Genomic DNA, 56,453 nt, shown 5'->3' with positions numbered 1-56,453 from the left:
CTCCGGTCGGGCGCCCGTCGCCGTCGACCACGATGCGGGCGCCGTCGCGCTCCTCGATCCGGAGCGAGCGCTTGCCGCGGTCGGCACCGACGAAGCCGGCGACGAACTCGCTCGCGGGGTTCGCCAGGATCTCGGCGGGCGAGCCCTTCTGCGCGATCCGGCCGCCCTTCTCGAGGATGACGACCTGGTCGCCGAGGAGGAACGCCTCGTCGATGTCGTGGGTGACGAAGACCACGGTCTTGTCGAGCTCGTCCTGGAGCCGCAGGGTCTCGCGCTGCAGGTCGGCGCGCACGAGAGGGTCGACCGCGCCGAACGGCTCGTCCATCAGCAGGATGTTCGGGTCGACCGCCAGGCCGCGCGCCACACCGACGCGCTGCTGCTGGCCGCCGGAGAGCTGGCTGGGGTACCGGGCGGCGAGCGCACGGTCCAGTCCGACCGTGTCCATCAGCTCGAGCGCGCGGGCGTGCGCCTGCTTCTTGGCGACCCCGTTCAGCCTCGGCACGGTCGCGATGTTGTCGATGACCTTGCGGTGCGGCAGGAGGCCGGAGTTCTGCATCACGTAGCCGATGCGGCGGCGGAGCGCGACGGCGGGCAGGGACGAGATGTCCTCGCCGTCGATCTCGATGGTGCCGGAGGTCGGCTCGATCATCCGGTTGATCATGCGGAGGATCGTGGTCTTCCCGCAGCCCGAGGAGCCGACGAAGACGGTCGTCTGCCGGGAGGGCAGCACGAGCGAGAAGTCGTCGACCGCCCGCGTGCCGTCCGGGTACTGCTTGCTGACGTTGCGGAACTCGATCACGAGGCCGCCCGCCGTCCGGCGGTGTGCGCGCCGATCTGTCCCTGGTCCACGACTGTGCCCGCTCTCGCTCCGCGCGTCCGGCCGTTGCACGGCCCGCGGCCCCGAACGGGGCCAGGCGGCAAGGAAAACACCAATAGCAGCCGCCTGCCAACCCGGACCGCGAAGTGTTGCGGGATGTTCCGGGAGCGACTAGGGCCTTGACAGTCCTAGCCGGTCAGGACTCCTCGACGGCTCCGTAGTGCGAGGTCATGTAGTGGCGCAGCAGCGAGCGGCTCTCGTCGATGAAGCGCTGGTCGCCGTTGGGGTCGATGAGGAACGCCCTTGTGAGCAGCGCGTCCGCGACCTCGATGGTCACCTCGAGGCGGAAGGACAGCTGCGCGCCGCCCGGGAGGCCGTACTCGGACGCGAGGATCTCGGCGAAGCGGCGGGCGAAGAAGCCGGCCTCGAACGCCTCGCCCGCGACCTCGGGGGCGTGGATCGTGTCGACGAAGCGGATGGAGCGGAAGCCCGGCTCGTTGCGGTGCATCTCGCAGAAGGCGTCGATCGCGCAGTCGACCGCGCCCCACCAGTTGCCCGGGTGGGTGTCGCGGATCTCGGTGATGACGCGGCGGCGGAAGCGCTCGAGGGCCCGCTCGCGCAGCGCTTGGAGTACGGCGATGCGGTCCGGGAAGTAGCGGTAGACCGTGCCGATCGCGGCTCCCGCGCGCTCGGCGACCATCGCCGTGGTCAGGCGGTCGAAGCCGACCTCGTCGACGACGGCGGCCGCCGCGTCGAGCAGCGAGGCGAGACGGGCGGCGCTGCGCACCTGCACCGGCTCGTTGCGGACCTGGGACGATTCACCGAACGGTCGATCGACGAGGTTTCCAAGAGGCACGGCGGGCTCCTTCGGTCGTGGTTCCTACAATCGTACGCACGGCGACCGCCGGTCGGGGTCGTCTCATCGAAAGTCCCTCGTGTTTCGCGCCCCCGGAAGGGCGACGGCTCCGCGGGTCCGATCCACCCGGGAGAAACCATGTGCGGACGCTTCGTCCTCTCGCAGACCACCGCCGACCTGGTGGCGCTCTTCGACATCGACGAGGCGGGCGCCGACCTTCCGGAGCCGTCCTGGAACATCGCGCCGACCCAGCGGATCGCCGTCGTCGCGGAGTCGATGAAGGGGGTCGAGGAGGGCAGCCCGCCGCGGCGTCGGCTCGCCGGAGCCCGCTGGGGCCTGGTGCCCCGCTCCGCCGCCGACCCGTCCGCGGGGCCGCCGCTGTTCAACGCGCGGATCGAGTCCGTCGCCGAGAAGCCGTCGTTCCGCGAGTCCTACGCCTCCCGGCGCGCGATCGTGCCCGCCTCGGGCTGGTACGAGTGGCGGGTCGGCGCGGACGGGGCGAAGGCACCTGTCTACGTCTCGCCGGGCGAGGGCTCGCTCCTCCTGTTCGCCGGTCTCTACGAGTGGTGGCGCTCGGCCCAGCCGGGCTCTCCGTGGCTGCTCTCGGCGACGGTCCTCACCCGCCCCTCCGCCGGGCCGCTCGCCGAGGTGCACGAGCGGATGCCCGTGCTGCTGCAGCCGGAGCTGATCGAGGACTGGCTGGACCCGGCGTCCCCCGGGGACGGCGAGCTGCTGCGCGCGGCCGCCGAGGGCGCGGCCGAGCTGGCCGAGGAGCTCGAGGTGCACGGCGTCAGCGCGGCCGTGGGCTCCGTCTCGGCGAACGGCCCCGAGCTGATCGAGCCCACCGGAGCCTGACGATCGCGTGAGAGCGCGATCCGCGGTCCGGCATCCGGTCTGACAGACTGGGCGGATGCCGCTGACGCCCGAGAGCAAGCCCCTGAGCGCAGGCAAGGCGGAGGTCATGCACCGCGCCGCCCGCCTCGAGGACCGACTCCACTCCTTCCGGATGAGGCGCGTGAAGCGCAAGGGCTACGTCCCGAGGGTCATCCCCTACACCGGCTACGGCTCGACGACGCAGCTGCGCGTCCTGGCCCGCGTCCTCTACACGCGGCCGACCCCTCCCGGGGTCGAGGAGGTCCGCCCCGTCGAGGGCGTGCGCGGCTGGCGGAGCTTCACCAGCGTCTTCGTGAGCGGGGCCGTCGTGACCGTCGAGGCCGACGGGCAGACCCACCGGGTGACGGCCGACCGCGGCGGAGTCGTCGACGCGGACCTCCCGATCACGCTCGAGCCCGGCTGGCACACCATCACCTTCTCGACCGCGGGCTCGAAGCCCGTCGAGGCGCCCGTCTTCATCGTGCGTCCGGAGTCGCGGCTCGGCGTCGTGTCGGACGTGGACGACACGGTGATGGTCACCGCGCTCCCCCGCCCCTTCGTCGCCGCCTGGAACACCTTCGTGCTCGACGAGCACGCCCGGATGCCCACGCCCGGCATGGCGGTCTTCCTCGACCGCTTCGCCCGGCAGTACGAGGGCTCCCCGGTCATCTACCTCTCCACCGGCGCGTGGAACGTCGCCCCGGCGCTCACCCGCTTCCTCTCGCGGCACCTGTACCCGGCCGGAGCGCTCCTCCTGACCGACTGGGGCCCGACGCACGACCGCTGGTTCCGCAGCGGCAAGCAGCACAAGGAGATGAACCTCCGCCGACTCGCGGCCGAGTTCCCGGACGTGCGCTGGCTGCTGGTCGGCGACGACGGGCAGCACGACGAGGAGATCTACTCCGACTTCGCGGACGAGCACCCCGACAAGGTCGCGGCGATCGCGATCCGCCAGCTCTCCACCGGCGAGGCGGTGCTCGCGGGAGGCCGCTCCAAGGCCGAGGACCGCTCCCTGACCAGCGGCACGACCTGGGTCTTCGCGCCCGACGGCGCGGGCATCTCCGAGCAGCTGACGGAGCTCGGCATCCTCTGATCCCGGACCGGCTCCGGGAACGACGGAGCCGTCCGCTCCCCGGGGGGAGGGACGGCTCCGGTCGATCGGCTCGGACTACGCCTGGTGGGCGGCCTGCAGGTCGAGGGTGATGGTGACCTTCTCGCCGATGAGCACGCCACCGGTCTCGAGGGCCGCGTTGTAGGTCAGACCGAAGTCGGTGCGGTCGATGGTGGCCTTGGCGGTGAGGCCGGCCTTGTAGTTGCCGTAGGGGTCGGTGCCGAAGCCGCCGAACTCCACCTCGAAGGTGACGGGCTTGGTGGTGCCCTTGATGGTGAGCTCGCCGTCGACGAGGAAGTCGTCGCCGTTCGGGCGGACGGCGGTCGAGACGAAGTGGATCTCCGGGTACTTCTCGGCCTCGAAGAAGTCGCCGGTGCGGAGGTGGCCGTCGCGGTTGGGCTCGTTGGTGTTGACGGAGGCGACCTCGGCGGTGGCCTCGACCTTGGAGTCGAGCGGGTTCTCGCCGGTAGTGAACGTGGCGGTGAAGCGCTCGAACTTGCCCTTGACCTTGCTGATCATCAGGTGGCGGACGCTGAACGCGACCTCGCTGTGGGTGGGGTCGATGACCCAGGTGCCGGCCTTGTAGCCGGGGATGGTGACGGTGTCGGTCATGGTTTCTCCTCGAGTGTGACGGTCGTCGCGGGGAGAGCGTCCCCGTCCGATGTATGCAAGCGCATCGACGTCGATCAGTATTCCATGTAGCGACAACTATTTCATCCACGTTCCGTCGAAGGATCGGCGGACACCGCGTGAACACGGAGCGCCGCACCCCGGACGGGGGTCGGAGACGCTCCCCGAGCAGTCGTCAGCGGTCGGCGGGAGCCGGGTTGCGGATGCCGAGGAGGGAGACGACGCCGCCGGCGACCAGGAGGGCGGAGGTCGCGACGGCGGCACGGGAGAAGCCCTCGACGTCGAGCGAGTCGCCGACCACGAGCGAGGTCGCGGCGATGGCGACCAGCCCCGCGATGCGCGAGACGGCGTTGTTCACAGCGGAGCCGACTCCGCTGTGCCCGTCCTCCACCGCGCCGAGGATCGTCGAGGTCAGCGGGGCGACCGTCACCGCGAGGCCGAAGCCGAACAGGAGGATGCCCGGCAGCAGCTGCGTGGCGTAGTCGGCGCCCTCGTCGACGAAGGAGAGCAGGAGGAACCCGGCCGCGGCGATCAGCGGTCCGACGCCCATGAAGAGCCGCGGGCCGAACCGCGCCGACAGCGACCCGGAGACCTGCGAGAGCAGGAGCAGCAGGATCGTCGGCGGGAGCGTCGCGAGCCCGGCCAGGGTCGCCGAGAAGCCCAGGGTCTGCTGCAGGAACAGGCCCAGCGCGAAGAAGCCGAAGGAGAGCGCTCCGTAGACGAACGCCGTCGAGACGTTGCCGACGGTGAAGTTCCGCGACGCGAAGAGCGACAGCGGCAGCATCGGATGCGCCGCTCGCCGCTCCCACACGACGAACGCGACGAGGGCGGCGACTCCCCCGATCAGGGCGGTCAGCACGAGCGGATGCTGGATCCCGAGCCGCTCCTGCTCGATCAGCGCGAACACCGGCCCTCCCAGGCCGATCACCCCGAGCACCGCGCCGACGCCGTCGATCGGCACCCGGGTCCCCGAGTCGACCGCGCCGAGCCTGCGCAGCAGGACCAGCGTCACCGCGATCGGCAGCAGGTTGAGCGCGAAGACGTACCGCCACGAGCCCGCGTCCACCAGCAGGCCGCCGAGCACGGGGCCGGCGATCGTCGCCGTGCCGGTCCAGGCCGTCCACGCGCCGATGGTCCGGGCCTGCGCCGCGCCGTGGACGGTCGCGATGATGAGGGCGAGCGAGCTGGGCACGAGGATCGCGCCGGCGGCGCCCTGGAGCATCCGCGCCACGATGAGGACCTCGGCGGTGGGGGCCAGCGCGCACAGCAGCGAGGTGACGCCGAAGCCGATCAGGCCGATGGTCATGCTGCGGGCCCGGCCGATGCGGTCGGCGAGCGACCCGGCCACGAGGATCAGCGCGCCGAGCGTGATCAGGTACCCGTCGACCACCCACTGCTGCACCGCGAGCCCGCCGCCGAGCTCGCGGGTGATGGCGGGCAGGGCGACGTTGACGACGGTGCCGTCGAGGAAGGCGACGAAGGAGGCGAGGACGGCCACCACGAGCACCGCGCGGCGGCGCGTCTCGGCGGGGTAGGCGGAGGCGGTCATGCTCGGGCTCTGGTCACCCGCTCACCGTACCGGCGGCCGCCGCTCCCGGGGCCGGGAGGGCGGGCATCCGGGCCCCCGAGCGCGGCCGCACGACGGATCCAGACTCGTCGCCTACTCTCGTAGCCATGTCTGCGCAAGGAACCGCCCGCGGCGGCGTGCTCGCCCGGGTCCTCGGGATCGTCGGAGCCAGCCTCGCCGGGGGCCTGCTGATCACGGTCGGGGTCACTCCCGCCCTCGCCGTCACCGGTCTCGCCGAGAACAACCCGATCGGGCTGTTCGAGACGGTGCCGGAGTACCTCGAGCTCGGCCAGCTGGCCCAGAAGACCGAGATCTACGCCAAGCGCACCGACGGCTCGGACGAGCTGCTCGCCTCCTTCTACGCGCAGAACCGCGAGGAGGTGGCCTTCGACCAGGTCAGCCAGTCCGTGAAGGACGCGGCGGTCTCGACCGAGGACCCGCGCTTCTACGACCACGGCGGCGTCGACCTGCAGGGCACGATCCGCGCGGTGCTCAGCAACATCGTCGGCGGTGACCTCCAGGGCGGATCCTCCATCACCCAGCAGTACGTCAAGAACGTCCTCGTGCAGAAGGCGGAGTCGCTGAGCGCGACCGACGAGGCCGCCTCGGAGGCCGCCTACGAGGAGGCGACCGCGACCACTCCGAGCCGCAAGCTCAAGGAGATGAAGCTCGCCGTCGACCTCGAGAAGAAGTACAGCAAGGACGACATCCTCCTCGGCTACCTCAACATCGCGGGCTTCGGCGGCCAGGTCTACGGCATCCAGGCGGCGGCCGAGTACTACTTCTCGACCAGCGCGGCCGACCTGAGCCTCGCGCAGGCCGCCAGCCTGATCGCCACGGTCAACAACCCCAACGGCCTCAGGATCGACCAGCCCGAGAACATCCCGGACAACAAGGTCCGCCGCGACTACGTCCTCGACCAGATGCTGCAGGAGGGGAAGATCTCGGAGGCCGACCACGACGCCGCCGTCGCCGAGGAGGTCGTCCCCGCGATCACGCAGACGCCCACCGGCTGCCAGACCGCCGGCAACGCGGCCTTCTTCTGCGACTACATCACCCGCGTCGTCCAGAACGACCCGGCGTTCGGCGACGACGCGGACACCCGCCTCGCGAACTTCCAGCGCGGCGGCTACAAGATCTACACGACGCTCGACCGCGACCTGCAGGACACCGCGGCGAACGCGACGAACAACGCCGTCCCCAAGGTCCCCACCCTCGACACCAACATCGGCAGCGCGACCGTCTCGATGGAGGTCGGCACCGGCCGGATCCTGGCGATGGTGCAGAACAAGGACTACGACGCGGCCGGCGCCGTCAACGGCGCGAACTTCTCCGCCGTCAACTTCAACACCGACACGGCCTACGGCGGCTCCGCCGGGTTCCAGGTCGGATCGACCTACAAGGTGTTCACGCTCGCGCAGTGGCTCGCGAGCGGACGCACCCTGAACGAGACGATCAACGGCCGCGAGCGCACCTTCTCGGGCTTCCCCGCCAGTTGCGCGCCGGGCGGCGAGCTCGACACCTCCTACGAGGTCAACAACGACGACAGCGAGAACGGCAGCTACAGCGTGCTGACCGGCACGATGCAGTCGATCAACACCGTCTACGTCTCGATGGCGCAGCAGCTCGACCTCTGCGCGATCCGCGACCGCGCGGTCGGCTTCGGCGTGAAGGCGGCCGACGGCGGCGAGGTCGACTACAAGCCGTCCGCCGTCCTCGGCTCGGACACGCTCATCTCCCCCCTCTCGATGGTCACCGCCTTCGCCGGCTTCGCCAACAACGGCACCGCCTGCTCCGCGATCGCCATCGACTCGATCACCGACGCGACCGGCGCCGCCGTCCAGCCGCCGACCTCCACCTGCAACCAGGCCCTCAGCCCCGAGCTGACGGCGGTCGCGAACTACGCCCTGCAGCGCGTCGTCACCGGCGGCACGGCCGCCCAGTCCGACCCGGACGACGGCATCGAGCACATCGGCAAGACGGGCACCACCGACAACGCGGAGTCGACCTGGATGGACGGCGCGAGCTCGCGCGTCGCGACCGTGGTCTGGGTGGGCAACATCGACGGCCACACCTCGATGCGCGAGGTCCGCTTCCCGAACTCGGAGCTCGAGAGCCGCCCGTACGCCTCCAACATCCGCCACTACATCTGGAACTCGGTGATGACCCGCGCCGACCAGAAGTACGGCGGAGACGACTTCGAGGAGCCCAGCAGCGCCCTGCTGAACGGCCGCCAGATCGCCGTGCCGACCGTCTCCGGCCGCTCGGTCGACGACGCCACGGAGGCGCTGGAGGACCTCGGCTTCGACGTCGAGGAGGGGGCGACCATCGACTCGTCGCTCCCGGCCGGCGTGGTGGCGGGCACCGACCCGGCCGCGGGCACGACCGTCGCGCGCTACTCCGACATCGCCCTGCTGATCAGCAACGGCTCGCAGGTCCCGGCTCCCGCCACCCAGGCACCGGCTCCGGCTCCGACCGGCACGGGAGTCCCCGCGACCGAGGCTCCCCCGGCGACGCCCACGGCGACCCCGACAGCGACAGCCACGGCGACTCCGACGGCGGAGGTCGAGGAGTGAGCTTCGACGCGGACTTCCTCGGCGTCCCCGCGGGTGCTCCGCGCCTGAGGGTCGAGCGCCCGGTGCGGCTCCTGCCGTACACGCACTTCGAGGTGCTGCTGGATCCGGAGCGGCGCCTGGCCGTCTCGACGGCCGTGAACATCGACGGAGCGCGCCTGGTCGAGCTCGGCCGCGGCGACGACTGGCACCTCGACGACCGCATCCCCGCCTCCGAGCAGACCGGGCCGGAGGTGTACGCCCGCAACGACCTCGACCGCGGGCACCTCGTCCGCCGCCGCGACCCCGTCTGGGGCGACCGCGACGAGGCCGCCGCGGCCAACCGCGACAGCTTCTGCTACACGAACGCCGCGCCCCAGGCGAGCGGCTTCAACCAGTCGCAGGAGCTGTGGCTCGGGCTCGAGACGCTGGTGCTCGAGTACGCGCAGACCTGGCGCACGCGCCTGAGCGTTTTCACCGGGCCCGTGCTCGAGGACGACGACCCGGTCTACCGCGGTACGGGCATCCCCCGCCGCTTCTGGAAGATCGCGGCGTGGAGCCCGGACGGATCGACGCTCGCGACGAGCGCGTACCTGCTCGACCAGAGCGAGCTCGTGGAGCGCGTGCGCGAGGGCCTGGTGCCGCTCGGCGGATTCAGGACGTTCCAGCTGCCGGTCGCCGCGATCGGCGAGCTGACAGGTCTCGACGTGGACCTCCTCGCCGGGGCCGACGTGCTCGGCTCGGCAGGACTCCGGCCGGAGCCGTGGCGCGAGATCGTCGAGCCGTCCGACGTGGCGAGCGGCCTCCTCCCCCGCTGAGGCTCCGCCGGGGGCAGGATGGGCGGATGAGCACCCCCGTCCTGGTCGAGATCACCTCCGGCGCCGTCGTCCTCCGCGACCCGGAGGGTCCGCTCGTCCGCGTCGACGAGGCGGGCTACCTCCGCGGCGACGGGGTCTTCGAGACCGTCGCGGTCCTCGACGGACGTCCCCGCGCTCTCGGCGAGCACCTCGAGCGGCTGGCCGGATCGGCCCGAGCCGTCGGGCTGACGATCCCGGAGGCGCCGCTCTGGTCCCGAGCGGTCGACCTCGCCGTGGCGGAGCACGACCGGGTCGACGACCTGACGGTCCGCTTCATCGCCGCCCACGGCTCGAGCGACTCCGCCCGGTGCACCCTGCGCGCGGCTCCGACTCCCGACTCGAGCGCGCTCCGGGAGAAGGGCGCGGCCGTCGTCGTGCTGGACCGCGGGTACGCGAGCGGTCCGCTCGCGCCGTGGCTGCTCCCGGGCGTCAAGACCACCTCGGGCGCCGTCACCCGGGCGGCGCTGCGCGAGGCGGCGTCCCGGGGCGCGGACGACGTGGTCTGGCGCACGAGCGACGGGCTTCTCCTCGAGGGGGCGACGTCGAGCCTGGTGCTCCTCGGCGACGGGGTGCTCGCGACGCCGCTCTCGGACAGCGTGCTCGCCGGCACGACGGTCGAGCGGGTCCTCGCGCTGGGCGAGCGCCGCGGGCTCGCGTCGTCGCGCCGCGAGCTGCCGGTCTCGGCGCTCACCGGTGCCGATGCGGCGTGGCTGGTGTCGAGCACCCGGCGGGCGATCCCCGTCCGCTCGGTCGACGGCGCACCGCTCGCGATCGACGCGGGCCTGACGGCGGCGTTCGAGGCGGGGCTGCTCGCCGGCTGATCGCGTCCGCGGCTCGGACTCCCTGCGCGTCAGGCCGCTGCGGCCAGCGCGCGGGAGGTGTGCGGGCCGACGCCGGCCTCCTCCGCGTCTCCGAGATCGGCGAGCGTGTCGACGTCCAGCCTCAGCGTCGACGAGCCGGGCAGCACGACGACGGCGCAGCCCGCGTCGCGGTGCCGGGCCAGCGAGCCCGGGCCGAACGCCGGAGCGACGAGGGCTCCGGCCGCCAGCAGGAGCGCCGTGGTGCCGCTCCCCTCGCGGTCCGGGACGACGGCCGGGAGCGACCGCGTCGCGAGCGCCTCGGAGAGGTCCGACGGCAGCAGGGCGGGCAGGTCCCCGGTCAGCACGATCACCGGGGCGCCCGGCCGGCGGTGCAGGGCGGCCTCGGCTCCCCCGGACACGGCGGCGTCGAGGGTCCCCGGGTCGGGCACCACCACCAGCTGCGGGTGCTCCGCCCGTGCGCGGTCGGCCGCACCGGTGTCGGAGGTGACCAGGAGAAGGCTCGCCACCGGCTCCGCGGCGGCCACGGCGGCGAGCGTGTCCAGGAGGAACGCCTCGGCCAGCGCCGCGCGGCCCGGCACGTCGAGGCGCGTCTTCGAGCCGCCGCGGCCCTTGAACACGACGACCGCGCTCCAGCCGGTCACGCGCGCTCCTCGCGCGAGGCTGCTCCGGCCGCGAAGCCCTCGGCGAAGGCCTCGTCGGCGCCGAGGCGGAACATGTCGTCGGGGCCCGTGCGGGTCAGCGTGCGGGCACCCGGGCTCTCGACCCCCGTCACCAGGCGGGCGAGCCCGCGGACGACGGCGACGGGGCGACCGCTCGCCTTGCCCTTCACCAGGTCGCCGAGCGCGGCGATCTCGTCCGCCACGGCCGGCATGGTCACTCCGAGCGTGCGCCCCAGGGCGTCGACCCCGCCGCGGAGGTCGTCGATCACGAGGACGCCCGCGGCTCCGATGGCCGCGTCGGTCTGCCCGACCCGCCAGGCGCGGCCCAGGGTGTCGCTGACGAGCACGCCCACCTCCACGCCGAGCCGCTCCCGGAGGCCCGCGCAGAGGGCTCGCGCCGAGGCGTCCGGGTCGAGGGGGAGGAGGAGGACCGTCCCCTCCGCGACGTTACTGGCGTCGACTCCGGCCGCCGCCTGGACGATCCCGAGGCGGTTCTCGACGATGCGGGTGACGCCGGACCCGTGCGCCCGGGTGGCGACGACGCGGACGGTCTCGGCCGTGATCGCGTCCTCGCGGTCGGCCGCGGCGACGACGCGCCCCTCCGCCTTCGAGACGATCTTGCTCGTGACCACGAGGATGTCGCCGTCCTCGGGCCGGTCCTCCTCGGCGGCGGCGGCGACGGCCGCGAGGATCAGCTCGAGCAGGTCGTCACCGGGAGTCACCTCCGGGATGCCGTCGAGGGCCCAGGCCTGCACGCGCGTCTCGCTCACCGGTCCATTCTCCCGGCTGCCGCGGGCGCACGGGTCCACAACCCGGGATCGCCCGGGTGGACGATCGGCGGCGCCTCAGCCGGCGGCGAGGTACGCGGCGACCGCGGGCGGCACGTAGGGGGCGACGTCGCCGCCGAGGGAGGAGACCTGCCTCACCAGCGAGCTCGACACGTGGGCGTGCGCGGGATCGGGCAGGAGGAACACCGTCTCGACGTGCGCGAGGTTGCGGTTCACGATCGCCATGGGGGTCTCGTACGCCACGTCGACCTGCGAGCGGATGCCCTTCACCAGAATGCTCGCGCCGACGTCGGTGCAGTAGTCGACGAGCAGGCCCATGCTCCACGAGGCGACGACGATCCGCCCCTCGACCCCCGCCTCCGCGATCGACTGCTCGATGAGTGAGACGCGCTGGGCGATCGGCAGCAGCGCGGTCTTGGCGGGGTTGTGCACCACCACGACGTGCAGCTCGTCGACCAGGCGCGCAGCCCGCTCGATCACGTCGAGATGACCGAGGGTCACGGGGTCGAAGGAGCCGGGGACGACGGCGATGCGGGCCATGCCGACAGAGTAGCGGGCGGGCACCGCCTAGCTCTTGGCGAGGAACTCCCGGTCGCGGTCCTGCACGCGGCGCTCGAGCGCGGCACGGAGCCGGTCGTGCGCGGCGAGCGACGGATCCTCCGCGAGGAGCCGCTCGGCCAGCGCCCGCGCCTCCACGATCACGTCGGCGTCCTGCACCACCCGCAGCAGGCGGAGCGACGAGCGCCCGCCGGACTGCGAGTCGCCCAGCACGTCGCCCTCGCGGCGCAGCTCGAGGTCGACCTCGGCGAGCGCGAAGCCGTCGAGCGTCGCGGCGACCGCCTCCACCCGCTCGCGCGCGACCGTCCCCGCCTCCGCCGCCGTCACGAACAGGCACACCCCCGCGACGCCGCCGCGCCCGATGCGCCCGCGGAGCTGGTGCAGCTGCGACACCCCGAACCGCTCCGCGTCGAGCACGACCATCATCGAGGCGTTCGGCACGTCCACGCCGACCTCGATGACCGTCGTCGACACCAGGACGTCGATCTCCCCCGCGGCGAAGGAGCGCATCACGGCGTCCTTCTCCTCCGTCGTCATCCGCCCGTGCAGCGCGGCCGACCGCCGCTTCCCGAGCAGCGGATGCGCGCGCACGCCCTCCAGCGTGGCCGCGACGGTCGTGAGCGGCGCGGCGGCGTCCTCCTCGGGCGGCTGCGCGCCCTCGGCGGGCTCCCCCGGCTCGATCGCCGGGCAGACGAGGTAGACCTGGTGGCCCGAGCGGATCTCCTCCTCGGCGCGCTCCCACGCCCGCGCGATCCACGCGGGATGGTCGGCGAGCGGGACCACGTGGCTCGTGATGCCGGGGCGCCCGGCGGGCAGCTCGCGGATGGTCGAGGTGTCGAGATCGCCGAAGACCGTCATGGCGACGGTCCGCGGGATGGGCGTGGCCGTCAGCACCAGCACGTGCGGCGGGGTGGCGCCCTTCCGGCGCAGGGCGTCCCGCTGGTCCACGCCGAAGCGGTGCTGCTCGTCGATCACGACGAGGCCCAGGTCGTAGAAGGAGACCGCGTCGCCGAGGAGGGCGTGCGTGCCGACGACGATCTTCGCCGTGCCCGAGACGATCCGGAGGAGGGCCGCGCGGCGCTGCGCCGCCCCCAGCCCGCCGGTGAGGAGGGTCGGCACCAGCTCGGCCGCGAGCTCCGGGCCGAGGGTCCTCGCGATCGAGCGGAGGTGCTGCCCCGCGAGCACCTCGGTGGGAGCGAGCAGCGCCGCCTGCCCGCCGCTCTCCGCCGTGGCGAGCATCGCCCGGAGCGCGACGAGGGTCTTGCCGGAGCCGACCTCGCCCTGCACCAGCCGGGTCATAGGGCTCTCGGCGGCCAGGTCGGCGGCGATCTCGTGCCCCACCGCGGTCTGGTCGCCGGTGAGGGCGAAGGGCAGCGCGGCGTCGAAGCGCTCGAGCAGCCCGCCGGGGCCGGGCACGCGGGCGGTCGCGGGGCTGCTGCGCGCCGAGGCCCGGCGCTCGAGCAGGGCGAGCTGCAGGAGGAACGCCTCGTGGAAGCGCAGCGTCTCGCGCGCCTGCGCCTCCTCGCCCTCCCGCTGCGGGCGGTGGATCAGCTCCAGCGCCTCGCCGAGGCCCAGCAGCGAGCGGCCGGCGCGCACCTGCTCGGGCATCGGGTCGGGCACGTCGCGCAAGCCGTCCAGCAGCACGCCGATCGCGGCCTGGAGCTGCCAGCTCGAGATCGCGCTGGTCGCCGGGTAGATCGGGATCGGCCGCTCGGCCCAGTCCTTCGCGAGCTCACCGCCTCCCGTCTCCGTCGCGGCGGCCTCCTCGTCGTCGAACAGGCGGTAGTCGGGATGCGTGAGCTGCGGGGTGTCGCGGAACATCGAGACCGTGCCCGCGAAGATCCCGCGCACGCCGCGGTGGAGCTTCGCCGCGCGCCAGGGCTGTCCGAAGAACGTCAGCGAGAGCGTGCCCGAGCCGTCCGAGATGACGACCTCGAGCAGGGTGCCGCGCCGGTTGCGCATCGGCCGCTCGCGCACCTCGCGCACCTCCGCCACGATCGTCACGCTCTCTCCCACGGGGAGACGCGAGAGCGCCGTCAGCTCGCCCCGCTTCGCGTAGCGGCGCGGGTAGTGGCCCAGGAGCTCGCCGACCGTGCGGTACCCGAAGGCCTTCTCGACCGCACTCGCCGTGCGCGGCCCGATCAGCGGCGCGAGCGAGGCGTCGAGGGGGTCCGGGATCACCTAGCGATCATAGGTCGGACCTCGGACGCGCGAGCCGGGCGACCGGGTCCAGCGCCGAGCGGGGCACGACCGACGCGAGCACCCGACGACCGGCACCCGCGGAGCCGCGGAGCGCGGCGGCCACGGCGGTCGCGTCGTCCCACGCCTCCGACTCGCTCGCGGACGGCGAGTAGCGCCGGCGCTCGACGCGCTCCCGGAGCCCCTGCAGACGTGCCGCCGCTCCGGGGTCGAGGGCGGGAGCCATGCGGGCCTCCTGCGCGCGCGGCGACTCCGTGTCCTCCACGGGGACGCCCAGGTCGCGGGCGGTCGCCAGCAGCTCGGCCCACGCGGCCTCGACGGAGCCGGAGCGCGCGGACCGGCGCCGCAGCGCGCGCTGGACGGCGCGCATCAGCCAGGGGACGAGCACGAGCAGCAGGAGCAGCACCCAGAGCGTGGCCGCGGGAGCCGCCGTGGTGCTCGAGGCGCCGACGGCACCGGGGGTCGGCGTCGCCGACGCGGCCGTCGGAGTGGGTGTCGCGGCGGGAGCGCTGGTCGCACCGGGCGCGGTGGTCGCGGTCGAGCCCGGGGCGGTGGGGCCCGAGGACGCCGTCGCGCTCGGCAGGGTGTACGAGGCCGGAGCGCCGCGGCTGGGCGTCGGCTCGAAGGGCAGCCAGCCGACCCCCTCGAAGTACAGCTCGGGCCAGGCGTGCAGGTCGGAGGAGAGGACGCGGTAGGTGGTCAGGTCGCTGCCGCCGGAGGGCACGACGGAGCCGGGCTGGTAGCCGATGGCGAGCCGCGACGGGATCCCGAGCTCGCGCGCCATCACCGCCATCGCCGAGGCGAAGTGGACGCAGTAGCCCTCCTTCGTCGTCAGGAACGCCGCGAGCACGCCGACTCCGTCGCCGTCGTAGCCCTCCTCCGCGGGGGTGTCCTCGGAGTAGCGGAACTCGGACGAGCGGAAGTACGTCTGCAGCGCGCGCGCCCGGTCGTAGGCGGTCGGAGCCTCCGCCGTGACCTCCTCGGCGGTGGTGCGGACGATCTCGGGCACGTCGTCGGGGAGCGAGAGGTACCGGTCGACGCCGGACGGCGCGGGCGCGGCGAGCAGCTGCTGCGGGTCGGGCTCGAGCCGCAGCGCCTGCACCTGGTAGTCGTCTCCGGAGCGGGTCGTCGCGTCGCCGCGGATCGAGCCGTCCTGCACGTCCTGGAGCCAGCCGTCGCCGACGCCCGTCAGCGACGAGACCGGATACGGCACGGGGAGCCACTGGCTCCGCAGCGTCTCCACCGAGACGTCGACCTCCTCCGCCTCGCGCGGCACGCTCTCGGAGAGCCCCTCGGGCGCGATCGGCGCCTCGATCGGAGCGGTCTGCTCCGTCTCGCTCGGCGCCCAGTCGTCACCGTCGAAGTCCGAGACGGTCAGCACGCGGAGGTAGACGGGCAGGTCGGAGTCGGTGGCGTAGCGCAGTACGGTCACGGGGTTCGGGCGGCGCAGGTCCGCGCCGAGAGCGACCACCGGGTCGATCGCGCCGTTGAAGAGGCTGCCGGAGACGCCCGAGGGGGCGGTGGTGCGCGCGTAGCCGGCCGCCGACCCGGCGACGACTCCCGCGCCCAGGACGACGACGGTCACGGCCGCGAAGGCGGGCAGCACGGCCGAGGCCGCGCTCGGGCCGCTCGGGCGGCGGGGGGCGGCCGTGGCGGCGAGCACGCCCGCGTAGGCGAGCGCAGTGACGACGAGGCTCGCCCAGGACACCTCGGAGGGGTCCACGATCGCCGGCACCGCGAGCAGCGCCGCAGGGAACAGACCGGCCAGGGCGGGGAGGCGGACGGAGAAGGCGAACAGGTCGGCCGCCCAGGCGAGCACGACCACCCCGCCGATCAGGAGGAACGAGATGCCGTCGTCGGCGATGGCCGGGAGCCCCTGCTGGGCGATGGACTGGAAGCCGCCCTGCGCGAGCGCCTCCGCCTGCGCGACGGCGCCGGGTGTGGGGATCACGAACAGCAGGGCCCGGCCGGGCACGAACATCGCGGTCAGCACGCCGACCATCGTCAGCGTGCCGAGGATCGGCGGGACGACGGGGTGCACACGCAGAGCCCGGGCGGCGGCCGGGACGCCGAGCACCACGGCGACCGCGCTCGCGAGGAGCACCAGCCAGTCGACGCCGACGAGGAGCCGGCCGATCCCGGCGGCGGCGGCCGTGATCGCGAGGAAGAGCAGACCGCTCAGAGGAGCCGACCCGGCGCGCGGATCGCTCTCGACGCGGCGGCTCACGCCACCACCCGCAGGGCGAGAGCCTGCGCCCACGCCTCCTCGACGGAGGCGCTCTGGTCGACGGACACGGCGTACCAGCCGAGCGAGGCGAGAGCCGCCTCCTCCTCAGCGGTGCCGGCGACGACGAAGGCGATCGCGGGGCGCGACTGCGCGGCCAGGGAGCCGAGGGCGTCGAGGTCCGACTCGAGGAGTCGGGTGAGCACGGCGAAGACCGGGCGTACTCCCCCCGTGTCGCGCATGTCGGCCGAGATCCGGGTCACCGCGTCGACCGACTCGCGCGAGGGCGCCAGCTCGGCCAGGCGCAGCAGCACGTCGTGCGCCACCTCGCGCTCGTCCTCCGAGTGCTCCGGCTCGCCGTCCGCACCCGTCTCGACGAGGTGGGTCTCGAAGCCGCGGTCGAGCAGGTGCACGGCGAGGGAGGCCGTCATCGACACCGCCCACTCGAGCCGGTCGTCGCCGCGCCGCTCGAGCACGCGCTCGGCCCGGGTCTCGAGGAGGATCCACGCGTGCGGATCGGTGTTCTGCTCGTCCTGGCGGACCATGAGCTCACCGGAGCGGGCGCTCGCCCGCCAGTGCACCCGGCGCATGGCGTCCCCCGGGCGGTAGTCGCGCGGGATCACGTCGTCCGTGCCGGCGCCGGCCGTCGCGTGCGCGACCGGGCTCGATCCGCCTGCTCCGTGCGCGTCCAGGACGTCGCTCTGGAGCGGCACGACCCGCGGAGTCACGACGAACGGCTGCGCAGCCCCCACGACGCTCTCGCGGAGCGCGAGCCCGAGGCCGTCGCCGCGCACCAGGCGCAGCGGGCCGATGCGGTGGATCCCGCGCCGCTCGGCGGGCAGACGGTAGCGGGCGCGCACGCGGCCGCCCGACGGGACGCCCGGCAGCCCGAAGACGCCCTCGGCGACCGGCCGGCCGACGACGACCCCGCGCTCCACGCGCTCGAGCCGGTCGTGGGCGCGCGCCCCGCTGCGGACGGCGCGGCCGCGGTTCTCGAGCAGCACGTCGACCTCCACCACGTCGCCGGCCGCGACGGTCTGGGGAGCGAAGCGGCGCTGCACTCGGAACGACGCCGGCGCCAGGAGCAGGGAGACGAGCGCGCCCAGGGGCAGGCCCAGCAGCACCAGCCCGACGAACAGCAGCTCGCGGAACTCCGACAGCGGCGCGATCACCACTCCCGCGACGCCCAGCAGAACGAGCGCCCAGCCGCGCAGCGTCAGCGCGACCCCGCGGAGCGCGGGCAGACCGCCGAGACGGGACGACGGCGTCTCGGTCGGGCGGGCCTCAGTCGCCACGGTTGCCGAAGGGGACGGGGGTGGCCGCGACGATGCGCTGCACGATCTCGGTGACCGAGTGCGAGGATCCGGCGCCGGAGCGGCCGGGGAGGCGGGTGGCGGGCAGGAGGCGGTGACCGAGCACGGGGACGGCGAGCGCGTCCACGTCGTCCGGCACCACGAAGTCGCGGTCGCTGAGGGCGGCGAGCGCCTTCGCGGCGGCGATCAGCTGGAGCGTGGCGCGCGGGCTCCCCCCGAGCCGCAGCTCGGGGTCCACCCGCGTGGCCTGCATGATCGCCACCACGTACTCCTGCACAGGCGGTGCGACGTACACGGAGCGCACGTAGGCCATCATCCGCTCGAGCTCGGCGAGGCCCACGACGGGCCGCAGCTCCTCGAGCGGGCTGGCCGAGTCGCGGGTGCGGATCATCTCGAGCTCGGCGCGCTCATCGGGGTAGCCGAGCGAGAGGCGGGCCATGAAGCGGTCGCGCTGGGCCTCGGGCAGCGAGTAGGTGCCCTCCATCTCGACCGGGTTCTGCGTCGCGATCACGGCGAAGGGGCGCGGGAGGAGGTGGGTGGTGCCGTCGACCGAGACCTGGCGCTCCTCCATGCACTCCAGCAGCGCCGACTGCGTCTTGGGTGAGGCCCGGTTGATCTCGTCGCCGATCAGGATGTTCGCGAAGACCGGGCCCGGCTTGAACTCGAAGTCGCGGGTCGCCTGGTTGTAGACCGAGACCCCCGTGACGTCGGAGGGGAGCAGGTCGGGCGTGAACTGGATGCGCGCGACGCTGCCGCCGACCGAGGCCGCCAGCGACTTCGCCAGGACCGTCTTGCCGGTGCCGGGGACGTCCTCCATCAGGAGGTGCCCACCGGCGAGGAACACCGTCAGCGCCATCGAGACCTCGGCCGACTTGCCGTCGATCACGCGGGTGAGGTTCCCGAGGACGGCGCCGCAGTGCGCCGTGAACTCCTCGCGGGTCAGGGGCGTCTCGGGTGCCGCTCGGCGGCCGACAGCGGAGCGGGTGTCTTCGAGCGACGTCATAGCTACGGATTCTCGCAGTCCTGACGGGAAAAGGGTCCAGGTTCCGCGAGTTCGCAGTGTGCCGCCAGGCGGGAGCCGCGCGGCGGCCACCGGACGCCGCAGGCAGGGGTGCCGCCCTATGCTCGGTCCGGTGACCAGGATCATCGCCGGATTCGCCGGCTCGCTCACCCTCCGGGTCCCGCGCGCGGGCACCCGCCCCACCAGCGACCGCGTGCGCGAGGCCGTCTTCTCGGCCCTCGAGGCCCGGGACGCCCTCGACGGCGCGACGGTGGTCGACCTCTACGCGGGCTCCGGCGCCCTCGGGCTCGAGTCGGCCAGCCGCGGAGCGAGCGCGGTCGTCCTGGTCGAGCGCGACCCGAAGGCCGCGAGGACCGCGGGCGAGAACGCACGGGCGATCGCGACCGCGGCGGCCAAGAACAAGCGGCCCGCCCCGCGGATCGAGGTGGTGACCGGCTCGGTCCGCTCCTTCCTCGACGGCTCCCCGGCCCTCAATACGGACACGGTGTTCCTCGACCCGCCCTACGACCTCGGCGAGGACGACCTGGCCGCCGATCTCGCCGGTGTGCTGCCGCTGCTGCGCGAGGACGCGGTGGTCGTCGTGGAGCGGAGCTCCCGCAGCCCGGAGCCGCGCTGGCCTGCGGGCCTGGAGCGGGAGCGGAGGAAGGACTACGGCGAGACCACCATCTGGTGGGCGTCACCGGCGTCGCTCGCGTCGCCCGCCTCGCCCGCTTCCTCCACGGCCGGCTGACCGGCCTCAGCCCGCCGCGCCGTCCCAGCCGAGGTACGGGTCCCAGCCCCCGCGCCCCTCGAGCGCGACCCCGCCCAGTCGCACCTCCGGGTCCCCCTCGCGGACGGCCCCGAGCGGGACGAAGCCCTCCGGCAGCGCCGCGGCGGGCGGGAAGCACGCGAGCATCGCGTGGTCCTCGCCACCTCCCAGCACCAGCGCCCTCGCCAGGTCGAGGTCCACGCCCTCCACCCCCGTGAGCCCGCGCGCGTGCATGTCGACCGCCGCGGCATCGAGGTCGATCGCCACTCCGCTCGCACGCGCCATCCGACGGGCGTCGAGCACCACGCCGTCCGAGACGTCCATCATCGCGGTGGCGGTCCCGCCCGCGGCCTCGCCCGCGGAGATCGGCGCGGTCGGGCGCAGCTGCGCCTCGAGGAGGGACGGATGGCGCTCGCGGAGCCGGTCGGCGAGGTCGGCCGACGGCTCCCCGTCCCGCCGCGCCTGCTCGAACAGCAGGCGCAGCCCGAGCCCCGCTCGTCCCAGCGGGCCGGCCACGGCGAGCACGTCCCCCGGCCTCGCACCGCTGCGGAGCACCGGCGGTCGTCCGTCGAGCGAGCCGAACGCCGTGATCGAGAGCGTCAGTGTCGCGGAGGCGGACAGGTCTCCCCCGACGACTCCGCATCCCGGCGCCATCGCGGCGCAGCCGGCGGCGAGTCCGCCCGCGATCCCCTCCAGCACGTCGACGCCCAGCGACTGGGGCGCCGCGAGCGCGACGACGAGCCCGGTGGGACGGGCTCCCATCGCCGCGACGTCGGCGAGGTTCGAGGCCGCCGCCTTCCAGCCCAGGTCCGCCGGGCTCGACCAGGCCAGCCGGAAGTCGGGGCCGTGCACCATCATGTCCGTGGTCACCACGAAGCGGCCGTCGGGAGCCCGCAGCACCGCGCAGTCGTCGCCGGGCCCGACCAGGGTCTCCGCGCCCGGGCCGCCGAGCCGGGCCAGCACCCTCGCGAGCACCTCGCCCTCGCTGAGCTCGGCCAGGGTGGGACTCCGATCCTCTGCCATGGTTCACACGCTAGCGTTGACGGCGATGTCCCCCCGCCGACTCCGCTCCCCCCTCCTCGCCGCCGCCGCCGTCCTGCTGCTCTCGGGCTGCTCGGCCAGCGTCGCACTCGAGCCCGCCGCCGATGCGACGAGCACCGGCTGCGCCGAGGTCTCGGTGCGCCTGCCCGACGTGGTCGCGGAGCAGCCCGAGCGCGAGACGAACGCTCAGGGCACCGCCGCCTGGGGCACTCCGGCCGCCGTCATCCTCCACTGCGGAGTCGAGGTGCCCGGCCCGACGACGGACCTCTGCGTGAACGTCAGCGGAGTCGACTGGATCATCGACGAGACGCAGAAGGACGAGGACATCTACACGCTGACCACCTACGGGCGCGATCCCGCGGTGGAGATCACCGTCGACCAGAGCCGCGCGTCCGGATCCTCCGCGGCGCTCGACCTGGCGAACGCCGTCTCCTACGTCCCGCAGACGCGCGAGTGCACCGACGTCTCGGACGCCGACACCCTCGATCCGACGGACACGCCCACCGGCTGAGTCTCAGCGGTCAGACGCCGAGGGCTCGACTCGCTGCGGTGAGCGCACCATCGGCGGTCGCCCCCAGCTCACGCGCGCGCGACGCGAACACGGCGGCCGCAGCCTGCAGCTCACGCTCCAGCGCATCCACGCCTCCCGCGACGACCGTGCCCGCCCGGCCGCGCGTCTCGACCAGGCCCGCCGACTCCAGCTCCCGGTAGGAGCGGGCGACCGTCCCCGCGGCGACGCCCAGCGTCTCGGCCAGCGCGCGCACCGGCGGCAGCCGCATCCCGACCGGCAGCTCGCCCGCGGCGATCAGAGCGGTGATCTGCTCGCGGATCTGCTCGAAGGGCGCCGCGGCCGCGCCCGCCTCGACGCGGAGCGCGAGCGCCGGCGTCATCGGGCGTCGACCGGGACGCGGTCGAGCGCCGAGTCGAGCAGCTCGCTGATCAGGTCCGGGTAGTCCACGCCGCTCGCGCCCCACATGCGCGGGAACATCGAGACCGGCGTGAAGCCGGGCATGGTGTTGATCTCGTTGACGACGAAGCCGTCGGCGGTGAGGAAGAAGTCGACCCGGGCGAGGCCCTCGGCTCCGATCGCGTCGAAGGCGCGGATCGCGAGTGACCGCATCTCGGAGAGCTCGCCGTCGGTGAGATCGGCCGGGCAGACCAGCTCGATGCCGGACGCCCCGAGGTACTTCGCCTCGAAGTCGTAGAAGCCGCGGCCGGTGACGACCACCTCGCCGGCGACGGAGGCGCGGGCCGGAGCACCGCGGCGGCCGCCGAGCACGCCGATCTCTACCTCGCGGCCGACGATGCCCGACTCGATCAGCACCCGCGAGTCGTGCGCGAACGCCTCCTCCAGCGCCGCCTCGAGCTGCTCGCGCTCGTCGATCCGGCTGACGCCCACGCTCGAGCCGGCCCGCGCCGGCTTCACGAACGCGGGCAGGCCCAGCTCGTCGAGGGCCGAGGAGGCGTCGCCCGGGTCGGCGCGCCACTCCGCCTCGGTCACGAGGTACCAGGGCGCCACCGCGAGGCCCGCGGCCCGCAGCACCGTCTTGGTGAAGTGCTTGTCCATGCCGAGAGCCGACGCGAGCACGCCCGAGCCGACGTAGGGCAGCCCGACGAGCTCGAGCATCCCCTGGACGGTGCCGTCCTCGCCCCACGGGCCGTGCAGGATCGGCAGCACCACGTCGACCTCGCCGAGCGAGCGCGTCGCGCCGTCCTCGGTCGTCACGGTGAGCTCTCGCGAGAGGGCCGACTCCGGCCAGCGCACACGGGAGCCGTCGTCCTCGACCCGGGGCAGCGACGCGGCGTCGAGAGCGAACTTCTCGGGACGGTCCTCCTCGAGCACGAAGGCGCCGTCGGAGGTGATCCCGACGGGGATCACCTCGAAGCGGTCACGGTCGATCGCCCGCAGCACCCCGGCCGCCGTTGCGCAGCTGATCGAGTGCTCGCTGGAGCGCCCCCCGAACAGAACGGCCACGCGGAGCTTGCTGGTCATCGAGGTTCCTCTCACCCTGTGGCTCGTCCGAATCCGTGGTCAGGTGCGGCGCGATGTCCTTCGGATCGAGCGTACCGGCGAGCACCTGCGACACCTGCTCGACGATGGGCATGTCGACTCCCCTGGCGCGCGCCAGCTCGAGGACCGGCGCGACAGAGGCGAGCCCCTCCGCCGTCTGCTGCATCGACTTCACCACGTCGGTGAAGCTGTAGCCCTGGCCGAGCAGGCGCCCGGCCGTGTTGTTGCGCGAGAGGGACGAGCTCGACGTCGCGATGAGGTCGCCGAGCCCCGCGAGTCCGGCCATCGTCTCGGCCCGTCCGCCGTACGCGACCGCGAAGTCGGTCATCTCGGCGAGACCGCGCGTGATGATCGACGCCTTCGTGTTCTCGCCGTAGCCGACGCCGTCGACGATGCCGATCGCCACGGCGATGAGGTTCTTCAGCACGCCGCCGAACTCGGTGCCGATCACGTCCGTGTTGACGTAGGAGCGGAAGTAGCGGTTGGTCGCCGCGAGAGCCACCTCCTGCGCGGTGACGAGGCTCTCGGAGGCGATGACCGCCGCGGTCGGCTGCTCCTTGGCGATCTCGAGGGCGAGGTTGGGCCCGGAGGCGACGGCGATCCGGTCGAGAGAGACCGGCAGCATCTGCGCGATCACCTCGCTCATCCGCTGGCCGGTGCCCTTCTCGACGCCCTTCATCAGGCTCACCAGCACAGTGCGCTCGGTGAGGAACGGCGTGATCGCCTCGAGGTTGCTCCGCAGCGACTGCGACGGGATGGAGAGGTAGACGTGGTCCGCGCCCTCCAGCGCCTCCTCGATGCGCGGCGTGGCCCGGATGTTGCGCGGGAGGTTGATGCCGGGGAGGTAGTCGCTGTTGCGCTTGGCCTCGGTGATCTCGCGGGCCAGCTCGGCGCGGCGCGCCCACATCACGACGTCGGAGCCGCCGTCGGCGAGGATCTTCGCGAACGTGGTGCCCCAGCTGCCGGCGCCGAGGACGGCGACGCGGCGGGGCACGGGGATGGGCGCCTTCCTACTGCTCGGACTCAAAGCGACCCGTGCCCTTCTGGTTGTGCTCGGAGGGGTTCCAGCGCTTCTCGGGCGCCGCCTCGCCGCGCAGCTCCTCGAGCAGGGCGGTGATCGCCGCCATCACGACCGCGGAGGCCTCGGTGAGTGTGGCGGAGTCGAGGCTGCGTCCGCGGAAGGCGGACAGGTCGACGGGGTCGCCGACGATCACGTCGACGCGCTTGCGGCGGAAGAGGGTGATCCGCTTGGAGTAGCGGCCCATCAGCTGCTGCGCGCCCCAGTGCGCGACCGGGACGACGGGCAGGCCGTACTGCAGCGCCATCCGCACCGCTCCCGTCTTGCCGCGCATCGGCCAGAGCTCGGGGTCGCGGGTGAGGGTGCCCTCGGGGTAGATGATGACCGAGCGGCCCTCGTCCACGAGAGCCTTGGCGGTCTTCAGCGGCTCGCTGCCGCGGACCGAGCCCGAGCGCTCGACGGGGATCTGCCCGGAGCCGCGCAGGATCGAGCCGAGCACGGGCACCGAGAACAGCGAGGCCTTGGCGAGGAAGCGCGGTGCGCGGCCGGCGCGCCACAGGGTCCAGCCCGTGATGATCGGGTCGATCTCGCTGTAGTGGTTCGGCGCGAACACGAAGGCCCCGGTGCTCGGGATCTTGTCGCCGTTCCGGATCCGCAGGTCGACCGAGGCGGTCATCACGGGGATCACCGCCGCCGCGAGGAACCAGAAGATGGACGGACGGCTTCGCTCAGACACCCGCCCATCCTCGCATCCCGCATCGGAGGGGCCGCGTCCCCACGCCCGGGAGCAGCGGGGCCCCGCGGTGGGAGGAGCGGCCCGGCCGCCGGGTACGGTACCGGCATGCCCCGTCCGCGTCGCCGCCCGTCGCCGTGGGACGCCGTCGGCCGAGCGCTCGGCCGCCTCGCCGACTCGCCGATCGCGCTGTCCGGCCTGGTGCTCCTGATCGTGTGGGGAGTCGTGCTGCTCGCCACGCAGGCCGAACGCGATGCGGCTGCGCTCGGCGACGGCCTCCTGCTGACGCTCGCGGTCCTCGTCGGCGGCTCGGCGGCCGTGGCCCTCGTGATCGGCGGGGTCGACGCCCTCTGGCGCGTGGCGGTGGCACCGCTCGCCCACGTCGAGGCGGAGGCGACCGGCGGCGTCGCGGTCCTCGGACGCGGCCGGCTCGGGGCGGGCCTCCGTCGTATCGAGCCGCGGTTCCCGCTGCCGACGCTGCGGCCCTACGCGGTGGTCGTGCCGCGCCGCCGGGGACTGACCGTCTCCTTCGGCGACTGGGGCGTCGTCGTGCCCTGGGCGCGGATCGCGCGGCTGGAGCGGCGGTGGGTGCTGGTGGGCCTGCGTCAGCGCGAGGCCCTCGAGGTCGTCCTGGCCGGGACGCGGCGCGGACGCCTGACGCTGGTCCTGGTCGAGGCGCCCGGACCGCTGGGCCTCCGGCCCGCGCCGGAGACGACGCTCGCGCTCCTCGAGAAGCGGATCCGGGGACGCCTGGAGGAGGCCGCGGAACCGCCCGCGTGGGGCGCGCCCGGACGCGACAGGACCCCGGGCCGCTGAGGACGGTCGTGCTCCTCGGCACCGGGGTCCCGGTGGGCGGCTACGCGTCGAGCGAGAAGTCGGCGCCCAGCAGCTCGAGCTTGGTGAGGAAGTTCTCGTAGCCGCGGCTGATGATGCCGACGTTCGAGACCGTCGAGGTGCCCTCGGCCGAGAGCGCCGCGATCAGGTGCGAGAAGCCGCCGCGCAGATCCGGCACGACGATGTCGGCGCCGTGCAGCTTCGAGGGTCCCGAGATCACGGCCGAGTGCATGAAGTTGCGCTGCCCGAAGCGGCAGGCCTGCCCGCCGAGGCACTCGCGGTGGATCTGGATGGTCGCGCCCATCTCGACGAGCGCGTCGACGAAGCCGAAGCGCTGCTCGTAGACGGTCTCGTGCACGATCGAGACGCCCTTGGCCTTCGTGAGCGCCACGACCAGCGGCTGCTGCCAGTCGGTCATGAAGCCGGGGTGCACGTCGGTCTCGATGATGACCGGCTTGAGCTCGCCGCCCGGGTGGTAGAAGCGGATGCCGTCCTCGGCGATCTCGAACGCGCCGCCGACCTTGCGGAAGACGTTGAGGAAGGTGGTCATCTCCTGCTGGCGGGCGCCGCCGACGAAGATGTCGCCGTCAGTCGCGAGGGCCGCGGCCGCCCAGGAGGCCGCCTCGTTGCGGTCGAAGAGCGCGCGGTGGGAGTAGCCGGTGAGCCGGTCCACGCCCTCGATGCGGATCACGCGGTCGGTGTCGACCGAGATGATGGCGCCCATCTTCTGCAGGATGTTGATCAGGTCCATGATCTCGGGCTCGATCGCCGCGCCCGAGAGCTCGGTGATGCCGGAGGCGCGCACCGCGGTCAGAAGGACCTGCTCGGTCGCTCCGACGCTCGGGTAGGGCAGCGACACCTTGGCGCCGTGGAGGCCCTCGGGGGCCGACATCCGGATCCCGGAGGGAAGCTTCTCGATCACCGCGCCGAAGTTGCGGAGGACCTCGAGGTGGTAGTCGATCGGGCGGTCGCCGATGCGGCAGCCGCCGAGGTCGGGGATGAACGCCTCGCCCAGGCGGTGGAGGAGCGGGCCGCAGAAGAGGATCGGGATGCGGCTGGAGCCGGCGTGCGCGTCGATGTCGGCGAAGTGCGCGGACTCGACGTTCGAGGGGTCGAGGATCAGCTCGCCGACCTCGGCGCCCTGCTTCACCTTGACGCCGTGCACCTCGAGGAGGCCCTTCACGACGCGGACGTCGCTGATGTCGGGCACGTCGCGGAGGGTGGAGGCGGTCTCGCCGAGGAGCGCCGCGACCATCGCCTTGGTGACGAGGTTCTTCGCTCCCTTGAGCTCGATGCGCCCCACCAGCGGCCGACCGCCCTTGATGGTGATCCGCTCCGTCGTCATCCCCACGCGGGCTCCCGAGGCCTTGGCGTCCTGGAGGGCCTTGGCGTCCTGAAGAAGTGTGTTCACGCTATTTCACCGGCAATGTCTTGGGCCGCCAGCTCTCGCGGCGGGTCTCGAATTCGGAAATGAGCGCTTCGTCGCGCAGGGTCAGGCCGATGTCGTCCAGGCCCTCGATCAGGCGCCATCGAGTGTAGTCGTCGATCTCGAAGTCGAAGGCCTCGCCACCGGCGGTGACCGTACGCGCAACCAGGTCCACCGTCGGTTCTATTCCCGGGGTGCTCTCGATGATCTCCCACAGGCGCTCGACGTCGGCCTCGGACACGACGGCGGCCAGGAGTCCCTGCTTACCGGCGTTGCCGCGGAAGATGTCGCCGAAGCGGGGCGAGATCACGACCCGGAAGCCGTGGTCGCGCAGCGCCCACACGGCGTGCTCGCGGCTGGAGCCCGTGCCGAAGTCCGGCCCGGCCACGAGGATGCCCGCACCGCGGTACCGCTCCTGGTTGAGGACGAAGTCCTCCTCCTGGCGCCAGCCGTGGAACAGGGCGTCCTCGAATCCGGTCTTCGTGATGCGGCGGAGGTAGACGCCGGGGAGGATCTGGTCGGTGTCGACGTTGGCGCGCTTCAGGGGCGCGGCGATCGCGGTGACGGTCTCGAACTTCTGCACGGTCAGACTCCTGCTCTCTCGCGCGCCGGCTCCAGGTCGGAGGGGCTCGAGAGCGTGCCGCGCACGGCCGTGGCGGCAGCGACGAGCGGTGAGACGAGGTGGGTCTTCGCCCCCTTGCCCTGACGGCCCTCGAAGTTGCGGTTGGAGGTGGAGGCGACGCGCTCCCCCTCGAGCAGCTGGTCGGTGTTCATGCCGAGGCACATCGAGCAGCCGGCGAAGCGCCACTCCGCCCCGAACGCCGTGACGATCCGGTCGATGCCCTCGGCCTCCGCCTCGAGCCGCACGCGGGCGGAGCCGGGGACGACCATCACGCGGACGCCCGGCGCCTTGGTGCGCCCCTCGACGATCGCGGCGAAGGCCCGCAGGTCCTCGATCCGGGAGTTGGTGCAGGAGCCCATGAAGACGACGTCGACCGGGATCTCCTTCATCGGCGTCCCGGGCTCGAGCGCCATGTACTCCAGCGCGCGCAGGGCGCTGGTGCGCTCGTTCAGGTCGTCGATGGCCTCGGGGTCGGGGACGGACTGCGAGAGCGAGACGCCCTGGCCGGGGTTGGTCCCCCAGGTGACGAACGGCTCGAGCGAGTCGGCGTCGATCACGACCTCGGCGTCGAAGACCGCGCCCTCGTCGCTCGGCAGCGTCCGCCAGTAGGCGACGGCGGCGTCCCAGTCCTCGCCCGCGGGGGCGTGCGGACGGCCCTGCAGGTAGGCGAACGTCGTCTCGTCCGGCGCGACCATGCCGGCGCGCGCGCCCGCCTCGATCGACATGTTGCAGATCGTCATCCGGCCCTCCATCGAGAGCGCCCGGATCGCGGAGCCGCGGTACTCGAGGATGTAGCCCTGGCCGCCGCCGGTGCCGATGCGGGCGATGACCGCGAGGATGACGTCCTTGGCCGTGACCCCCTCCTTCAGCGTCCCCTCGACGGTGATCGCCATCGTCTTGAAGGGCTGCAGCGGCAGCGTCTGCGTGGCCATCACGTGCTCGACCTCGCTCGTGCCGATGCCGAAGGCGATCGCGCCGAACGCGCCGTGCGTCGAGGTGTGCGAGTCGCCGCAGACGACGGTGATCCCGGGCATCGTCAGGCCGAGCTGCGGGCCGACGACGTGCACGATGCCCTGCTCCACGTCGCCGAGGGAGTGCAGGCGGACGCCGAACTCGCCGGCGTTGCGGCGCAGAGCGTCGATCTGGGCCCGGCTGGTCGGGTCCTCGATGGGCCGGCCGATCTGCAGGGTCGGCGTGTTGTGGTCCTCGGTCGCGATGGTGAGGTCGGGGCGGCGGAGGGGGCGCCCGGCCGCGCGCAGCCCGTCGAACGGCTGGGGGCTCGTCACCTCGTGGAGGAGGTGGAGGTCGATGTAGACGAGGTCCGGAGCGCCGTTCTCGCCCTTGACGACGACGTGGTCGTCCCAGACCTTCTCGGCGAGGGTGCGGGGCCTCGGGGTGCGGATCGAGTCCGCGAGCGAGCGGGATTCCGCTCCGCTCGACGCGGGCGCGGCTGCGCCGGGTGACTTCTCGGTCATGACGGGTCCTTCTCCTTCAGGAGTCGCTGCTCGGCCGGGCGAGGCACCGCGACGAGGGAGGCCGTCAGATCGAGGTCTCGTCGCGGCACGGAAGGAGGTGCGGGCCGCTCAGCATGGACCGAGAATAGCACCGCGCTCCCCCGCTCCCGGGAGCCGGCGGCGCGCGGTCGCGGGCTCAGGCGCGGGCGTCGAGCACCGCGTCGACGACGACCACGGTCACGTTGTCCCGCCCGCCGGCGTCGACCGCCGCTCCCACGAGCGCCTGGGCGAGGTCGGCCGGGTCGCCGGAGTCGCGGCGCGCGAACAGCGCCGCGATCCGCTCGTCCGAGAGCTCCTTGGTGAGCCCGTCGGAGCAGAGCAGGTAGCTGGCGCGCGGCACGACGGGCAGCGTCCAGACGTCCGTCTCGACGTCCTCGTCGGCGCCGAGGGCGCGGGTGACGATGTTGCGGTCCGGGTGCGACTCGGCGGACTCCCGCGTGAGCAGGCCCGCCGAGACGAGCTCCTGCACGGCCGAGTGGTCCACGGTCAGCTGCTCGAGCTCCGTCCCGTCCCAGCGGTAGACGCGGGAGTCGCCGACGTTGAAGAGCGCCCAGCGGGCGGGCCCGGAGGGCTCGGGCAGGACGAGCATCAGCCCCGTGAGCGTCGTGCCGCAGAGCGCACCGCCCACGTCCAGCGCGCGCACCGCCGTGTTGGCGCCCTCGACCAGGTCGAACACCGCGTCGACCGGTCCGAGGGCCGTCGGCCGGTTCTCGTGCAGAGCCCCGACCGCCGCGGCGCTCGCGAGGTCGCCGCGGGCGTGCCCGCCCATCCCGTCGGCGACCGCGAGCAGCAGCTCGTCGGCGAGGAGGGAGTCCTCGTTGACCCGGCGGACGGCTCCGACGTCGGTGCTGCTGCTGACGGCGAGCCGCAGCGCCCCCTGGGGCAGGTCGACGGTGGTGGTCGTCATCGCGGGGTCACTTCTCCTCGGCGGCCGAGCGGGCGTCGTCCGAGACGACCTCGGGGTGCCCGTCGTGCATCTCGATGTGGCGGTGCTCGCGGCGCATCTTCGCCAGGCTCGCCAGCGTCGCCACGGTCATGCTCAGCACGATGACCACGAGCGAGGTGATCGTGTCGATGTCCCACACCGGCACCGGCTCGCCCCCGTTGAGGAAGGGCAGGTCGTTCTCGTGCAGGGCGTGCAGGACGAGCTTCACGCCGATGAAGGCGAGGATGAACGCGATCCCGTACTTGAGGTACTCGAGCTTGTCGATCAGCCCGCCGAGCAGGAAGTAGAGCTGGCGGAGCCCCATCAGCGCGAAGACGTTCGCGGTGAACACGATGAAGGGGCTCTCGGTGATGCCGAAGATCGCCGGGATCGAGTCGAGCGCGAAGAGCAGGTCGGTCGAGCCGATCGCGAGGAACACGATCAGCATCGGCGTGAAGTGGCGCGTGCCGTCGATCGTGGTGCGGATCCTGGAGCCGTCGAACGAGTCCGAGATCTTGACGCGGCGGCGCAGGAGCCGGATGAGCAGGTTGTCGGTGCCCTCGTCCTCGTCCTCCGCGCCGAACGCCTGGTTCCAGGCCGTGTAGACCAGGAACGCGCCGAAGAGGTAGAAGATCCAGCTGAAGCTCTCGATGAGCTGCGCGCCGAGCAGGATGAAGACGCCGCGGAAGACCAGCGCGATGATGATGCCCACCATCAGCACCTCCTGCTGGAGCTTCGCCGGCACCGCGAAGCGGCCCATGATGATGACGAAGACGAACAGGTTGTCGACCGAGAGGCTGTACTCGGTCAGCCAGCCTGCGACGAACTGGCCGGCCAGCTCGCCGCCGCCGAGGATCAGCATCAGCAGCGCGAACACGAGCGCCAGCGACACGTAGAAGCCGACCCACAGCCCCGACTCCTTCAGGCTCGGCACGTGCGGGCGCTTGTAGACCAGCAGCAGGTCGGCGGCGAGGATCAGGCTCAGGACGACGAACGAGCCGATCACGAACCAGACGGGCAGATCGAGCATGAGGGCCTTCCGAGTGGGTGGGGGCCGAAAGTCTCTCCCCGGGGAGCGGACGGCCGTGCCGGTCCGCGTCACCCGTCCCGCCCCCGGCACCGCGCAGGGGCGGTGCGTACTGACGGGAGCGGAAAGGCGGGATACTCCCCTTCGCGGATGCGATCCTAGCGCCGATCCGGCGGGATGCGGCCCCGGGGAGGCGGAGCGGGAACGAGGCGATCGGCGCGATGCGTCGAGCGGGTGCCGCGTGGCGAGCACCCGGGTGTTAAACGAGAAGAACCCCCGGTCAGACCGGGGGTTCTTCTCGTGTTGCCGTGGTGACCCCAGCGGGATTTGAACCCGCGTTACCGCCGTGAGAGGGCGACGTCCTAGGCCGCTAAACGATGGGGCCGCGTTTTTGCAACTCGAAGAGTGTTGCACACGGATCCGCATCGACGCAAATCGAGCGCCCGGCCCATCCGGTCTCCGCTCGGCCCCGGCCTTGCCCGCCGCCCGCCGAGGCGGTTGGCTCGGGGCATGAGACTGACGAAACTCGAGCACGCCGCCGTCCTGATCGAGGAGGACGGCGCCCGGCTGGTGATCGATCCGGGGTCCTTCACCCGGCCCGTCGAGGGGACGGCCGACACCGTCGCCGTGGTGCTCACCCACGAGCACGCCGACCACTGGACCCCGGAGCAGCTGCAGCGCCTGCGCGACGCGGCCCCGTCGCTGCGGATCCTCGGCCCGGCCGGGGTCGCCGCCGCCGCCGAGGGCTTCGACGTCGAGACGGTCGCCGACGGCGACGTGGTGACGGTCGGCCCGTTCGAGCTGCGCTTCTTCGGCGCCCGCCACGCGGTGATCCACCGGAGCATCCCCGTCATCGACAACGTCGGCGTCCTCGTCGACGGCCGCGTCTACTACGCCGGCGACTCCTTCACCGTCCCCGAGGGCGTCGACGTCGAGGTCCTCGCGGCCCCGTCGGGCGCGCCGTGGATGAAGATCGCCGAGGCGATGGACTACGTGCTCGAGATCGCGCCGCGGCATGCCTTCGCGACCCACGAGCAGGTCCTCTCGGAGGCGGGACGCGCGCTCGGCCACGACCGGCTCGGCTGGGCCGTGCGCGAGGGGGGCGGGGAGTACCACGCGCTCGAGCCCGGCGACGTGCTCGAGCTCTGACGCCGGGGACGACGACGGCCGGGTCGGGGGCGAGCCCCGGCCCGGCCGTCGTCGCGATCCGCTAGCGGATCAGTAGTACTCGCCCTGGCGGTAGTCCCAGGAGTTGAACTGCTCGGCGAGGTTCAGCATGATGCGCTCGTAGTCGAGGCCGCGGCGGATCAGCACGGGGCCCGGGGTGATCGAGCGCTCGCTGCCCTGCACGGGGATGAGGGCGCCCGAGGCGTCCACCATCGAGACCATGACGCCCTGCTCGTGGCGGGAGTCCTCGTCCTTGTCCGGCTGGATGGAGGAGACGTACGAGTCGGCCGAGACGATGACGTCCGCCTCGTTCTCGATCCGCTCGCCGATGTTCGCGACCCGGCCGCGGTTGCCCACGCCCGAGGGGTTGGCCGAGCTGGCGAAGGTGAGGGTGCGGTCGCGCTCCCACAGGGTGGCGACCAGCTGCTCGGCGGGGCGGCCGAAGCGGATGACGAAGCAGCTCGTGCCGCGTCCGTCGCGGACCAGCTCGCGGGCGTCCTCGTCGATGAGCTCGACCGCCTCGGCCTTCCACGGGAGGATGCAGCCGAGCAGGACGTCCTGGTCCCAGTGCTTCCGGTAGAAGGCGAGGACCTCGTCGTTGAGCTCCGCGAGCTCGACGAGCTGCCCGATGCTGGAGCAGAGCACGACGCCGGGCTTGTTGCGGTTGCGCTGCTTGGCCGAGAACTTGCGCTCGAGGCCCGCACCGTCGGTCGTCATCAGGATGTAGCCGACCTTGGTCGCGCAGACGACCAGTCCACCGGGAGCGGCGAGCGCGTCCACTGCCTCGGCAGGAGCCTGCTCACGCCATTCGATCACCGTCGTGCTGGTCATTCTTTCCCTTTCGTGGTGTCCAGAGACGCCATGGGCGGGGCCCCGGCCGAGCGGAAGCCTAGCGGATGGCCCCGCGGCGGCAGGCGCGGCAGACCCTCGTCCCGCGGCGGGAGCGGCCCGGCCGGAGTGCACTCCGCCGGGTGCCGGCACGGGTCGTCACGACCCCGCTGTCGGGCCCCAGGAGGTCACGCTCGCGAGGTCGGCGCCGAACTCGACGCGGAGGCGGACGGGCGGGCCGCCGCGCAGCACGTCCGGCAGCCACAGGCGAGCGTCGTCCCACATGCGGTCGAACGGCACCTCGTCGACCGGGACGAACGCGGCGGCGAGCTCGCTCGACTCGGTGACCTCGCCGGCGACCCGGCGGCAGAGGAAGACGTGCGAGCGCTGACTCCACGCCGGCCGGTGGGGGAAGGAGTAGTCGAGCACGCCGCGCGGCTCCAGGTCGGCCGGGAGGGCGACCAGCCCCGCCTCCTCCTCCAGCTCGCGGACGGCCGCGTCGACGGGCGACTCCCCGGGCTCGAGCTTGCCGCCGGGGGCGACCACGCGGCCCTCGCCGAGGCCCCTGCGCTTGCAGCCGAGGAGCACCTCCGCGCCCCGCGGGCCGTCGCGGAGGACGTAGACGACGCAGACCTCGGGCAGCCCCACCGCGCACCTCCGCTCCGACGGGCCGGGGGCCCGGCACCGCCGTCGTAGGCTAGCCCGGTGACGACGACCGCGCTCGAGCGCTTCCAGGCCCTGCTGCGCGTCGACACCGTGTCCCACTCGGACGAGTCGGCGACCGACTGGAGCCGCTTCCACGCCTTCCGGGAGCTCGTCGCCGAGCTCTACCCGGCGCTGCACGCGGCGCTGGAGTCCGAGACCGTCGCCGGCCACTCCCTCCTCTGGCGCTGGCGCGGTGAGGAGCCGGGCGAGCCGGCCGTGCTGATGGCCCACTACGACGTGGTCAGCGTGACGGCGGCGGAGTGGTCGCACGACCCGTTCGCGGCCGAGACGATCGTCGCCGCGGACGGCCGCACCTCCGTCGTGGCGCGCGGCGCCCTCGACGACAAGGGCTCCCTCGTCGCCCTCCTCGAGGCGGTCGAGGCGGCCGTCCTGCGGGGCGAGCGGCCCCGGCACGACGTGTACCTCCTCTCCACGCACAACGAGGAGACGGCGGGCGACGGCGCCCCCTCGGTCGTCGCCCTGCTCGGCGCGCGCGGGGTCCGCCCGCGCCTCGTGCTCGACGAGGGCGGGAACGTGCGGCGCGGCATCCTGCCCGGCGTCACCACCCCGATCGCCGTGATCGGCGTCACCGAGCGCGGGATCATGAACCTCGAGCTGACCTGCCGCGACGTCGGCGGCCACGCCTCCGCTCCGCCGCCCCCGCCCGGGCTGCTCGCCACCCAGCGGCTCGCGAGGGCGATCCACCGCCTGACCGAGAACCCGTTCCCCTCGACCCTCCCGGAGCCGATCGCCCAGCTGGTGCGCGCGGCGGCCGACCACGCGGACGCGGCCCACGCCGTCTGGTACGCCCGCCCGCACGAGCACCCGGACGCCGTCGTCGGCGCGCTCGCCGCCCACTCCAACCGCTCGGCCGCGATGCTGCGGACGACGGTCGCGATCACCGAGCTGCGCGGCAGCACCGGAGCGAACGTCCTCGCCTCCAGCGCCAGCGCCACCGCGAACGTGCGGATCAACCCGGGCGGCACCGTGGCGGGCGTGGTCGAGCGCATCCGCGCCGTCATCGACGACCCGGAGGTCGAGGTCGAGGTGAAGGTCGCCCACGAGCCCTCCCCCGTCTCCCCCACGGGCGAGCCCGGCGACGGCGGGCCGTACGACCTGCTCCGCGCGGTCGTCCAGGAGTCGTTCCCGGACGCGGTCGTCGCCCCCTACGTGCAGACCGGCGGCAGCGACGCCCGGCACTTCCACGCCATCAGCGACCACGTCTACCGCTTCATCCCGTTCGAGATCAGCCCGCGGCAGCAGCTCGGGATCCACGGGGTCGACGAGTCGGTCGAGGCCGACCAGTTCGAGCGCGCCATCGAGTTCTACGCGCGGCTGCTCGCCCGGCTCTGATCGCGGCGGCCCTCCGGGGTCCGGGAGGACCGCGCAGCGACCGGCAACCTGGGAGAACCGTTCGATGACGCGCCGACCGGTGTTGGCCCGGAGTTCACCCCGCGATGATGGACTGATCGCAGCGGGGTCGCCTCCGCTGGAGCAGTGCGCAAGTGCCGACGCCGGGTCGCGTGATCCGGCTCCCGCCGATCGTGGAACCCGAGGATCATGTCCCTCCGCCAGGCCGAGTACCCCCGGCCCAACCACTTCATCCTTCACCTGAGCGACACCCACTTCATCGCCGGAGACGGCGGCCTGTACGGCTCCGACGTCGACAGCGAGGCCCAGCTGCGGCTCCTGTTCGACGAGCTGGAGGCGTCCGGCGGACGTCCGGAGGCCATCGTCATCACGGGTGATCTCGCCGACAAGGGCGAACCGGAGGCGTACGCGAAGCTGCGCGCCGTCGTCGAGCCCGCGGCCGCACGCCTCGGCGCCGAGGTGATCTGGGTGATGGGCAACCACGACGACCGCGGCGCGTTCCGCTCGGGGCTGCTCGACCAGCTCCCGACCACGCAGCCGGTCGACCGCGTGCACGACGTCAACGGGCTCCGGATCATCGCGCTGGACTCCACCGTGCCCGGCGCCCACTACGGCGAGATCTCGGACGCGCAGCTCGACTGGCTGGCGGAGGAGCTCTCCAGCCCGGCCCCGCACGGTACGATCCTCGCGCTGCACCACCCGCCGGTGCCGAGCGTGCTCGACCTGTCGGTCCTCGTGGAGCTGCGCGACCAGCCCGCCCTCGCGGAGGTGCTCGAGGGCTCCGACGTCCGCAGCATCATCGCGGGCCACCTGCACTACTCGTCGACGGCGATGTTCGCCGGCATCCCGGTCTCGGTCGCGTCGGCCACCTGCTACACCCAGGACCTCAACGTGCCGGTGGGAGCGACCCGCGCCCGCAACGGCGCCCAGGCGTTCAACCTGATCCACGTCTACGACGGCACGGTGCTGCACTCGGTGGTGCCGATCGGCGCCTCGACCGAGGTGTCCTACGTCTCGGCGAACGAAACGCAGCGGATCCTCGCGGACCACGGCGTCGAGATCGCCGCGGCGACGGCGGCCCCGGTCGCCCGGGACGAGGAGCTCTACCCGCCGCTCGTGGAGCGGGTGGGCGTCAGCGCGTAGCGACGCGACGGGGCGTCGGGGTCGCCCCGACGCCTCCGGGCGCCGCGTCGACCGCGTCCTCGGACACGGCCGGCGGTGTCAGCGCCCGCCGGCACGGTCCCGCGCGAACAGCCATCCGGCGAACGCCAGCGCCGCGGCCAGCGCGACGCCCACGCCGACGCCCGCTCCCACTCCGATGCCCGGGAACACGAGCGAGCTCGCCAGGCCGAGCAGCAGCCCGGCCACCGCTCCCCCGACGGCCCAGCCCACGGTCAGTCCTCGCGCTCCCACGGAGCCGGGATCGGGTAGTACTCCTCGAGGAACCCGATGACGGCCTTGGTGCGCGCCTCCGCCGAGATCTCGGGGAAGCTGCCGTCGTTGAGGCAGAAGAAGTCGACTCCGCGGTTCTTGAGGAGCTTGCGCATGTCCTTCAGCCCCTGGTGCATCGTCGTGTCGACGTACTTCACCGAGGCGTTCTCCTGCACGACCGCGCGGCCGGTCATCAGCGCGTAGTAGTGGTAGAGCGAGTTGGTGACGGAGACGTCGCTCGCGGAGCGGAAGCGGCTCGCGGCGGTCGCGGTGAACTCCGGCTCGAACTCGGCCTCGAGCTCGGCCATCACGGTCTTGCGGAGCGGCGTGGCGGCGTGCTCGAGGTGACGGGTCGTCATCGCGCCGAAGCGCTCGCGGAGCAGGCGCCGGTTGACGCGGGCCGCGTTCTCGAAGCCGCTGCGGGAGGCGTTGGAGTCGCCCATGCCGATGCGCGTCGTCGCCTCGATGAACTTCGTGATGCCCCCGGGCGAGAAGAAGATCGACGGGTCGACCGGGCGCCCGAAGAACATGTCGTCGTTGGAGTAGAGGAAGTGCTCCGCCAGCCCCGGGATGCGGTGCAGCTGGCTCTCGACCGCGTGGGAGTTGTGCGTCGGCAGCACCGAGAGGTCGCGGAAGTGGTCCTCGCTGCGCACGAGGGTGACGTCCGGGTGCTCGTCCAGCCAGCGCGGGCGCGGGGAGTCGGTGACGATGTAGATGTGCCGGATCCACGGCGCGTACATGTAGACGCTGCGCAGGGCGTACTTGAGCTCGTCGATCTGGCGGAAGCGCGCCGGAGCGTCGTCGCCCTCGCCCACCACGTAGCTCGCCATGCGGGCCGCACGGGCGCGCTGGAACTCCAGGTCGGTGCCGTCGACCCACGAGAAGACGATGTCGACCTCGAAGCGGATGTCGCTGACGAGCGGCTCGAACATGCCCTCGAACGTCGGCCAGGTGCGGCCGTACGCCTCGACGTGGGCGTCGATGGCTTCGGCGACGGGGAGGCTGTTGCGCATGAGCGCGTTCTCGGCGGGAGTGATGATCTCCTCCTCGCCCACCTTCCACAGCTCGAGGCGGACGCCGCTGCGGGCGCCGTAGCGCAGCGATCCCGTGGAGGAGACGCGCGGGCGGAAGAGCTTGAAGACGGAGGCGCGCGGGTACGGCGCGAGCACGCCCTCGGCCAGGAGCTGGGGCGGGGTGCCCCGCTTGTCGACCGTCTTGGCGTAGAAGGGCTCGGTCGCGAAGGCACGCGCCAGCAGCGTGGCCAGCTCGGCGCCGAGCACGCGGTCCACCGCGAGGAAGGGCGAGCCGTCGGTGCCGCGGATGAGGCGGTAGGGGAATTCGGCGGCGTCGAGGACCTCGCCGATGGCGATCAGGTCCTCGGTCCAGGCCGCGCGGGGCGTCGTACTCGAGTTCACCAGCGAGAACAGGCCGGCATGGACCACGACATCGTCGCGGTCGAAGTGGCGCGGGCGCAGGAGCGGTGACGGAAGAGCACGGACGGAAGGCATGATTCACATTATCCGCCGTGGATTTCGTCCGTGTGACCGGGCCGTCGGCTTGACAGCGACCGCGGGGCCGCACGGTCAGCGCGAGAGCGACCCCAGACGGTCCCCCGCCTTCTCCGCGGCCTTCGCGGCCCGCCTGGCGCGGTGCCGCTCCTCGGCGGCGACGACCCCCAGCGCGAAGGCTCCCTCCCCGCTGCGATCGGCCTCCTCCAGGATCAGCGCACGGGCGGCGAGCGCGTCGCGCTCCTCCCCCAGGGCGTCGGCGAGGTCCTCGCCCGCCTCGGCGAGCGAGCGGCGCCGGGCGCCGACGGCCTCGGGGACGACCGCCCGCCACGCCTCCACGGTGTAGCGGAGCCGCTTCGCCGCCTTCCGCAGGTCGTGACGAGCCTCGAGCGAGCCGCCGGCCGCCGCGGAGCCCGCCGCGGAGATGCGCGCGAGGTCCTTCGCGACGGAGCGGCGCACCAGCGCCGTCGCGCTCGAGCCCGCCCGCGCGGTGCGGGGCGGATCCGCGAGCAGGGCGTCGAGCGAGGCGAGGAGCGCGAGGTAGCGGCCGCCGCGCAGAGTGCGGTCGACGCGGCGCAGCGCCGAGGCGTGCCGGTGCTCGATCTCCTCCAGCAGGGCGGTGGGGGTGCTCGGGGCGCCCTCGACGGCCGCCAGGGAGGTGCGGAACCGCTCGGCGAGCACCTCCTGGTCGCGGGCCGCGCCGAGGACCCCTCCCAGCCAGCGCAGCTCGTCCCGCACGGGGTCGGTCGCCGCACGGTCGAGCACGGAGCGGGAGGCGGCGAGGACGGACCGGAGCCGGCGCGCGAGCACGCGCATCCGGTGCAGGGCGTCGTCGGCCTCGAGGCGCACCCGCGGGTCGACGGCGCGCAGCTCGCGCAGGAGCGAGCGGACCGCGGCGAGCGCCGCCTCCCCGCCGTTCCGCGGATCCGGGACCGCCTCCTCGATCGGGCCGCCGGTGGCCCGGGCGAGCTTGGAGGCGCTGGCGGCCGGGCGGGCGCCCGCGGCGAGGAGGCGCTGCTCGATCGCGTCGAGGACCCGCTCGCCCTCGTCCCCAGGGACGTCGACGAGCTCGACCTCCCACTCCCTCCAGCGCCGCTCGCGGCCGGTGCGCTGGTCGCGCGCGGTCACCAGGTCGTCGGCGAGCTCGGCGAGCTCCCGCCCGTGGGAGTCGAGGGCGCGGGTGATCGAGCGGACCGTCTCGAGCAGCGCCAGCGGCTCGAGCGGCGCGCGCCCCACCTGCCCGAGCACCGGCTCGCGGACGGCGGACGGGACCGTGCGCGAGGCCGTGAGCTCCGCGTGGATCTCGGTGCGGCCGGAGGAGCCGGGCAGCTTGACGTGCCAGCCCTGGTCGGATCCGCCCTCGCGGCGGCGCAGCGTGATCCGCGCCCGGGACAGAGCGCGCTCGGCGGTGTCGAAGTACTCGGCGCGGAGGGTCACCGGCTCCTCGGTGCGGACGCTCGCGACGCTCCCGGTGCCGGTCAGGTCGGGCAGCCGGGTGCCCGCGTCGACGTCGTACTTGCGCTCGACCTCGGTCTGCACTCTCCGCGCACCGCCCGCCCGGGACGTCGCCGACTCGTTCTCCGCACCGCTGGCCATGCTCCATTGTGATCACGCCCGGCGCCGCTGCGGCACCCCGGGGCGGCCAGGGGCGCCCTCGCCCTAGGCTGGAGCGATGACCGCGCCCGTTCCGCCCGTCGCCCGCCGCGTCCCCCTCGAGCGCCGCCACCACGGCGACGTGGTGGTCGACCACTACGAGTGGCTGCGCGAGAAGGAGAGCCCCGAGGTGATCGCGCACCTCGAGGCCGAGAACGCGTACACCGAGGCGGTGCTGGCTCCTCTCGCTCCGCTGCGCGAGCGCCTGTTCGAGGAGATCCGCTCGCGGACGAAGGAGACCGACCTCTCGGTCCCCGTCCGGGAGGGCTCCTGGTGGTACTTCTCGCGCTCCTACGAGGGCCGCCAGTACGCCGTGCACTGCCGAGCGCCGATCAGCGGGCCGGACGACTGGACGCCGCCGTCGATCGCCGAGGGCGGTCCGCTCGAGGGCGAGCAGGTCGTCCTGGACGGCAACGCGGAGGCGGAGGGGCACGACTTCTTCTCGCTCGGCAGCTTCGACGTCTCGGCCGACGGCCGACGGCTGCTCTTCGGCACCGATGTCGAGGGCGACGAGCGCTACACCCTCCGCATCCGCGACCTCGAGACCGGCGAGGACCTGCCGGACGTCATCGAGGGCACCGGCGGCGGAGCGACCTTCGGCGCGGACCCGCGCTTCGTCTTCTACCCGACCGTCGACGAGTCCTGGCGCCCCGACACGATCTGGCGGCACGAGGTCGGCGCCGGGACCCCGGACGAGGTCGTCTTCGCCGAGCCCGACGAGCGCTACTGGATCGGCGTGGGCCTCACCCGCAGCCGCCGCTTCCTCGTCATCGAGATCGGCAGCAAGATCACGAGCGAGTGCCTGCTGCTGGACGCGTCCGACCCGACCGGCTCCTTCCGCTCGGTGTGGCCGCGACGCGAGGGCGTGGAGTACGAGGTCGAGCACGCCGTCGTCGACGGACGCGACCGCCTGCTGATCGTGCACAACGACGGCGCCCTCGACTTCGAGATCGTCGAGGAGCCGGCCGACCTGTCGCTCGACGCCGACGCCCGGGCCCGCGAGCGCCGCGTGGTGGTGCCGCACCGCGAGGGCCGCCGGATCGAGGGCGTCGACGCCTTCGCCGGGCACGTCGTCGTCTCCTACCGGGCCGACGGAGCCACCCGGCTCGGGCTCCTCCGCGAGGACGGCGCCGGAGCGCGCCTCGAGGAGATCGTCTTCGACGAGCCGCTCTACGACGCGGGCCTGGCGGGGAACCCGGAGTGGGAGCAGCCCTCCCTCCGCCTCGCCTACACCTCGTTCGTCACCCCCTCGACCGTGCTCGCGCTCGACGTCGCGACGGGCGAGCGCACGGTGCTCAAGCAGCAGCCGGTGCTCGGCGACTACGACCCCGCGCTCTACGTGCAGCGGAGGGAGTGGGCCGTGGCGGAGGACGGCACGCGGGTGCCCCTCTCGCTCGTCTGGCGCCGCGACGCCGCCGATCCGGACTCGGCCCCCGCGCCGCTCCTCCTCTACGGCTACGGCTCGTACGAGGCGAGCATCGACCCGGGCTTCTCGATCGCGCGCCTCTCGCTGCTCGACCGCGGCGTCGTCTTCGCCGTCGCGCACGTCCGCGGCGGCGGGGAGATGGGCCGCTCCTGGTACGAGAACGGGAAGACGCTGGCGAAGCGGACGACCTTCACCGACTTCGTCTCCGCGGCGCGGCACCTGGTCGACGCGGGCTTCACCACTCCGGACCGCCTGGTCGCGCAGGGAGGGTCGGCCGGCGGCCTGCTGATGGGCGCGGTCTCGAACCTCGCCCCGGAGGCGTTCGCCGGCGTCCTCGCGCAGGTGCCGTTCGTCGACGCGCTCACCTCGATCCTCGACCCGTCGCTGCCGCTCACGGTGATCGAGTGGGACGAGTGGGGCGACCCGCTGCACGACGCCGAGGTGTACGCCTACATGAAGTCGTACTCGCCCTACGAGAACGTCCGCGAGGGCGTGCAGTACCCCCGGATCCTCGCGACGACGAGCCTCAACGACACCCGGGTGCTGTACGTGGAGCCGGCGAAGTGGGTGGCCAGGCTCCGCGAGGTCGGCGCTCCCGCGCTGCTGCGCACCGAGATGACCGCGGGACACGGCGGAGTGAGCGGACGCTACGAGCGCTGGCGCGAGATCGCGTTCGAGTACGCCTGGACGCTGGACGTGCTCGAGCTGGCCTGAGCGCCCCGCCGCAAGCCCCTCCGCCCGTCGTCCGCGGCCAGTAGGGTTCGGGGTGCCGACGGAGGGAAGACCATGAGCGCAGGCCTGTCGATCGACCGCATCGCCGCATGGGTGGCGGACCAGAGGTGGTACGCGAGCAAGGGGCGGCGCCCCGAGCTGGAGGTCCGCGGCGCCTGGTCGCTGCACCCCGGCGAGGCGGAGGTGGTGGACCACCTCTTCATCGACCGGGCAGGCACGAGCCCGGTGCTGTACCAGGTGCCGGTGACCGTCCACGCGGCTCCGGTGCCCGGGCTCGAGGACGCCCTCGTCTACTCCGACGACTCGCACTACGTGTACGACGCTCCACGGGACCCGGTGTTCGCCCGCGCCCTGCTCGGCATGATCGCCGACGGCGGCCGCTCCGACGAGGACGGCGCCCAGGGCGGCGCCCGCGCCGAGGGCCACCGGCAGCCGGGTGCCGCGATCGGGGCGTTCGCGTCCTCGAAGGTGCTCAGCGGCGAGCAGTCGAACACCTCGGTGATCGTCCGCACCACCGCTGACGACGGATCCGACGCGACCCCGGTGATCGTCAAGGTCTTCCGCGCCCTCCACCACGGCGACAACCCGGACGTGACGGTGCAGTCGGCGCTCAACGCCGCCGGGAGCGCCCTCGTCCCGCCCGTGATCGGCAACGTGACCGGCGAGTGGGACGACGAGGGCGAGGAGACGGGCCGCGCCTTCGGGCACCTCGCCTTCGCGCAGGAGTTCCTCCCCGGGGTCCAGGACGCGTGGCGCGTCGCCCTCGAGGCGGTCGCCGCCGACTCCGACTTCACCGGACCCGCCCGCGAGCTGGGCCGCGCCACCGCCGAGGTGCACGCGACGCTGGCGGAGGTCATGCCGACCGAGGACACCACGTCCGAGGTCGTCGACCGGATGGTCGCGGCCATGCGCCGGCGCCTGCGCATCGCCTCGGCAGAGGTCCCCGTGATCGCCGAGGACTCGGAGGCGATCGAGGCCGTGTTCCGCGCCGCCGAGACCGCGCCGTGGCCGAGGCTCCAGCGCATCCACGGCGACTACCACCTCGGGCAGGTCCTGTCCGTGCCCGATCGCGGCTGGGTGCTCCTCGACTTCGAGGGCGAGCCGCTGCGGCCCATGCACGAGCGCCGTCTTCCCGACGTGGCGCTGCGCGACGTGGCGGGGATGCTGCGCTCCTTCGACTACGCGGCGGGTGCGCACGAGCAGGCCGAGCCGGGCGCCTCGAGGGCGGCGTGGGCGGCGGCGAGCCGTGCCGCGTTCCTCGAGGGCTACGCCGAGCAAGCGGGCGACGCGGTCACCGCGCACCGGGCGGTGCTCGACGCGTTCGAGCTCGACAAGGCCGTCTACGAGGCGATCTACGAGGCGCGCAACCGGCCGGAGTGGCTGTCGATCCCGGTCGCCGCGGTGCAGCGCCTCGCCGGACGCTCGTAGGGTGGCAGGCATGAGCGACGACACCGACGACAAGAAGCCCCTGGACCCGCTGAGCGACTTCAGCATCCCGGGCGACACCGATCTGCACACGACCGGCGACGCCTCGGGCGCGGACGGCGACGAGGTCGCGGAGCCCGGAGCAGACGAGGACTGAGCCGCCTGCGCTGCGGGGCCGGCCGTCGGCTCGGCTCCGCGGAGCCGGCGGCCGGCCTAGCCCAGCGGGGCGAGCGGCTCGACCGCCGGCCCCTCCAGCACCGTCCCGTCGGCTGCGAAGCGGGAGCCGTGCAGCGGGCAGTCCCAGCTGCGCTCCGAGTCGTTCCAGGTGACGATCCCGCCCAGGTGCGGGCACACCGCCGACACCGCGCAGCGCCTCCCCTCCACGGTGGAGACAGCGACGGGCTGCAGGCCGTCGCGGGCGAGCGAGCCCTGGCCCTCCGCCGGCACCACCCCGGCCGAGCGGGGCGCGCGGAGCGCTGCCGACCAGCCGCGGGCGTACCAGGCGCCCACCGCCAGCCCGGCGCCGAGCCCCTCCGCCATCACCCGCGGCAGCGTGGGCCGGCGGTGCAGCGTCCTCGCCCAGGCCGGCGTCCTGCCCTCGAGGTCGGCGACGAGCGTCATCGCGGCCTGCACCGCGTTGGTCATCCCCCACTTGTCGTAGCCGGTCGCCAGGAAGATCCGTCCGCGGCCCCGCGGCAGCCAGCCCACGAACGGCACACGGTGGAACGGCTCGTAGTCCTGGGCGCTCCACTGCGCGACCGGCTCCGCCCCTGGGAAGGACCGCCGCGTCCAGGCGACCAGGTCGTCCACCGCCTCCGAGGTGACGGGCCTGCGCCCCACCGGGTGGCCGTTGCCGCCGATCAGGAGGAGCCGCTCGCCGTCGCGCTCGGCGTCGCGCACCGAGCGGGACGGCTCGTCGACCGAGAGGTACATGCCGTCGGGGATCGGCGCGTCGGTGCGGAACGCGACCGCGTACGAGCGCAGCGCTGCGATCTTGGCGAAGTAGAGGCCGCGGTCGAGGATCGGCGCCCCCGTGAGCAGGTAGGCCCGGTCCCCTGTCACCGGGCCCGCGCTGGTGCGGACCCGGACGGGAGCGGTCGCTCGCATCCCGAGGGCCCGGACGCCCTGCACCAGCGTGCCCCCGGCGGCGCGGAAGTCGGCGGCGAGCGCCGTGAGGACGTCCATCGGGTCGAACTGGGCCTGGTCGTCGAGGGCCACGGCCGCCGTGCTGGGGAACGGCACGTCGAGCTCGCCGACGAGGCGGGTCGCGAGGCCGAAGCGGCGCGCGGTCGCGTGCTCCTTCAGGACGGCGTCCACGCCCTCGGGCGTCTGCGCGTAGCTGTAGGCGGTGCGCCTCTGCACCGGCACGCCCGCGCCCTCGCAGTAGGCGAGCAGCCAGCGGAAGCCCGCGAGGTTCGCCGCGACGTAGGCCTCGGTCACCGCGGGGATGTTGCGCTCCGCGATCCGGGAGAGGTGCGCTCCCTGCAGGAGGCTGAGCTTCGCCGTCGTGTTCCCGGTCGTGACCGCGCCGACCTCCCGCGCCTCCAGCACCAGCACGCGCCGGCCGGTCCGCTGCAGGAGGAGCGCGGTGACCAGCCCGGTGAGTCCGGCGCCGACCACGACGTCGTCGTAGTGCGCGCCCGGGACGAACTCGTCGGAGGGGATCGGAGCCGCGCCCGCCCGCCAGAGGGAGCGGGGCCGCGGGGCCGTCGTGGTCGTGTCCTCCGGAGTCATCGGGAGTCCCTCCGCTCAGGGGCCGGACGGCCCGCGAGCGACGCTACGCGGAGCCTCCGGGACCGTCACGGTGTTGACACGTCGCGGGACGCGGGCTCAGAGCCAGCCCCACCGCTTGAAGAGCCGGTGCAGCACCACGCTCGAGGCGAGCATCGCCGCGAGCGCCGCCGGGTACCCCCACGCCACGTGCAGCTCGGGCATCACGTCGAAGTTCATGCCGTAGATGCTCGAGATCATGGTCGGCGCGAAGAAGATGGCCGCCCAGGCGGAGATCCGCTTGACCTCGTCGTTCTGCTGGTTGCCCACCTCCGCGAGCTTCTTCATGTCCTCGTTCTGGCGCTGGGCGACGAGGGTCGCGTTCACCGCCAGGATCTCCCGCAGCGTGGTGCGGAAGCCGTCGACCCGCTCGGTGACGAGCGCGACGTGGTCGGCGACGTCGCGGATGTAGCGGCGCAGCTCCACATCCGACTGGAACACCTCGAAGTCGGTGACGAGCCGCCCGAGCATGCCGGTCAGCGGAGCGACCGCACGCTGGAAGTCCAGCACCTCCTGGCTGAGCTCGTAGATGCGGCGGGACACCGCCGGGTCGCCCTCGAAGACCTGCGCCTCGATCTCGTCGATGTCGTTCTCGAGACCGGCGACGACGGGCGAGTACTGATCCACGACGGCGTCGAGGATCGCGTACAGCACGGCGACCGGGCCGACGCGCAGCAGCTCCGGATCGGCCTCCATCCGCCGCCGCACCAGCGAGAGGTCGGGCTTCTCGGAGTGGCGGACCGTGACGACGAAGTTCGACCCCACGAACAGGTGGAGCTCGCCGAAGTCGACCTCCTCGCGCTGGTCGGAGTAGCTGGCGGCGCGCAGCACCACGAACATGTCGCTGCCGTACCGCTCGAGCTTGGGCCTCTGGTGCGCGCTGATCGCGTCCTCGAGGGCGAGCGGGTGCATCGAGAACTCGTCCTCGAGCGCGGCGAGCTCGGCCGCGTTCGGCCGGTACAGCCCGATCCACGCCATCGCGTCGGGCAGCTTCTGCAAGGCGGCGAGCGCCTCCGGGATGCTGCCGGGAGAGACGACCCGGCGGCCGTCCTGGTAGATCGCGTTGTCGACCGTGCTGGTGCGGGCCGGCTCGTCGTCCGGGCGCAGACGCTGGATGGGAGCGGTGTCCTCGGCGGCGGCGCGGGTGCGCGAGCCCAGACCCAGGATCGTCGCGGGGACGCGGGGCAGCTTCACGACCATCTCCTCTGCTCGACCGACGCCCTATTGTGCACCTCCCGGTGAACGGGAGGTGTCCGCTGCGCCGCCGGTGTCGGAGGGCCTCACTAGCCTGGAGGCGCTCCCCCGGACGACGCAGAGGAAGGACGACCGTGAAGCTGCTGCACACCTCGGACTGGCACATCGGCCGCACCTTCCACGGGCACTCCACGACGGCGGCGCTCGCGACCGTGCTCGAGGCCCTGGTCGAGACGGTGCGGGCCGAGCGCGTGGACGCGGTGCTGATCGCCGGCGACGTCTTCGACTCCGCCGTACCCGCCGCAGAGCACTACACCCTCCTCACCCGCACGCTCGAGGCGATCCGCGCGGCCGGCGCCGAGGTCGTCCTCACCAGCGGCAACCACGACTCCCCCGCCCGGCTCGGCTTCCAGGCGGGGCTCCTGCGCGGAGCGGGCGTCCACGTCCTCACCGACCCCGAGGCGTACGCCGAGCCGGTCCTGCTGCGCGACGCGTCCGGCCTCGAGGTCGGCGTCCACGGCATCCCCTTCCTCGAGCCCGCCCTCTACCGCCACCGGCACCCGGAGGAGCAGCTGCGCCGCCACGAGGACGTGCTCGCCTTCGCGATGGCGCGGGTGCGCGCCGCCGCCGAGGCGGCGGGCCGTCCCTGGGTCGTGCTCGCGCACTGCTTCGCGGTCGGAGCCCCGGCCGCGGTCCTCGAGCGCGACATCACGGCGGGCGGGCTCGACTACGTCTCGGTCGAGCACTTCGCCGCGGCCGACTACGCGGCGCTCGGGCACATCCATGGACGCGCCGAGCTGCTGCCGGGAGTGCGCTACTCCGGAGCGCCGCTGCACTACTCGTTCGGCGAGGCGTCGAAGCCGCGCGGTGCCTGGCTGGTGACGATCGGGCCCGAGGGGCTCGAGGGCGTCGAGTGGTCGCCGCTCCCCGTGCCGAGGAGGCTCAGCGTGATCGAGGGCGAGCTCCAGCAGCTGCTGCGCGATCCCTCCCTGGCCGAGGTGGAGGGCGACTGGGTCTCGGCGGCGCTCACCGATCCCGTGCGCCCGCTCGACGCGATGGCGCGCCTGCAGTCGCGCTTCCCCGGCTGCGCGACGCTCGAGCACCGGCCCCCGCACGCCGCGGCCGAGCCGCGCGCGTACGCCGAGCGGATCCGCGGGCGGAGCGACGTGGAGGTCGTCGACGACTTCCTCGCCCACGTCCGCGGCGGTCACGGCGCCACGGAGACCGAGCGCGCCCTCACCCTCGACGCGCTCGCGGCCGTCGAGGCCGAGGCTCTGCGGTGAGGATCCGCCGACTCGCCTTCGCCGGACTCGGACCGTTCCGCGCCGAGCAGTGCGTCGACTTCGACCGGCTCGAGGACGTGGGCGTGTACCTCATCGCCGGGCGCACCGGAGCGGGCAAGTCGACGATCCTCGACGCGATCGCGTTCGCGCTCTACGGCTCGGTCCCCCGCTTCGACGGTACCGCCTCGCGCCTCCGGAGCGACCACAGCGGCCCCGAGGACGAGACCTTCGCCGAGCTCGACTTCGAGGCGGCGGGGCGCGTCTACCGCGTCCGGCGCTCGCCCGAGTACGAGCGGCCGAAACGGCGCGGCACCGGCACCACGACCCAGCCGGCGAAGGTCGAGCTGCTGGAGCAGGTCGACGGCACCTGGGTCGGGCTCTCGTCGAGCGCGAAGGAGGTGGGCGCCGACATCGGCCGGATCGTCGGCCTGACGAAGGACCAGTTCCTCCAGGTGATCCTGCTGGCGCAGAACCGCTTCCACGAGTTCCTGCTCGCGAAGAACGACGACCGGCAGCGGCTCCTGCGCACGCTCTTCGCGACCGAGCGCTTCGATCTGCTCCGCCGCCGCCTGCTCGAGCAGCGCGACGCGAGCGCCGTCGGGCTCGAGGAGGAGCGCGCGGCCGTGACGGCGCTCGCGGACGAGGCCGTCCGGCTCCTCGATGACGGAGCCGAGCCGCCTCTGCCGGACGCCGCCTGGTTCGCCGGGCTGCCGGCGCGGCTCGCCGCTCCGCTCGAGGCGGCCCGGGCCGGCTCCGCCGCGGCCGACGCGGCGCACGAGGCCGCGGGCACCGCTCTCGACGAGGCACGGCGCATCGCCCGGGGCCAGGAGCGGCGCCGGCGCGCCCTCATCGAGGCGGAGGAGCTCGTGGTCGCCGAGGCGCACGTCGAGCAGCAGCGGGCCGCGATCGAGCGCGCGCGCCGGGCCGACGGCGTGCTGCCGCTGCTCCGCTCCGCCCGGGCAGCCGCCGAGAAGGAGCGGGCCGCCCGGCAGCAGCGCGACCTCGCCGCCGACGCCTACGGGGACGCGTCCGGGGGCCCGGCCGCCGAGACGGCCGAACGGCTCGCCGCCGTCCTCGGCGCCCTCACCGAGACGCTGGCCGAGGAGCGCCGGCTCCCCGACGCGGAGCGCGTCGCCGAGCGGTCCGCGCGCGCCGAGCAGGCGGCGGCGACCGCGCTAGCCGGGATCGAGGCGGAGCTGCGCGAGCTGCCCGCTCGAGTCGACGCGCTCGCCGGCGAGGAGGAGTCCCTGGCCGGGGAGGCCGCCGCCGTCCCCGCGCGCGTCGACGAGCTCGCCGCGCTCGAGCGGAGGATCGCCGCGGCCCTCGAGCGCGATCTCACTGCGGCGGGCCTGCAGCGGCTCCGCACGGCCTACGCCGACGCGGCGCGCGTCCACGGCGAGCGCGCCGCGGAGCAGGCCGCCCTGATCGCGCGCCGGTTCGCCGGGTTCGCCGGGGAGCTCGCCGAGCGGCTGGAGCCGGGCGAGCCCTGCCCCGTCTGCGGCTCGTGCGAGCACCCCCGCCCGGCCGAGCACGACGGCCCGACGACGGTCGGCACCGACGACCTCGACCGGGCCCGCGTCGCGGTGGAGCGCGCCGCCGCCGCCCTCGACGGCGCCCGCGAGCGCGAGGGAGCCGCGGCTCGGGCTCTCGCGGCGCTAGAGGAGCGCGTGGGCGAGGACGCGGATCCGGAGTCGCTCCGCCCGGCGCACGAGGAGCGGCTCGCCTCGGCGCGCCGCGCCGCCGCCCGCATGGAGGAGCTGCGGCGCGAGCGCACCCGGCTGCGCACCCGGATCGACGCTCTCACGACCGGACGGGACGCCGCTCGCGAGGAGCACCGCGCCCGCGCCGACGAGTCCGCCCTCGCCGCTGAAGCGCTGCGGCTGCTGCGGGAGCGCGTCGAGGCCTTCCGCGACGGCGCGACGAGCGTCGCCTCGCGGGTCGAGCAGCTGAGTGCCCAGCGCCGCCGTGCCGTCGCCCTGGTCGAGGCCGAGGAGGCGGCCGTCTCGCGGTCCGAGGCCGCCGCCGCCGCCCGGGAGGAGCTCGCCGAGGTCCTCGCCGAGCGCGGCTTCACGACCGCCGAGGAGGCCGAGTCGGCCGCGCTGGCCAGCGGGGACCGGGCACGGGCCGAGGCCGTCGTCGCCGAGCACGAGCGACGGCGGAGCGCGACGGAGGCGGTGCTGTCCGACCCGGAGCTCCGCGGACTGCCGGGCACGGCCGTCGACCTCGCCGCCGCCGAGGAGCGCTCGCGCGAGGCCTCCGCCCGTCGCGACGAGGCGCGAGCCGGCCTCTCCGTGCTCGAGCACCGCTCGGAGCGCCTGGCCGAGCTCGCCGCGACGGCCGCGGGCCGCCTCGCCGTGCTGGGTGAGCGTCTCCACCGCCACGAGGAGCTGCGCGCGCTGGCCGAGACCGTCTCCGGCCGGGGGCAGAACACGCGCCGGATGGACCTCGAGGCCTTCGCCCTCGCCGGACGCCTGGAGGAGATCGTGACCGCGGCGAACCTCCGCCTCGACGCGATGACCAGCGGCCGCTACGCCCTCGCCCACGACGACTCGCTCGCCTACCGCGGTGCCGCCTCCGGCCTCGGGATCGACGTGCTCGACGCCTTCACCGGCGTCCGCCGGCAGCCCGCCTCGCTCTCCGGCGGCGAGACGTTCCTCGCCTCGCTCGCCCTCGCCCTCGGCCTCGCCGACGTGGTGACGGCGCAGTCCGGCGGCATCTCGCTCGAGACCATGTTCATCGACGAGGGCTTCGGCTCGCTCGACGCCGAGACGCTCGAGACGGCGCTCAGCACGCTCGACGAGCTGCGGTCGGGCGGTCGGACGATCGGCCTGATCAGCCACGTCGACGCGATGCGCGAGCGGCTGCCGATCGGCCTCCGCGTCGCGGTGGGGCCGCGCGGCGACTCGACGATCCTCACCGGCTGAGCGGCCGCTCCCGGGCGAAGGGGCGACGACGGCCCGCTCCCTCCTCTCGCACTGCAGCAGCGAGCGCGCCCGCGCCCGCTGCTAGGGTCGTGCGCAGTGACACGGGGTGCCCGCCAGGGCTGAGAGAAGACCCGTTGAACCTGATCTAGTTCGTACTAGCGAAGGGATGTCGCGAATGAGCATTCGCACGCCTGTCCACCCGACCCTCCCCGCCGACACGGCGCCCGATCCGGCGTCCGTGGGTCGCGATCTCGCCGAGCTCCGCGCCGCCGGGCCCCTGGTGCAGTGCATCACGAACGCGGTCGTCATCGGCTTCACCGCCAACAGCCTTCTGGCCCTCGGCGCCAGCCCGGCGATGTGCGACCTGCCCGGCGAGGCGGGCGTCTTCGCGGGCCTCGCCTCCGCGGTGCTCGTCAACCTCGGCACGCCCGGAGCGGAGCAGCGCGAGGGTGCTCGCGAGGCGGTCGCCGCGGCCGGACGCGCCGGCACCCCGTGGGTGCTCGATCCGGTCGCCGTGGGCCCGCTGCCCGTCCGCACCGCTCTGGCGGTGGAGCTGCTCGAGGCGCGGCCCGCGATCATCCGCGGCAACGCCTCCGAGATCCTCGCCCTCGCGGGAGCCGGTGCGGGCGGCCGCGGCGTGGACGCCGTCGACACCGCCGAGCAGGCGCTCGACTCCGCCCGCGTCCTCGCCCGCCGCACCGGAGGCGTGGTCGCCGTCTCGGGAGCGGTCGACCTCGTCACCGACGGCGAGCGGATCGTCCGGGTCACGGGGGGCCACCCGCTGCTGACCCGCGTGACCGGCGGCGGCTGCGCGCTCGGCGCCGTGATGGCGGCGTTCCTCGGCGCGGGCGCCCGCCCGCTCGACGCGGCCGTCAGCGCTTCCGCGGTCTGGGGCCTCGCCGCCGAGCGGGCCGCCGCCGCGAGCAGCGGTCCCGGATCCTTCGCCGTCGGCCTCATCGACGCCCTCGCTGCCCTCCAGCCGGCCGACGCCGAGGCCGGGGCGCGGATCGCATGAGCCTCGACCTCTCGCTCCACCTCGTCACGGACACCGCCCAGTGCGGCCAGCGCGGCGTGCCCGCGGTGGTCGCCGCCGCCGTCCGGGGCGGAGTCACGACCGTGCAGATCCGCGATCACGACGCCCCCGCCGCCGAGCTCGTCGCCCTGACCCGGGCCGTCGCCGCCGTCCTCGACGAGCGCACGACCCTGCTGGTCGACGACCGCGTCGACGTCGCCCTCGCCGCCCGCCTCGCGGGCGCCCGCGTCCACGGCGTCCACCTCGGGCAGTCCGACCTCCCCGTCACCGCCGCCCGCTCGCTGCTCGGTCCCGACGCGGTGATCGGGCTCACCGCGAACACCCCCGAGCACCTCGCCGCCGTCCGCGCCCTGCCCGCGGGGACGGTCGACTACCTCGGCGTCGGCGTCATCCGGCCCACCGCGACCAAGCCCGACCACCCCGCTCCCCTCGGTGTCGACGGGTTCGCCGCCCTCGCCGCGGCCGCGGCGCTGCCCTGCGTCGCCATCGGCGGAGTCGGAGCCGCGGACGCGGGGCCACTCCGCCTCGCCGGTGCGGCCGGGCTCGCGGTCGTGTCGGCGCTCTGCACGGCCGCCGACCCCGCGGCGGCCGCCCGCCTGATCCGAGCGGAGTGGGACCGATGACCGCCGGCGCCCGCGTCCCCCGTGTCCTCAGCATCGCCGGCACCGATCCGACCGGCGGTGCCGGCGTCCAGGCCGACCTCAAGTCGATCGGCGCGCTCGGCGGCTACGGCATGGCGGTCGTCACCGCGCTCGTCGCGCAGAACACGCACGGGGTCCGCTCCGTGCACCTGCCGCCCGCCGCGTTCCTCCGCGAGCAGCTCGACGCGGTGAGCGACGACGTCACGATCGACGCGGTGAAGATCGGGATGCTCGCCACGGCCGAGTACGCCGGAGTCGTCGCCGAGTGGCTCGACGAGGTCCGCCCGCCCGTCGTGGTCGTGGATCCGGTGATGGTCGCGACCAGCGGTCACCGGCTGCTCGCTCCCGAGGCGGAGGACGCCGTGCGCGACCTGCTCCGCCGCGCCGACCTGGTGACGCCGAACCTCCCCGAGCTGGGCGTGCTGGCCGGAGAGCCGACCGCCTCCGACTGGCCGGCCGCGCTCGCGCAGGGAGCGGCACTCGCCCGCGCCCTCGACGCCGCCGTGCTGGTGAAGGGCGGCCACCTCGACGGCCCCGCCACCCCGGACGCGATCGTCACCCCCGACGGCCTCGTGCGCGAGGTCCCCGGCGAGCGCGTCGCCACCTCGAACACGCACGGCACCGGGTGCTCGCTCTCGTCCGCGATGGCGACGCTCCTGGCCGGGCGCGATGCCTCCTCCGACGCCCTGGTCGAGGCGCTGACGGAGGCCAAGGAGTGGCTGACCGGCGCCCTGCGCGCCGCCGACGCCCTGGAGGTCGGCACCGGCAACGGCCCGATCGACCACTTCCACCGGCAACGTCCTCCGGCGTTCTGCGCGGACGTCTGGGAGCGGACCCGGACCCTCCGCGACGAGATCGACGCGCTCCCGTTCGTGCGGGCCCTCGGCGACGGCTCCCTCGGGCGGGAGGACTTCGAGTGGTACCTCGAGCAGGACGCTCTCTACCTCACCGAGTACGCCCGCGTCCTGGCCGTGGCGGCGCAGCGCGCGCCGACCACCGCCGAGCAGGTCTTCTGGGCCGAGGGCTCGGCGTCCGCCCTCGCGGCGGAGGCGCAGCTGCACCGCGACCGGCTCGGGACCAGGGACGCGACGCCCGCGCCCGTGACCCGCGGCTACACCGACCACCTGCTCGCGGTCGCCGCGCGCGGCGGCTACGGCGAGATCGTCGCCGCCCTGCTCCCCTGCTTCTGGCTCTACGCCGACGTCGGGTCGCGCCTCGCCGCCTCCGGGCATCCCGAGCACCCCTACGCGGACTGGCTGCTCACGTACGGCGACCCGGTCTTCGCGACGGCCACCGAGCGGGCGATCGAGTTCACGGAGCAGGCCGCCCGCGACGCCTCACCGAGGGAGCGCGCCGCGATGAGGGACGCGTTCCTGCGGTCGAGTTCGTTCGAGAGGGACTTCTTCGCCGCACCGCTCGCCCGGACCGGCTGAGCTCTCAGCCGGCCCGGCCGGGTGCGCTCAGCCGGCCCGGTCGGGTGCGCTCAGCCGATCGCCTCGCGCAGGACGTGCATGAGGGCGTCCAGCTGCACCGTGTCGGCCGAGGCCGTCTCGGCGTCCGCGCCGTCGAGCGCCCGGGCGGCGAGACCGGCCTTGGCGTCGATGAGCTCCGCGATCTTCGCGTCGATCGTGTGCGCCGCGATGATCCTCCACGCCGTCACCGGTTCCTCCTGGCCGATGCGGTGCACGCGGTCGATCGCCTGCGTCTGCTCGGCCGAGGTCCACGACAGCTCGGCGAGCACCACGTTGGACGACGCCTGCAGGTTCACGCCGACTCCCGCCGCGGTGAGCGAGCAGACGGCGACAGAGACGTCCGGGTCCTCGTTGAAGGCGTCGATCTGCGTCTGGCGGAACGCCGCGGTCTGGTCGCCGCGGATGGAGACGGACGTCAGCTCGCGCTTCTCGAAGGTGTCCTCCGCCTGGTCCATCACGTCGATGTGCTTCGCGAAGAAGACGACCTTGCCCACCGAGCGGGCCAGCTGCGAGGCGTAGTCGGCGGCCAGCGCAGCCTTGGCCTGGCCGATCCGGCGCACCATGGTGAAGACGTTCTCGCCGGTCTTGGCCGACTTCGACTCCTCGAGCTCGCTCTGCGCCACGATGCGGATGAACCGCTCGCGCTCGTCGTCGTCGAGCTCGTGCGTGATCGAGGAGGTGACCGCCCTGAAGCGCTGCAGCATGCGGGCGCCGAGCTCGCGCTCGGCCTTCTGGATGGAGCGGCCGAGGTCGTCGTCCAGCTCGACGGGCAGATCGACGATCCGCTTCGACGGCAGGTCGGCGGCGACGTCGATCTTCTTGCGCCGGACGATGCCGAGGTCGATCACGGCCTCGCGCGCCTCCGGGTAGAAGCCCGTGTCGGCGGGGGTGAGGCCCGTCTCCTCGAGGCGGCCCATCAGCTCCGGTCCCGGCTTGGTCTCGTCGATCCAGCCGAGGAAGCGCCAGATGGCGCGGAAGTCGTCGACGTCGTTGATCAGCGGGGTGCCGGTCAGCGCGATCATCAGCGGATCGTGCCCCGGAGTGGTCTCGCGGATCCTCGACGCCAGCGCGAGCACGCTCTGCGAGCGCTGCGAGCGGAGGTTCTTGATGAAGTGCGCCTCGTCGACGACCATGCCGCGGAAGCCCAGGCTCCCGAGCCAGCCGATGTGCCGGTCGAGGATGTCGTAGTTGACGATGACCACGTCGGCGAACGCGTCGAGCGTGCCGCCGTCTCCGTGGATGACCGTGGCGCGCCGCTGCGGCGTCCAGTGCTCGACCTCGCGCGCCCAGTTCATCTTGACCACGTTCGGCACCACCGCGAGCAGCGGGTACGCCCCGACCACCGAGGCGGCGAGGAGGCTCTGCGCGGTCTTGCCCAGACCCGGCTCGTCGGCGAGCAGGAAGCTGCGGTGCCCCTCGCGGGCGCTCTCGATGAAGCGCGCCTGGTGCGGCATCAGCTCGCGGCCGCGCGGCGAGACCCGGTCGAGCTTCGGCGGCTCCGGGAGCTCCATGCTCGCGGCCCGTCCGCCCGCTCCGTACTCGAACGCCTTGAAGAGCGGCCCGAGCAGCTCCCAGTCGTCGAGCCTGCGGCGCGGCGCCGGAGCCGAGGCCTCGGCGATCGAGAAGTCCGGCGGGAGGAAGGGGTTCGCCAGCTGGCGGGCGCGCACCGACTGCGGCACGACCTGGTTGACCGGCACCTCGGGCTTGGGCTCCGGCTCGGTCACGATGAGCAGCTCGTCGGGGCTGAGCTCCGCGCCCGCCTCGAGCAGCCAGTCGCGGCGGAGCTTCTGCGCGGCCGCCGTGACGCCGGCCTCCGATTCGAGCAGCGCGATCAGGCTGGTGTCGCGGGCGGCCGTCTTGGCCAGGATCGTGGCGATGCCGTCGAGGCGCTTCATCTCCTCGGCGCGCTGCGCGTCGCTGAGCGAGGGATCGACCTTGACCCGCTTGCGCTCCTCGCGCATCAGGAGGGCGATCACCAGGAACTTCGTCCGGTTGGTCGGCCCGACCTTGCCGGTCTGGGCCTTCGCCTCCACCTCGCGGACGCGGCGGGCGAGGATCGGGATGATCCCCGCGTTGTCCACGCCGCGCGAGCGCGATCGAGGTCGGCTCCCGGCGGCGTTCGACGCTCGTCGCGTCTGACCGGACTGACGCTGGCCGCTGCGAGCCATGCTCCTCCTCGATGTGTGACGGGGGGCGGAGGAGGGGTTCCCGCGCGCTGCCGTCGCCGTGCATCCGCCGGATCGCCTCCGGGGAGGCGTCGGGCGTCGGTGCATCCGGTGGCCGTCGGGAGCTCCGAGCAACGGGTCTGGGACCCGGTCGCAGCATCCCCGGCGTGCGGGTGCGGCGCCAGTCTACTCCTCGGGGCGGTCCGGTCGGCGCTCCGCCGCGCGGACGGTCGCGCTCGTCGTCATTCCGGGGTCGGGACGCGGATCACGAGACCCGCCGCCACGAAGACGCCGACCGCGGCGAGGCTCAGCGAGGACCAGATCGCGTCCGGGAACGCGAACGGCAGCACCGGGTTCCACAGCACGAGCACGGGGACGAGCCCGATCAGCCAGAGGAGTGCGCGCGCCTGGATCGCGAACCAGCCGATGACCGCCGCGAGGATCGCGACCGGGTAGCGGATGAAGTCGTAGGCGTCGGAGCCGACGAGGGCGAGCCCGGCCAGCAGCACGATCGCGCCGAGGATCCCGGGCGCGAGCGCCATGCGGGCGCGGTCGCGCGAGGGGTAGCGGGCGGCGGTCGCGCGGGACGGCTTGCGGGTGCTCACCCCTCGATCGTAGGCGCGCATACCCCGCCCGGGTACCGCCTGCGGCGCGTAGGCTGGAGGAGTGATCGAGGACCTCAAGAAGCGCTCGCTGCACCGTGCCCGGATCCTGGGCGGCCAGATGCGCGGCCTCGAGCGGATGATCGAGAACGAGGACTACTGCGTCGACATCGTCACGCAGTCCCTCGCGATCCAGAAGTCGCTCGGCTCGCTCAACAAGCTCATCGTCGAGAACCACCTCCGCACGCACATCACCGCGATGTTCGAGGAGGGCGGAGACGCCCGCGAGGCGGCCATCGCCGAGCTCGTGAAGATCTTCGAGCTCTCCAACAACCGCTCGTGACCGCCGGCCTCGTCGCCGCGGCGCGGGTGCGCCCG

The 56,453-nt window shown here is 73.6% G+C and carries 51 protein-coding genes, 1 tRNA gene and 1 riboswitch (2 of these 53 cut by a window edge); of the genes, 21 read left to right on the top strand and 31 right to left on the bottom strand.

Going from position 1 to position 56,453, the window contains the following annotated elements; genetic code table 11:
• Together C5C25_RS02660 and C5C25_RS02655 are read right to left on the bottom strand one after the other, a co-directional pair.
• Positions 1-799, bottom strand: the 5' portion of a protein-coding gene (locus tag C5C25_RS02660; RefSeq protein ID WP_104225631.1) for an ABC transporter ATP-binding protein. 32 nt of this gene lie to the left of the window's left edge; 799 of the gene's 831 nt are visible here — the first part of the coding sequence; it begins with the start codon at positions 797-799; its stop codon lies off the left edge, out of view.
• 214 nt (positions 800-1,013) lie between these two features.
• Positions 1,014-1,673 carry a TetR/AcrR family transcriptional regulator gene (locus C5C25_RS02655; protein WP_104223107.1) on the bottom strand — a complete coding sequence of 220 codons (660 nt, stop codon included), beginning with the start codon at positions 1,671-1,673 and terminating at the stop codon, positions 1,014-1,016.
• A gap of 138 nt (positions 1,674-1,811) precedes the next feature.
• On the opposite strand from C5C25_RS02655, the gene C5C25_RS02650 reads away from it, so the two are divergent.
• Positions 1,812-2,528, top strand: coding sequence for an SOS response-associated peptidase (locus C5C25_RS02650; protein WP_104249630.1), 717 nt, complete (start codon positions 1,812-1,814; stop codon positions 2,526-2,528).
• 55 nt (positions 2,529-2,583) lie between these two features.
• Entirely contained in the window at positions 2,584-3,639 is a 1,056-nt protein-coding gene (locus C5C25_RS02645; RefSeq protein ID WP_244230626.1) for an App1 family protein, read from the top strand.
• A gap of 75 nt (positions 3,640-3,714) precedes the next feature.
• Here C5C25_RS02645 and C5C25_RS02640 read toward each other — a convergent pair whose 3' ends face one another.
• Complete coding sequence (locus tag C5C25_RS02640; protein WP_104223105.1) at positions 3,715-4,269, bottom strand: YceI family protein; 555 nt, start codon at positions 4,267-4,269, stop codon at positions 3,715-3,717.
• Positions 4,270-4,462: 193 nt separating this feature from the next.
• Positions 4,463-5,836, bottom strand: a complete 1,374-nt coding sequence (locus C5C25_RS02635) for a DHA2 family efflux MFS transporter permease subunit (protein WP_104249629.1) — start codon at positions 5,834-5,836, stop codon at positions 4,463-4,465.
• A 125-nt stretch (positions 5,837-5,961) separates the two neighbouring features.
• Here C5C25_RS02635 and C5C25_RS02630 point away from each other — a divergent pair, with 125 nt between their 5' ends.
• From C5C25_RS02630 to C5C25_RS02620, 3 genes are read left to right on the top strand one after another with little or no spacing between them, the layout of a single operon-like run.
• Positions 5,962-8,430 (top strand): transglycosylase domain-containing protein, encoded by a 2,469-nt coding sequence (locus tag C5C25_RS02630; RefSeq protein WP_104249628.1) that lies wholly within the window; start codon positions 5,962-5,964, stop codon positions 8,428-8,430.
• Positions 8,427-9,224: a DNA/RNA non-specific endonuclease gene (locus C5C25_RS02625; protein ID WP_258069315.1), complete on the top strand. Its 798-nt coding sequence runs from the start codon at positions 8,427-8,429 to the stop codon at positions 9,222-9,224. The genes C5C25_RS02630 and C5C25_RS02625 overlap by 4 nt, the downstream gene beginning before the upstream one ends.
• A 26-nt stretch (positions 9,225-9,250) precedes the next feature.
• Positions 9,251-10,084: an aminotransferase class IV gene (locus C5C25_RS02620; protein WP_104249627.1), complete on the top strand. Its 834-nt coding sequence runs from the start codon at positions 9,251-9,253 to the stop codon at positions 10,082-10,084.
• A gap of 29 nt (positions 10,085-10,113) precedes the next feature.
• On the opposite strand, the gene cofC is transcribed toward C5C25_RS02620, so the two are convergent.
• From cofC to C5C25_RS02575, 7 genes are all read right to left on the bottom strand, one after another.
• Positions 10,114-10,725, bottom strand: a complete 612-nt coding sequence (gene cofC / locus C5C25_RS02615) for a 2-phospho-L-lactate guanylyltransferase (RefSeq protein WP_104249626.1) — start codon at positions 10,723-10,725, stop codon at positions 10,114-10,116.
• Entirely contained in the window at positions 10,722-11,513 is a 792-nt protein-coding gene (locus C5C25_RS02610) for a coenzyme F420-0:L-glutamate ligase (RefSeq protein WP_258060621.1), read from the bottom strand. The genes cofC and C5C25_RS02610 overlap by 4 nt, the downstream gene beginning before the upstream one ends.
• 75 nt (positions 11,514-11,588) lie before the next feature.
• Entirely contained in the window at positions 11,589-12,071 is a 483-nt protein-coding gene (gene coaD / locus C5C25_RS02605; RefSeq protein WP_104223138.1) for a pantetheine-phosphate adenylyltransferase, read from the bottom strand.
• A 27-nt stretch (positions 12,072-12,098) separates the two neighbouring features.
• Positions 12,099-14,270, bottom strand: a complete 2,172-nt coding sequence (locus C5C25_RS02600; RefSeq protein WP_374952905.1) for an ATP-dependent DNA helicase RecG — start codon at positions 14,268-14,270, stop codon at positions 12,099-12,101.
• Between the two features lie 7 nt (positions 14,271-14,277).
• Positions 14,278-16,515, bottom strand: a complete 2,238-nt coding sequence (locus C5C25_RS16240) for a DUF3488 and transglutaminase-like domain-containing protein (protein WP_146079415.1) — start codon at positions 16,513-16,515, stop codon at positions 14,278-14,280.
• The gene (locus C5C25_RS02580) at positions 16,512-17,807 is read right to left on the bottom strand and encodes a DUF58 domain-containing protein (RefSeq protein ID WP_104249625.1); all 1,296 of its coding nucleotides are present in this window, start codon (positions 17,805-17,807) and stop codon (positions 16,512-16,514) included. The genes C5C25_RS16240 and C5C25_RS02580 overlap by 4 nt, the downstream gene beginning before the upstream one ends.
• Positions 17,797-18,828 carry a MoxR family ATPase gene (locus tag C5C25_RS02575; protein WP_104225624.1) on the bottom strand — a complete coding sequence of 344 codons (1,032 nt, stop codon included), beginning with the start codon at positions 18,826-18,828 and terminating at the stop codon, positions 17,797-17,799. Before C5C25_RS02575 ends, C5C25_RS02580 begins: the two co-directional genes overlap by 11 nt.
• Positions 18,829-18,958: 130 nt before the next feature.
• Between C5C25_RS02575 and C5C25_RS02570 the strand changes: the two genes are divergently transcribed.
• The gene (locus tag C5C25_RS02570) at positions 18,959-19,576 is read left to right on the top strand and encodes an RsmD family RNA methyltransferase (RefSeq protein WP_104249658.1); all 618 of its coding nucleotides are present in this window, start codon (positions 18,959-18,961) and stop codon (positions 19,574-19,576) included.
• A gap of 6 nt (positions 19,577-19,582) precedes the next feature.
• Here the strand turns inward: C5C25_RS02570 and thiL are convergent, their stop codons facing one another.
• Complete coding sequence (gene thiL / locus C5C25_RS02565; RefSeq protein ID WP_104249624.1) at positions 19,583-20,617, bottom strand: thiamine-phosphate kinase; 1,035 nt, start codon at positions 20,615-20,617, stop codon at positions 19,583-19,585.
• 25 nt (positions 20,618-20,642) lie between these two features.
• On the opposite strand from thiL, the gene C5C25_RS02560 reads away from it, so the two are divergent.
• Positions 20,643-21,146 carry a DUF3515 family protein gene (locus tag C5C25_RS02560; RefSeq protein ID WP_104223096.1) on the top strand — a complete coding sequence of 168 codons (504 nt, stop codon included), beginning with the start codon at positions 20,643-20,645 and terminating at the stop codon, positions 21,144-21,146.
• A gap of 10 nt (positions 21,147-21,156) precedes the next feature.
• Here C5C25_RS02560 and C5C25_RS02555 read toward each other — a convergent pair whose 3' ends face one another.
• The 4 genes from C5C25_RS02555 to C5C25_RS02540 are packed head-to-tail and all read right to left on the bottom strand — an operon-like array spanning position 21,157 to position 24,400.
• Positions 21,157-21,525 carry a GntR family transcriptional regulator gene (locus C5C25_RS02555; protein ID WP_104249623.1) on the bottom strand — a complete coding sequence of 123 codons (369 nt, stop codon included), beginning with the start codon at positions 21,523-21,525 and terminating at the stop codon, positions 21,157-21,159.
• The gene (locus C5C25_RS02550; RefSeq protein ID WP_104249622.1) at positions 21,522-22,628 is read right to left on the bottom strand and encodes a D-alanine--D-alanine ligase family protein; all 1,107 of its coding nucleotides are present in this window, start codon (positions 22,626-22,628) and stop codon (positions 21,522-21,524) included. Before C5C25_RS02550 ends, C5C25_RS02555 begins: the two co-directional genes overlap by 4 nt.
• Complete coding sequence (locus C5C25_RS02545) at positions 22,525-23,640, bottom strand: NAD(P)H-dependent glycerol-3-phosphate dehydrogenase (RefSeq protein ID WP_181027083.1); 1,116 nt, start codon at positions 23,638-23,640, stop codon at positions 22,525-22,527. Before C5C25_RS02545 ends, C5C25_RS02550 begins: the two co-directional genes overlap by 104 nt.
• 16 nt (positions 23,641-23,656) lie before the next feature.
• Entirely contained in the window at positions 23,657-24,400 is a 744-nt protein-coding gene (locus tag C5C25_RS02540; protein ID WP_258069314.1) for a 1-acyl-sn-glycerol-3-phosphate acyltransferase, read from the bottom strand.
• Between the two features lie 105 nt (positions 24,401-24,505).
• Between C5C25_RS02540 and C5C25_RS02535 the strand changes: the two genes are divergently transcribed.
• Positions 24,506-25,213: a hypothetical protein gene (locus C5C25_RS02535; protein ID WP_104249621.1), complete on the top strand. Its 708-nt coding sequence runs from the start codon at positions 24,506-24,508 to the stop codon at positions 25,211-25,213.
• 40 nt (positions 25,214-25,253) lie between these two features.
• Here the strand turns inward: C5C25_RS02535 and murA are convergent, their stop codons facing one another.
• The 6 genes from murA to C5C25_RS02505 form a co-directional block, all read right to left on the bottom strand.
• Positions 25,254-26,576, bottom strand: coding sequence for a UDP-N-acetylglucosamine 1-carboxyvinyltransferase (gene murA / locus C5C25_RS02530; protein WP_167299052.1), 1,323 nt, complete (start codon positions 26,574-26,576; stop codon positions 25,254-25,256).
• A gap of 67 nt (positions 26,577-26,643) precedes the next feature.
• Positions 26,644-27,240 carry a 3-isopropylmalate dehydratase small subunit gene (gene leuD, locus C5C25_RS02525; RefSeq protein ID WP_104249620.1) on the bottom strand — a complete coding sequence of 199 codons (597 nt, stop codon included), beginning with the start codon at positions 27,238-27,240 and terminating at the stop codon, positions 26,644-26,646.
• Between the two features lie 2 nt (positions 27,241-27,242).
• The gene (gene leuC, locus C5C25_RS02520) at positions 27,243-28,754 is read right to left on the bottom strand and encodes a 3-isopropylmalate dehydratase large subunit (protein WP_104249619.1); all 1,512 of its coding nucleotides are present in this window, start codon (positions 28,752-28,754) and stop codon (positions 27,243-27,245) included.
• A 175-nt stretch (positions 28,755-28,929) separates the two neighbouring features.
• The gene (locus C5C25_RS02515) at positions 28,930-29,700 is read right to left on the bottom strand and encodes a PP2C family serine/threonine-protein phosphatase (protein ID WP_104249618.1); all 771 of its coding nucleotides are present in this window, start codon (positions 29,698-29,700) and stop codon (positions 28,930-28,932) included.
• A gap of 7 nt (positions 29,701-29,707) precedes the next feature.
• Positions 29,708-30,748: a TerC family protein gene (locus C5C25_RS02510; protein ID WP_104249617.1), complete on the bottom strand. Its 1,041-nt coding sequence runs from the start codon at positions 30,746-30,748 to the stop codon at positions 29,708-29,710.
• A gap of 306 nt (positions 30,749-31,054) precedes the next feature.
• Positions 31,055-31,130 (bottom strand) — tRNA-Glu (locus tag C5C25_RS02505).
• 125 nt (positions 31,131-31,255) lie between these two features.
• Here C5C25_RS02505 and C5C25_RS02500 point away from each other — a divergent pair.
• Positions 31,256-31,894, top strand: coding sequence for an MBL fold metallo-hydrolase (locus C5C25_RS02500; RefSeq protein WP_104249616.1), 639 nt, complete (start codon positions 31,256-31,258; stop codon positions 31,892-31,894).
• A gap of 69 nt (positions 31,895-31,963) precedes the next feature.
• Here the strand turns inward: C5C25_RS02500 and C5C25_RS02495 are convergent, their stop codons facing one another.
• Together C5C25_RS02495 and C5C25_RS02490 are read right to left on the bottom strand one after the other, a co-directional pair.
• The gene (locus C5C25_RS02495; RefSeq protein ID WP_104249615.1) at positions 31,964-32,743 is read right to left on the bottom strand and encodes an L-threonylcarbamoyladenylate synthase; all 780 of its coding nucleotides are present in this window, start codon (positions 32,741-32,743) and stop codon (positions 31,964-31,966) included.
• 156 nt (positions 32,744-32,899) lie between these two features.
• Positions 32,900-33,388: an 8-oxo-dGTP diphosphatase gene (locus C5C25_RS02490; protein ID WP_181133614.1), complete on the bottom strand. Its 489-nt coding sequence runs from the start codon at positions 33,386-33,388 to the stop codon at positions 32,900-32,902.
• A 57-nt stretch (positions 33,389-33,445) separates the two neighbouring features.
• Between C5C25_RS02490 and C5C25_RS02485 the strand changes: the two genes are divergently transcribed.
• Both C5C25_RS02485 and C5C25_RS02480 read left to right on the top strand, forming a co-directional pair.
• Complete coding sequence (locus C5C25_RS02485) at positions 33,446-34,798, top strand: M20/M25/M40 family metallo-hydrolase (RefSeq protein WP_104249613.1); 1,353 nt, start codon at positions 33,446-33,448, stop codon at positions 34,796-34,798.
• A 207-nt stretch (positions 34,799-35,005) separates the two neighbouring features.
• The gene (locus C5C25_RS02480; RefSeq protein ID WP_104249612.1) at positions 35,006-35,959 is read left to right on the top strand and encodes a phosphodiesterase; all 954 of its coding nucleotides are present in this window, start codon (positions 35,006-35,008) and stop codon (positions 35,957-35,959) included.
• Positions 35,960-36,037: 78 nt separating this feature from the next.
• Here C5C25_RS02480 and C5C25_RS16380 read toward each other — a convergent pair whose 3' ends face one another.
• From C5C25_RS16380 to C5C25_RS02470, 3 genes are all read right to left on the bottom strand, one after another.
• Positions 36,038-36,208, bottom strand: coding sequence for a hypothetical protein (locus C5C25_RS16380; protein ID WP_159939285.1), 171 nt, complete (start codon positions 36,206-36,208; stop codon positions 36,038-36,040).
• A 2-nt stretch (positions 36,209-36,210) separates the two neighbouring features.
• The gene (locus tag C5C25_RS02475) at positions 36,211-37,755 is read right to left on the bottom strand and encodes a stealth family protein (RefSeq protein ID WP_104233778.1); all 1,545 of its coding nucleotides are present in this window, start codon (positions 37,753-37,755) and stop codon (positions 36,211-36,213) included.
• A gap of 75 nt (positions 37,756-37,830) precedes the next feature.
• Positions 37,831-39,351 carry a CYTH and CHAD domain-containing protein gene (locus C5C25_RS02470; protein ID WP_104249611.1) on the bottom strand — a complete coding sequence of 507 codons (1,521 nt, stop codon included), beginning with the start codon at positions 39,349-39,351 and terminating at the stop codon, positions 37,831-37,833.
• A 76-nt stretch (positions 39,352-39,427) separates the two neighbouring features.
• Between C5C25_RS02470 and C5C25_RS02465 the strand changes: the two genes are divergently transcribed.
• The 3 genes from C5C25_RS02465 to C5C25_RS16375 all read left to right on the top strand — a co-directional run bounded on the left by C5C25_RS02465 (position 39,428) and on the right by C5C25_RS16375 (position 43,148).
• On the top strand, positions 39,428-41,548 hold the full coding sequence (locus C5C25_RS02465) for a S9 family peptidase (RefSeq protein WP_104249610.1): 2,121 nt from the start codon (positions 39,428-39,430) through the stop codon (positions 41,546-41,548).
• Positions 41,549-41,620: 72 nt separating this feature from the next.
• Positions 41,621-42,994: a phosphotransferase gene (locus C5C25_RS02460; protein ID WP_104249609.1), complete on the top strand. Its 1,374-nt coding sequence runs from the start codon at positions 41,621-41,623 to the stop codon at positions 42,992-42,994.
• Between the two features lie 10 nt (positions 42,995-43,004).
• Positions 43,005-43,148 carry a hypothetical protein gene (locus C5C25_RS16375; protein WP_159914626.1) on the top strand — a complete coding sequence of 48 codons (144 nt, stop codon included), beginning with the start codon at positions 43,005-43,007 and terminating at the stop codon, positions 43,146-43,148.
• Between the two features lie 56 nt (positions 43,149-43,204).
• Here the strand turns inward: C5C25_RS16375 and C5C25_RS02455 are convergent, their stop codons facing one another.
• Positions 43,205-44,725, bottom strand: a complete 1,521-nt coding sequence (locus tag C5C25_RS02455) for an FAD-dependent oxidoreductase (protein WP_104249608.1) — start codon at positions 44,723-44,725, stop codon at positions 43,205-43,207.
• Between the two features lie 96 nt (positions 44,726-44,821).
• On the bottom strand, positions 44,822-45,961 hold the full coding sequence (locus C5C25_RS02450) for a magnesium and cobalt transport protein CorA (protein WP_104223070.1): 1,140 nt from the start codon (positions 45,959-45,961) through the stop codon (positions 44,822-44,824).
• A 128-nt stretch (positions 45,962-46,089) separates the two neighbouring features.
• Here C5C25_RS02450 and C5C25_RS02445 point away from each other — a divergent pair, with 128 nt between their 5' ends.
• From C5C25_RS02445 to thiD, 5 genes are all read left to right on the top strand, one after another.
• A complete protein-coding gene (locus C5C25_RS02445) occupies positions 46,090-47,238 on the top strand; it encodes an exonuclease SbcCD subunit D (protein WP_104249607.1) in 1,149 nt (382 codons plus the stop codon).
• On the top strand, positions 47,235-50,162 hold the full coding sequence (locus tag C5C25_RS02440) for an AAA family ATPase (RefSeq protein ID WP_104249606.1): 2,928 nt from the start codon (positions 47,235-47,237) through the stop codon (positions 50,160-50,162). Before C5C25_RS02445 ends, C5C25_RS02440 begins: the two co-directional genes overlap by 4 nt.
• Positions 50,163-50,254: 92 nt before the next feature.
• Positions 50,255-50,346, top strand: a riboswitch (TPP riboswitch).
• Positions 50,338-51,177 (top strand): hydroxyethylthiazole kinase, encoded by an 840-nt coding sequence (gene thiM / locus C5C25_RS02435; RefSeq protein WP_104249605.1) that lies wholly within the window; start codon positions 50,338-50,340, stop codon positions 51,175-51,177. Its footprint overlaps the riboswitch before it by 9 nt.
• Positions 51,174-51,818, top strand: coding sequence for a thiamine phosphate synthase (gene thiE / locus C5C25_RS02430; protein ID WP_104249604.1), 645 nt, complete (start codon positions 51,174-51,176; stop codon positions 51,816-51,818). The genes thiM and thiE overlap by 4 nt, the downstream gene beginning before the upstream one ends.
• Entirely contained in the window at positions 51,815-53,269 is a 1,455-nt protein-coding gene (gene thiD / locus C5C25_RS02425) for a bifunctional hydroxymethylpyrimidine kinase/phosphomethylpyrimidine kinase (RefSeq protein ID WP_104249603.1), read from the top strand. Before thiE ends, thiD begins: the two co-directional genes overlap by 4 nt.
• Positions 53,270-53,319: 50 nt before the next feature.
• Here the strand turns inward: thiD and C5C25_RS02420 are convergent, their stop codons facing one another.
• On the bottom strand, positions 53,320-55,476 hold the full coding sequence (locus C5C25_RS02420; RefSeq protein WP_104225603.1) for a DEAD/DEAH box helicase: 2,157 nt from the start codon (positions 55,474-55,476) through the stop codon (positions 53,320-53,322).
• Positions 55,477-55,715: 239 nt separating this feature from the next.
• Positions 55,716-56,078, bottom strand: a complete 363-nt coding sequence (locus C5C25_RS02415) for a DUF6804 family protein (protein WP_244229446.1) — start codon at positions 56,076-56,078, stop codon at positions 55,716-55,718.
• Positions 56,079-56,139: 61 nt separating this feature from the next.
• Here C5C25_RS02415 and C5C25_RS02410 point away from each other — a divergent pair, with 61 nt between their 5' ends.
• Positions 56,140-56,418: a metal-sensitive transcriptional regulator gene (locus C5C25_RS02410; protein WP_104223062.1), complete on the top strand. Its 279-nt coding sequence runs from the start codon at positions 56,140-56,142 to the stop codon at positions 56,416-56,418.
• On the top strand, positions 56,415-56,453 hold the 5' portion of the coding sequence (gene mmuM, locus C5C25_RS02405) for a homocysteine S-methyltransferase (protein WP_104249602.1). Its footprint extends 849 nt past the window's final position; only the first 39 of its 888 coding nucleotides appear in the window; its start codon is at positions 56,415-56,417; the stop codon falls past the right edge of the window. The genes C5C25_RS02410 and mmuM overlap by 4 nt, the downstream gene beginning before the upstream one ends.

It is taken from the genome of Rathayibacter sp. AY2B9 (genome assembly GCF_002931595.1).
GTDB lineage: Bacteria > Actinomycetota > Actinomycetes > Actinomycetales > Microbacteriaceae > Rathayibacter.
Note: the sequence above shows the minus strand (reverse complement) of the source record. Positions and strands in the feature narration are given on the sequence as shown.

Bases quoted from the DNA above. Each gene is read 5' to 3' on its own strand.
- C5C25_RS02650 (WP_104249630.1), top strand. From the start codon at position 1,812: ATGTGCGGACGCTTCGTCCTCTCGCAGACCACCGCCGACCTGGTGGCG.
- C5C25_RS02645 (WP_244230626.1), top strand. From the start codon at position 2,584: ATGCCGCTGACGCCCGAGAGCAAGCCCCTGAGCGCAGGCAAGGCGGAG.
- C5C25_RS02640 (WP_104223105.1), bottom strand. From the start codon at position 4,269: ATGACCGACACCGTCACCATCCCCGGCTACAAGGCCGGCACCTGGGTC.
- C5C25_RS02635 (WP_104249629.1), bottom strand. From the start codon at position 5,836: ATGACCGCCTCCGCCTACCCCGCCGAGACGCGCCGCCGCGCGGTGCTC.
- C5C25_RS02630 (WP_104249628.1), top strand. From the start codon at position 5,962: ATGTCTGCGCAAGGAACCGCCCGCGGCGGCGTGCTCGCCCGGGTCCTC.
- C5C25_RS02620 (WP_104249627.1), top strand. From the start codon at position 9,251: ATGAGCACCCCCGTCCTGGTCGAGATCACCTCCGGCGCCGTCGTCCTC.
- coaD (WP_104223138.1), bottom strand. From the start codon at position 12,071: ATGGCCCGCATCGCCGTCGTCCCCGGCTCCTTCGACCCCGTGACCCTC.
- C5C25_RS02575 (WP_104225624.1), bottom strand. From the start codon at position 18,828: ATGACGTCGCTCGAAGACACCCGCTCCGCTGTCGGCCGCCGAGCGGCA.
- thiL (WP_104249624.1), bottom strand. From the start codon at position 20,617: ATGGCAGAGGATCGGAGTCCCACCCTGGCCGAGCTCAGCGAGGGCGAG.
- C5C25_RS02560 (WP_104223096.1), top strand. From the start codon at position 20,643: ATGTCCCCCCGCCGACTCCGCTCCCCCCTCCTCGCCGCCGCCGCCGTC.
- C5C25_RS02555 (WP_104249623.1), bottom strand. From the start codon at position 21,525: ATGACGCCGGCGCTCGCGCTCCGCGTCGAGGCGGGCGCGGCCGCGGCG.
- C5C25_RS02550 (WP_104249622.1), bottom strand. From the start codon at position 22,628: ATGACCAGCAAGCTCCGCGTGGCCGTTCTGTTCGGGGGGCGCTCCAGC.
- C5C25_RS02535 (WP_104249621.1), top strand. From the start codon at position 24,506: ATGCCCCGTCCGCGTCGCCGCCCGTCGCCGTGGGACGCCGTCGGCCGA.
- murA (WP_167299052.1), bottom strand. From the start codon at position 26,576: ATGACGACGGAGCGGATCACCATCAAGGGCGGTCGGCCGCTGGTGGGG.
- leuC (WP_104249619.1), bottom strand. From the start codon at position 28,754: ATGACCGAGAAGTCACCCGGCGCAGCCGCGCCCGCGTCGAGCGGAGCG.
- C5C25_RS02515 (WP_104249618.1), bottom strand. From the start codon at position 29,700: ATGACGACCACCACCGTCGACCTGCCCCAGGGGGCGCTGCGGCTCGCC.
- C5C25_RS02510 (WP_104249617.1), bottom strand. From the start codon at position 30,748: ATGCTCGATCTGCCCGTCTGGTTCGTGATCGGCTCGTTCGTCGTCCTG.
- C5C25_RS02500 (WP_104249616.1), top strand. From the start codon at position 31,256: ATGAGACTGACGAAACTCGAGCACGCCGCCGTCCTGATCGAGGAGGAC.
- C5C25_RS02495 (WP_104249615.1), bottom strand. From the start codon at position 32,743: ATGACCAGCACGACGGTGATCGAATGGCGTGAGCAGGCTCCTGCCGAG.
- C5C25_RS02480 (WP_104249612.1), top strand. From the start codon at position 35,006: ATGTCCCTCCGCCAGGCCGAGTACCCCCGGCCCAACCACTTCATCCTT.
- C5C25_RS02475 (WP_104233778.1), bottom strand. From the start codon at position 37,755: ATGCCTTCCGTCCGTGCTCTTCCGTCACCGCTCCTGCGCCCGCGCCAC.
- C5C25_RS02470 (WP_104249611.1), bottom strand. From the start codon at position 39,351: ATGGCCAGCGGTGCGGAGAACGAGTCGGCGACGTCCCGGGCGGGCGGT.
- C5C25_RS02465 (WP_104249610.1), top strand. From the start codon at position 39,428: ATGACCGCGCCCGTTCCGCCCGTCGCCCGCCGCGTCCCCCTCGAGCGC.
- C5C25_RS02460 (WP_104249609.1), top strand. From the start codon at position 41,621: ATGAGCGCAGGCCTGTCGATCGACCGCATCGCCGCATGGGTGGCGGAC.
- C5C25_RS16375 (WP_159914626.1), top strand. From the start codon at position 43,005: ATGAGCGACGACACCGACGACAAGAAGCCCCTGGACCCGCTGAGCGAC.
- C5C25_RS02455 (WP_104249608.1), bottom strand. From the start codon at position 44,725: ATGACTCCGGAGGACACGACCACGACGGCCCCGCGGCCCCGCTCCCTC.
- C5C25_RS02450 (WP_104223070.1), bottom strand. From the start codon at position 45,961: ATGGTCGTGAAGCTGCCCCGCGTCCCCGCGACGATCCTGGGTCTGGGC.
- thiM (WP_104249605.1), top strand. From the start codon at position 50,338: ATGAGCATTCGCACGCCTGTCCACCCGACCCTCCCCGCCGACACGGCG.
- thiE (WP_104249604.1), top strand. From the start codon at position 51,174: ATGAGCCTCGACCTCTCGCTCCACCTCGTCACGGACACCGCCCAGTGC.
- thiD (WP_104249603.1), top strand. From the start codon at position 51,815: ATGACCGCCGGCGCCCGCGTCCCCCGTGTCCTCAGCATCGCCGGCACC.
- C5C25_RS02420 (WP_104225603.1), bottom strand. From the start codon at position 55,476: ATGGCTCGCAGCGGCCAGCGTCAGTCCGGTCAGACGCGACGAGCGTCG.